Source organism: Clostridium sp. CTA-19 (assembly GCF_054767855.1).
Genome location: NZ_BAAABH010000023.1, coordinates 1 through 56,092, shown reverse-complemented (window position 1 = coordinate 56,092; position 56,092 = coordinate 1). Strand labels below are relative to the sequence as shown.

Below are 56,092 nucleotides of genomic sequence, written 5' to 3'. Positions count from 1 at the left end.
TCAGCTGGGAGAGCATCTGCCTTACAAGCAGAGGGTCACAGGTTCGAACCCTGTTGTGACCACCAAAAATCTGGCCTAGTGGCTCAGTTGGTTAGAGTACCGGCCTGTCACGCCGGGGGTCGAGGGTTCGAGTCCCTTCTAGGTCGCCAACTAAAACCTTGAACTTAGTTCAAGGTTTTTTTACTTTTTCTAATGTTAAAAGCCAGGAAGGTCGTATTCGGCCTTCCTTTTTTATATAATGAAACATTAATATAAGTAAGAATTCAAATATTACATTAAACATATTAAGAAAACCTATAGAGAAAGTATTAACTATTCAAAAAACAAAATTCACAATACTTTGAAAACGTGGTAACATATAGGTAGACAAAGTTGGTTATAGTCGTTTATCCTTTAAAAGAAATTTTCCTTTTGTATGAAAAGCTCAGCTTGAAAAAGTTGAGCTTTTTATTTTTAATATTTAATTGATAATAAAGATTTTATGAATAAACTTAAATATGAGTTTATATTTCTATATAACAAAAAGACTATCTTTAAATTTAAAGATAGTCTTTTCCTATATTAGCGTCTTTTTAAACGTGCCACTTTTAATCTTAAATCATCACCAAAGAACTTTTTAAGTGTAAAATTACCAAATAGTCTAGATGTAAATCTTTCAGAATATATAGATGAAAGCTCATCTAATGCATAGTTCGTAGAAATAATCATTTTTTTATCTTTTAAAAGTTTAGTATTTAAAAGATTAAAAAGCTCTTTTTTGCTAAAATCTGAAAGTTGCTCTGTTCCTAAGTCATCGATAATCAATAAATCACAATCTACTAAACTTTCGTATAATCCTGTATTATTGTTAAACTTAGCATCTTTTAAATTTGATATAAGGTCATCAGAAGTTCTATATATGACAAAATGTCCAGCATCTATTAAATCTTTAGCTATACAATGAGAAAGAAAAGTTTTACCTGTTCCTGGATTCCCATAGAATAGTAAATTTTCATCATGATTTTTAAAATCTTCAACATATATAATAGAGCTTTTATATATTCGCTCCATATTAGCTCTAGGACTTAAACTACCTTGGTAAAAATCCTTTGAAAAATAATTTATATCAAAATTCTTAAAGCTATGTTTATCAAGTAGATGCTTTAAATCAGAATTTTCATAGCCAACCCTTACAAGGTATCTTTTATAGCAATCACATTTTTTTGTATAGATATATCCAGTATCTTTACATTTATCACATTTATATATAATTGATAAATAATCCATAGGATATCCATTAGAAACTAAAAGCTCTGATTTTTTCATTTTTAAATCAATCATTTTATTTTTTATGCTATTAATAGCAGCATCTTTGTTATCCATTGGTTTTATTGCTATAAGTGATAATTTTACTGAAAGTTTTTTTATTTCATTTTCAATATCTATAACTTGAGGAAGAGCTTTTTTTATCTCCATTTTACGGTTTTCTAATTTTAGCTCTTCATTTTTTCTTACAGTTTCATACATTTTCATAATTTGAGAATGAAAAGTTTTATTCATTATCATACCATCCTAACAAATCTTTTTCTAATTTATCGAAATCATAATTTCGTTGTTCAAAATTATTAAAAGTATCTTTATTAGAAGACTTTACTATAGGTTTATAATTAAGTTTCTTCTTATCTTTTTTCTCAATATCTTCAAGGGTAGATATTCCAGATTTAAACCAACTATTAAGTATTCCATCAATATATTTAAAATCTGCCCTATTAAGTCGTTCGAAACAAACATCACAGGCCTTATAAATAATTTCATTAGAAAATTTATAAGTATGAATCCACTTTGAAATCATATCTTCTTGTGGTTTCATAACATCAGGAGAATTAACCCCTAAATATTTAAGTATTTTTCTTATATTAATCCATTTATCTTCATGTTTTTTTATAAAGCTTTGTGCTTCATCGATAGTTGATATCTTTTGATCATGCCAAGCCATTGCTATTTTTTCAAAGTACCTATAGTCAACCTTACCTTTAGAAACACAGTATTGAATTAGTAAGAGTATAAGTTCTGGAGAAAAGTTAAAGTCCTTTTGCCAACTTAAATAGCATTCTATTTCTTTTGGCGATAGAGTTCTTCCTATTAATTTTTCAATATCTTGTAACATATCTTTAATAGAAGAGTTATCTAGCTCTTTTAATATATCAACATTTTGAACCGGTGGACTCATATTTTCTGTTAAATCAAGGAATTCTATAGTGTAATTTCCCATATTATCAATGGCATACATTTTTACAACCCCTACTTCACTCCAATAGTTCCAAGCGTTAAGTATATCACTTTCAAGAAGTGATAATGTACTCGCTATGATTGCTGAATTAGCACCTAGTTCACCACTTATACAATATTTTAATCCAAGAAGATATACTTTTACATATTCTCCACGTGCATTAGTCATATATTTATCTATAAAAACATTGCTTACAGGAGTATATCCTAAATTTTTGTTTTTAAACATGAAAGTACTCATGTATATCCCTCACTTTAAAATGTTCTAGTTATTTAATTTTAAATCTTTTATAGGAATATAAAATAATATTTTAATTTAAATTATAATTCCTAAGTAGTTTTTCACTGTTAAATTATTTACTTTAGTTAAATATATAGAAATATAAAATCATTCCTTTACTAACACCTTAAAGATTTTAATCTCTAAAAAGAGTAATAGCAAAACACTAAAATCTTAGAACTAATAAAAGTTAAGAAATTAATTTGTTTCACTATATAATTATATCGTAACCTTATTCAATTTTAAATAAGGTGTATTTGACCATATTAGTATACCACATAAAGCTAAAAAAAATTAATAATTATTTCCAATGATTATAGCCATGTTTAAATTAAATTAAATAGGGAATAATATGCTAATGGAAAGGAGGTATATTTTGAGAAAAATTCATAAATATACTATAATAATCGTTATTTTTACATTAGCTTTAACAACTAGTTTAACACTTACATTCTTTATTAGCAAATTAACTAGTAAGTATGTGCTATACGATAATAACAAAATAATTGCAGTTGCAAGTGATGAAAATTTGATAAAAAAAGTATGGAATATAGAGTATAATGAAGCAAAAAATCAAAATTTAGAGATAAAAAATAATCTTAAATTAAAAAAAGAACCTTTTAGTACTAAAAAAGATATGTCTAAAGAAGATATAGAAAAATCATTAAAAAACTCTTTAAAGGTATCTAGTTATGAAATGATTTGTGATGATAAAGTAATAGCTCATGTTGAAAGCAAAGATATTGGTGATAAAGCTATAGAAATAGTTAAAGACCAATATATATCTAAAAGTAAAATAAATAATTTAAAAAACATACAATTAAACAACAATATACAATATAAAGAATGTGAATGTTTAAAAAATCAATTAGAAGATGAGGTAAATATAGCAAATGATATAATAAAAGCTAATAATGAAGGAAAAAAATTAATATCATTTACTGGAACTACTGAAACTCTTGTTAATACAATTTCAAGAGGTGAAAATAAAACTGAAGTTAATGTTAACAAGGAAGTGGAAGAAAAGAATGAGCCTAAAGTAGAAAATAAAGATGAAACAGCTATTGTTTCAACGCAAAACGCTATAGGTGCTCAGCCTATCTTTGCAAATAAAAGTTTATATGTTCCAACAGTAGGAGTAATTAGCTCTTATTTTGGTGAAAGATGGGGAACTGTGCATAAAGGATTAGATATAGCAGCAGATACAGGGACACCTATAAAATCAGCTTTTAGTGGAACTGTAAAGTTTTCAGGTGTTATGAATGGGTATGGCAATGTTGTAATACTAGAACATGGTAACAGTTTAGAAACAGTATATGCTCATTGTGATACACTTACAGTTAAAAATGGAGATAAGGTAGAAAAGGGTAATCAAGTAGCTACAGTTGGTAGCACAGGAGATAGTACGGGCCCTCATCTTCATTTTGAAATAAAGATTAATGGAAGTGCCGTAGATCCGTTAAGTTATAGCGAATAAAAAATAAACCAATATATTTCCTTTGATGTAAATATATTGGTTTATATATATAATAAAACTATTGACAAGGGATTAAATCTAAATTATACTTTGATTATCAAAATATTTGATTATAAAAGTATTTAAAATTTTAAATAAATCAAAGGATGTGGAAAAATGAGTTCGCCATCAAGAAATACACATAAATTAAATGAAATTTTAGTGGAGATTTTTAATGACATATTAAAAATAGAAGAGAAGTCTCTATCTAATGGGCCAATAAAAGACTTATCTATAACAGAAATTCACACAATTGACGCTATAGGTATGTATGAGGAAAAAACTATGAGTGAAGTGGCTCAGGAATTAAAAATAACAGTTGGAACACTTACTACAGCAATAAACAAACTAGTAAAAAAAGAATATGTAAATAGAATTAGATGTGAGAAAGATAGAAGGTCTGTAAAAATATCATTAACTAACAAAGGAAAATTAGTTTATAGAATTCATCAAAAATTTCATACAGATATGATAGGTTCAACAATTGAGGGATTAACAAAAGAAGAAGAATTTTTATTAATCTCATCTCTTGATAAAGTGAATAAATTTTTTAAAGAAAAATATAAAGACCTTTAAAATTGGAGGCATTGTTATGAAAGTTAAAATTGTAGGCACAGGTAGATGTGTACCTAGTAATGTTGTAACAAATGATATGTTATCAACATTTTTAGATACAAGTGATCAGTGGATATATAGCAGGACTGGTATAAAACAAAGATACATTTCTACTGGTGAGAGCAACTCCCAATTATGTATTGAAGCTGCTAAAAAAGCCCTGAAAAATGCAAATTTAAATGGAAAAGATATAGACCTTATAATAGTTGCCACTATAACACCGGATAAAGTAACTCCAGCTACAGCTTGCTTAGTTCAAAGCGCAATTGGTGCATCAGATGCAATGGCATTTGATATATCTGCTGCTTGTAGTGGATTTGTTTATGGGATTAATATAGCTAGCCAATTTATAAATAGCAAAGCATATAACAATGCCTTGATTATAGGTGGAGAAGTATTATCTAAAATACTTGATTGGCAAGACAGAAGCATTTGTGTTTTATTTGGTGATGGAGCTGGGGCAGCGATTTTATCTAGAAGTGAAGAAGACTGTATTAAATCAATTGAATGTGTAAGTGTTGGAGAAAAATCAGATTGTTTAACTTGTGATGGTTTAGAATTAAAGAATATTTATGTTCCACATCAAGAAGAATTTTCAAATAACATATCAATGAATGGTAAAGAAATATTTAGGTTCGCTGTTAGAGTGATTGAAAATAGCATTGAAAGAATATTAAATGAAAATAATTTAACTTTTGATGACATTGATTATGTTATTCCACATCAAGCAAATAGTAGAATTATAGAGGCTGTAATTAAGGCCAAAGGATATGATAAAGAAAAATTTTATATGAATATGAGCCAGTATGGAAATACATCAGCGGCAAGTATTCCTATAGCATTAGATGAATTAAACAAAAATGGACTTTTAAAAGAAGGCATGAAGCTTATCCTTATTGGATTTGGCGGAGGACTTACTTATGGAAGTGCACTTATAAATTGGAAAAAATAAATTATTTTAGGAGGATTTTAAAATGGTATTTGAAAAAATTAAAAAGGTTGTTGCAGAGCAAGTTAGTATAGATGAAAGTGATATAAAACTTCAATCAACATTTAATGAGGAGTTAGGATTAGATTCTTTAGAGTTATTTGAAATAGTTATAGCTTTAGAAGATGAGTTTAACATAGAAATTCCTAACGAAGAATTAGAAGGAATAACAAACGTTCAAGGACTTGTATCTTATATTGAAGAAAAAATAAAATAATATTTTTTAGGTTGCTAAGGGGAAATAGATAGAGATATATTATCCGATTACAATTATTCAGTAAGCTAAAAATATATCCATGCTAAATAAGGTGATGAAGTTAGGTGCTTACGGGCATGCATCATTATTGGTATATCCAAGTTTTAAAAGGAATAATTTTAAAAGTGAAATTGGAACTCTATAACTTTTCCCCTTAATTTATAGGAGGAATTATATGAACTGGCGTATTTGTGAATTACTAAAAATAAAGTATCCAATAATTCAAGGTGGAATGGCCTGGATAGCAGATAGTTCTTTAGCTTCAGCAGTATCAAATGCAGGGGGTCTAGGAATAATAGCAGCTGGTAATGCACCAGTTGAATATGTTAGAGAGCAAATTAGACAAACTAAAAAGTTAACAGATAAGCCTTTTGGTGTAAATATAATGCTACTAAGTCCATATGCAGAAGATATTGCAAGGTTAGTGTGCGAAGAAAAAGTAGCTGTTGTTACAACAGGAGCAGGAAACCCAGGTAAGTATGTTGAGATGTGGAAAGAAAACAACATAAAGGTTATGCCTGTAGTTGCATCTGTAGGATTAGCAAAAAGAATGGAAAAGTGTAATGTAGATGCTGTAATTGCAGAAGGATGTGAAGCTGGTGGTCATATAGGGGAGATTACCACAATATCGCTAGTTCCACAAATAGTTGATAGTGTAAGTATACCTGTTATAGCAGCAGGCGGAATCGGTGACGGTAGAGGAATGGCTGCAGTAAAAATGTTAGGAGCTAGTGGAGTACAAATAGGGACTAGGTTTTTAGTTGCAGATGAATGTACTGTTCATGAGAATTATAAAGATAAAGTAATAAAATCAAAAGATATTGATACAGTAGTGACTGCAAGGAGCACAGGTCATCCAGTTAGGGTATTAAAAAATAAATTATCACGAAAATATACCGTAATGGAAAAAGATAAATGCTCACTTGAAGAGTTGGAATCTTTAGGTAAAGGGGCATTGCAAAAGGCTGTTACAGAAGGTGACATTGATATGGGATCTGTTATGGCAGGGCAAATTGCTGGTTTAATAAAAAAGAAGCAAAATTGTAAAGAAATTATAGAGGAAATAATAGATGAGTGTGACAAACTATTAAATCTTTAAGGAGTAATTTTATGAAGAAAATAGCCTTTTTGTTTCCAGGACAGGGTTCACAATACGTAGGTATGGGCAAAGAAGTTTATGAAAAATTTAATGAAAGCAAAGAAATTTTTGAAATAGCTAATAAAGAACTGTCTACTAATATATGTGAACTTTGCTTTGAGGATAAAGAAAATAAGTTAGATATAACAGAATATACACAGCCGGCTTTATTAACAGTAAGTATTGCATTATTACAATTATTAAAAAAGGAAGGAATAAAACCAGATGTAGTTGCAGGTTTAAGTCTTGGTGAATATTCTGCTCTTGTATGTAGTGACATATTAAAGTTTGAGGATGCAATAAAACTTGTTAAAAAAAGAGGAAAGTTTATGCAAGAGGCAGTGCCTGTTGGTATAGGTGGAATGGCTGCAGTAATAGGACTTGATAAGGAAACTGTAATATCCGTATGCGAAAAAGCAAAGGATTTTGGAATTATTGAAGTAGCTAACTTTAATTGTCCAGGACAAATCGTTATAGGTGGAGAGAATGAAGCTTTAGAAAAAGCCTGTGATTTAGCAAAAGAAGTTGGCGCAAAACGAGTTATAAAATTACAAGTTAGTGCACCATTTCATACTTCTATGTTAAAAAATGCTGCTGATAATTTAGAAAAAGCATTGGAGAGTATAGAAACATATAAAGGTAATACAAAAATAATAACAAATGTCACAGGGGATTACATAAATAAAGGATTTAAAGAAAACCTAAAAAAACAGGTTGTTAGTTCAGTAAGATGGGAACAATCTATTAGAAAAATGATAGATGATGGAATTGAAATTTTTATAGAGATAGGGCCAGGAAAGACTCTAAGTTCATTTGTGAAAAAAATAGATAGAAAATTAAAAACATTAAACATAGAGGATGTGGAGTCTTTAAATAAAGCCCTTGAATTTTTAAGGACATAAAAAAGGGGTGCTATATATGAATGAAAAAAATGCAGTAGTAACAGGAGCTTCAAGAGGAATAGGAAAAAGTATAGTATTAAAGCTTGCAAAGTTAGGTTATAACATAGTTTTTAATTATAGAAGTAATGATGAAAAAGCAAAAGAGCTTTTAGAAGAAGTAAAAAGTCTAGGTGTTAAATGTGAAGCGATAAAAGGTGATGTATCAGTAATGGATGACGCAAAAGAACTTATATTACTTTGCAAAGAAACTTTTGGCGCTGTAGATGTATTAGTAAATAATGCAGGAATAACTAAAGACAATTTAATTATGAGAATGAAAGAAGAAGACTTTGATTCTGTTATTAGTATAAATTTAAGAGGTACATTTAATGCAACAAAACAAGTTATTCCTATTATGATGAAACAAAGATATGGAAAAATAATAAATATAAGCTCTGTAGTAGGAATTGCAGGTAATGCAGGTCAAGCTAATTATAGCGCTTCAAAAGCAGGGGTTATAGGTTTTACAAAATCTATAGCACGAGAAGTTGGCAGCAGAGGAATAACTGTAAATGCTATAGCACCAGGGTTTATAGAAACAGACATGACGAAGGTTTTAAATGAGAAAATAAAGGAAAATGTTATAAATCAAATACCATTAAAAAAGTTTGGGTCTAGTGAGGATGTAGCTAATGTTGTTGGATTTTTAGCATCAGAAGAGGCAAACTATATAACTGGTCAAACAATAAACGTAGATGGCGGTATGGTAATGTAATTTAAAAAGTTACTTATAACAAATTAGGAGGTTTATTTACAATGAATAGACGTGTGGTAGTAACAGGCATGGGAGCATTAACACCAATAGGAAACACTGTAGAAGATTTTTGGAATGGTGCAAAAAATGGAGTTTGTGGAATTGACCATATAACTAGGTTTGATGCAACAGATTTTAAGGCTGTAGTGGCAGGAGAACTTAAAAACTTTAACATAGAAGATTATATGACTAAAAAAGACGGTAGAAAATTGGATAAATATTGTCAATATGCAATGGTAGCTACAATGGAAGCAATGAATGATGCAAATTTTGACCTTGAAAATACAAACAAGGATAGAATGGGTGTAATTGTAGGTTCTGGTATAGGTGGTCTTGAAACAACAGTATCAGAACATAATAAAATGCTTGAAAAAGGTCCTAATAGAGTATCACCGTTTATGATTCCTATGATAATAGGAAATATAGCTGCAGGACAAATTGCAATAAAATATGGTGCTAAGGGAATATGCACATCTATTGTTACTGCTTGCGCAACAGGAACAAACTCTATAGGTGAAGCTTTTGAAGCGATAAAGTCTAATAGAGCAGAAATTATAATAGCTGGAGGAGCAGAAGCACCAATAGTTGATATTGCTATTGCTGGATTTAGTTCACTTACTGCTTTAAGTAAAAGTAAAGATCCCCAAAGAGCATCTATTCCTTTTGATAAAGAAAGAAATGGATTTGTAATGGGTGAAGGTGCAGGAATTTTAGTTCTTGAAGAATTAGAACATGCATTAAAAAGAGGTGCAAAAATATATGGTGAAGTAGTTGGGTATGGAGCAACTTGTGATGCATATCATATAACTCAACCAGCACCAGATACTAGAGAAATTTTAAGAGCAATGAAAATGGCTATAGATGAAGCCGGTATTGAATCAAATGAGGTTTCATATATAAATGCCCATGGAACAAGTACTTATTATAATGATAAATCCGAAACAAATGCTATAAAAGCTTTATTTGGTGAACATGCATATAAAATCCCAGTAAGTTCAACTAAATCAATGACAGGACATTTATTAGGTGCAGCAGGAGCTATAGAGGCAATAGCATGTATTAAATCATTACAGGATGATTTTTTACCACCTACAATTGGTCTTAAAGTTTTAGATGAAGAATGTGATTTAGATTATGTACCTAATGTTGGTAGAAATGCTAAGGTTAATTATGCTCTTAGTAATTCATTAGGATTTGGCGGTCATAATGCTACACTTTTATTTAAAAAATGGGAGGGTTAAATTATGAAAATTAATGACTTAAAAGAACTTATAAAAACAATAAGTGAGTCTAATATAAATTTATTTGAATATGAAGAAAGCGGAACAAAAATTAAACTTTCTAAAGAGATTAATAGGGAAAGTATATCTATCAAACATGATGAAGAAAAAGTTGAAACAAAAAAATGTAGCGAAAAATTAGTATCATATGAACCTAAAGAAGAAATAGTAGAGATAGTAGAAGATAAAAATATAAAAGAAATATTGTCGCCAATGGTAGGTATGTTTTATGGTTCACCATCTCCAAATGAAGAAAACTTTGTAAAAGTTGGATCTAGAGTAAAAAAAGGTGACGTAATATGCATAATAGAGGCTATGAAAATAATGAATGAAATAGAAAGCGATGTTGATGGAGTAGTTTCTGAGATAAATGTAAAAGATGAAGAAATGGTTCAATATGGACAATGTTTAATTAAAATAGAGGCATGTTAAGGAGGAACTTATGGAAAAAACAAGTTTAACTATAGAAGAGATTCAAGAAATTATACCTCATAGATATCCATTTTTACTTATAGATAGAATAGATGAGATAGAAGAAGGAAAAAAGGCTATAGGAACTAAAAATGTGACAATGAATGAATATTTTTTTCAAGGTCACTTCCCTAAAAAACCTGTAATGCCAGGAGTTTTAATTATAGAGGCACTAGCACAAGTAGGGGCGGTAGCATTATTATCTTGTGAAGATTTTAAAGGTAAAATTGCCTACTTTGGTGGCATAAAAAAGGCTAGGTTTAAAAAAATGGTTATACCTGGTGATGTTTTAAAATTAGAAGTAGAAATAATAAGTATGAAAGGTCCTATTGGTATAGGTAAAGCAACTGCTACCGTTGATGGAAAAGTAGCTTGTCAGGCAGAGTTATCTTTTGCTATAGGCTAATAGGAAAGGGCTTGATAATATGTTTAAGAAAATATTAATAGCTAATAGAGGGGAAATTGCAGTAAGAATTATAAGAGCATGTAAAGAGCTTGGTATAAAGACTGTAGCAATTTATTCTACATTAGATAAAGATGCATTACATGTTCAATTAGCAGATGAGGCAGTATGTATAGGACCAGCTAAAGCCAAAGATAGTTATTTAAATGAAAAAAATATATTAAGTGCAACTGTATTAACAGGAGCAGAAGCTATACATCCTGGTTTTGGTTTTTTATCTGAAAACAGTAAATTTGCAAAGATGTGTGAGCAATGCAATATAACATTTATAGGACCTAGTTATGAAAATATAGAAAATATGGGTAATAAATCAAAGGCTAGAGAAATAATGAAAAAAGCCAATATACCAATTGTTCCAGGTTCAGAAGGAATAATAAAAGACTCACAAGAAGCGTTAAAAATTTCCAGGGAAATAGGATATCCTATAATGGTAAAAGCTTCTGCCGGCGGCGGTGGAAGAGGAATAAGGATAGTATATGATGAGAAAGATTTGGTTTCAGCTTTTGAGACTGCTAAAACAGAAGCAGAAATATCTTTTGGTGATGGAAGCATATACATGGAAAGATTCATAGAAAGTCCAAGACACATAGAAGTTCAAATTTTAGCAGATAATTATGGAAACACTGTATACCTAGGAGAGAGAGATTGCTCTATACAAAGAAGAAATCAAAAGGTAATAGAAGAAGCGCCAGGACCAATTATAACAGAAGATTTAAGAGAAAAAATGGGTGAGGTAGCTGTTAGGGCAGCAAAGTTTATTAATTATAAAAACGCTGGAACAATAGAATTTCTTTTAGATAAGGACAATAAATTTTATTTTATGGAGATGAATACTAGAATACAAGTTGAACATGCAATAACAGAGATGATAACAGGAGTAGACCTGATAAAAGAACAAATTAAAATAGCAAGTGGAGAAAAACTTGATTTTTTACAAGAGGATATAATTTTAAAAGGTCATTCAATTGAATGTAGAATAAATGCAGAAATACCAAGTAAAAACTTTATACCTTGCCCAGGAGAAATAAAATATTTAAATTTACCTGGTGGATTAGGAATAAGAGTGGATACAGCTATTTATGCTGGCTATGAAATACCACCAACTTACGATTCAATGATAGCAAAAATCATATCTTATGGAAAAGATAGAGATGAAGCTATGAAAAAAATGGAAAGAGCATTAGATGAATTGCTTATAGATGGTGTTGAAACCAATGTAGATTTCTTATTAGAGATTTTAAATAACAAAAAATTTAAAGAAGGTAATTTTAATACAAAGTTCATATCCGAGCAGCTAGGTTATCGCTCTTAGTGAGGTGGTTAGAGTATGTTTGAAATAAATAAACTTTTTAAAAAGAAACAAAGATATGCTAGAGTAAGAACTGGAGAAAAAGATATTGTCAATAAAGCTGATAATACATCAAAACCTAATATACCTAATGGGTTATGGGTGAAGTGTGAAAAATGCGGTAAGCTTTTATATAAAGAAGACTTAGAAAAGAACTTTAGAGTATGTGAAAATTGTAATAAACACTTTAGAATGGGAAGCAAAGAGCGAATTAATCAAATTATAGATCAGGGAACTTTTATAGAGTTTGATGAAAAAATGGAAACAAAAAATCCACTTAATTTTAAAGGGTATGAAGAAAAAATAGAAAAAAATAAAAAAGATACTAATTTAAATGAAGCAGTAATTACAGGGGTTGGTAACATATATGGATATGAAACAGTAATAGCTGTTATGGATAGTAGATTTTTAATGGGAAGTATGGGTTCTGTAGTTGGAGAAAAAATAACTAGAGCTATAGAATGGGCTACAGAATATAAAAGACCAGTAATAATTTTCACTGCATCAGGTGGTGCTAGAATGCAAGAAGGAATAGTTTCCTTAATGCAGATGGCAAAAACATCGGCAGCACTTGCAAGGCATAGTGAGGATGGAAATTTATATATATCGGTTTTAACAGACCCAACGACTGGAGGGGTTACAGCAAGTTTTGCAATGCTTGGAGATATTATAATTTCAGAGCCTAATACACTAATTGGTTTTGCAGGAAGAAGAGTAATAGAACAAACAATTAATGAAAAACTACCAGAGGATTTTCAAAAGGCAGAGTTTTTATTAAAAAAAGGATTTATAGATAAAATAATAGATAGAAAGAACTTAAAAAAAGTTCTTGGAAATATTTTAAGTTATCATGTTTAATGGTACATTAAAATGGAGTGATGTAACATGGCCTTATTAGAATTTGAAAAAAAATTAAAAGAAATTAAGTTAAATATTAACGATTTAAAAAAACGATCCTTAGAAACTGGTATAGATTTTAGTAAAGAAATTAAAGAATTAGAAATTGTACTCTATAAAATGGCTAAAGAGAAATATACAAACATGACTGCTTGGGATAGAGTTTTAATAGCAAGAAAAATGGAAAGACCAACAGCATTAGATTATATAAATAACATATTTCAAGACTTTATAGAGTTTCATGGTGATAGATTTTATGGTGATGATTCTAGTATTGTAGGAGGTATAGCTAAATTTAATAATGTACCGGTTACTATAATAGCCCATCAAAAAGGTAAAAATACAAAGGAGAATATATTAAGAAACTTTGGAATGCCAAAGGCAGAAGGCTATAGAAAAGCTTTAAGGCTTATGAAGCAGGCTGAAAAATTTAAGAGACCAGTAATATGTTTTGTGGATACTCCAGGAGCATTTTGTGGTATTGAAGCTGAAGAACGAGGACAAGGAGAAGCTATTGCCAGAAATTTATTTGAAATGTCCAAACTGAAAACTCCAATAATATCTATTGTAATAGGTGAAGGGGGAAGTGGAGGAGCATTGGCACTAGCAGTGGCAGATGAAGTTTGGATGCTTGAAAACTCTATATATTCAATACTTTCTCCAGAAGGGTTTGCAAGCATTTTATATAAAGATAGTAATAAAGCAAAACAGGCAGCAGAAGATATGAAAATAACATCTAAGGATTTATTAAAACTTGAAGTAATTGATAGAATTATAAAAGAACCTCTAGGTGGAGCACATAATGATTTAGAAAATATGTGTGAAAATATAAATAAAAATTTACAAGAAGCTATTAGTAGATTGAAAAGAGAACCTATAGATATGCTTTTAAAACAAAGGTATTTTAAATTTAGAAAGATAGGAAATGTAATTGAATAAAGTATATTGGAATTTTAAATGACAAATAAAACTAAAATAACGTTTTATTTGTCATTTTTTTAATAAATTTTTAAATAATTATTTTACTTAAAACAATTATAGAATTTATGTATATAATATAGTATGTAATATAAATGTATTTATTGTAAAAAATGTATTAAAAAATTTTTTATAATTAAAAATATGATTAAGTTGGTGGTAGTAGTGAAAATAAAAAAAGTTATATCAAATGTAAGAAAAAAACTGCTACTTAAAGAAAAGAAAAACCAATCCATGTATAGAAGATATAATAGAGAAGCAGCTAAAAATTATGCAGAGGCATATGCAGAAAGTCCTAATATAAGTGAGTATCCAATATTTAAAGAAAATGATTGTGCGAATTTTGTTTGTCAAGCTCTAAAAGCTGGCGGAATTGATATGGTTGGACAAAGTTATGATTCTTATAAGGAGTGGTTTTGCTACACAAAAGATGAAAAACAATTAAAAAAAATATCATTAACTTGGAGGAGTGCTAGATATTTTAGAAAATATTGGGGTAATGAAAATGGAGCTGGAAATAATAAGGCATTATTATTTAAAGAAATCACTGTGGATTATGCATTAAGTCATTTTAATGAAATTTATAATATGTTAGATATCGGTGATGTTATACAATACGGTGATATAAAAAATAATAATTACCCATATCATACTCAAATTATTCACGCTAAAGAATTTAATATAAACTTAGAGCATAATGATTTGTTTGTAGCACAACACAGTATAAATAGAAAAAATGTGTCATTATATGAATATTTAAAGTTATTGCAGGATAAAGATAAAAGAATAATATATATATATCATATTTAAAATTACCATTTTATTGAAATTTATTGTATAATAATATTAAGGATAATTTAAAAGTTAGGTATATCCTAACTTTTGTTTTTCATGTGTCTAAGAAAACATAGGCTTTTTAACTTATACATTAAAATTTTGATTTCAATTAAAAATAGTGATAACTTATAAAAGTGGAAAGTTAATAAAAATTAATGAATAAATTTAAGCTTGAGCCTGTAATTCTATATATACATAATTTAAAATTTAACATATTATTACATATACATATTTAAAAATAGTAATAAAATATAGTATATGTAGATATTTTTAGTTTAAGTTAATTACTAATTAACTTTGGATATGATTATAGGTATATAAGCTATTTAAATACTTAGGAGGAAAAGATATGAATAAAATTAATAGAAATGATTTATGCTGGTGCGGAAGTGGAAAGAAGTATAAAAAATGTCATATGGAAAAAGATATGGAGCTTCAAAAAATAGAACAGCAAGTAGGGTATCAAATACCAAGAGAATTAATAAAAACTGATGAAGAAATAGAAGGAATAAGAAAAGCATGTAAGCTTACTCATGATGTTTTAGATATGGTTGCAGAAAAAATAAAAGTTGGGGTTAGTACAGAAGAGATAAATACATGGGTACACGAGTATACTGTAGAGCATAATGGCTATCCTGCACCGCTTGGATATTATGGTTATCCTAAAAGTACTTGTGTATCAATAAATGAAGTAGTATGCCACGGAATACCAGATGAAAATACTATATTAAAAGATGGAGATATAGTAAATGTAGACGTTACTTGTATTGTTGATGGGTATTATGGTGATGCTAGCAGAATGTTTATAATGGGAGAAGCGTCAGAAGAAGCTAAAAATTTAGTTAAAGTGTCAAAAGAATGTTTAGAAATAGGTATGCAACAAGTAAAACCTTTTGCAACTGTAGGTGATATTGGATATGCTGTTGAGCAGCATGCAAAAGCCCATGGATATTCTGTAGTATATGAATTTGGTGGTCATGGAATTGGTAGAGAGTTCCATGAAGAGCCTTTTGTGGCACATGTAGGTGAAAAGGGAGAGGGAATGATATTACTTCCAAATATGACATTTACTATTGAGCCAATGATTAACTTAGGTGTTCCAGAAACAGTAATATTAGAAGATGAGTGGACAGCATTAACTAAAGATGGAAAACTTTCTTCTCAATGGGAACACACTATAAGAGTGGCAGAGGATGGATTTGAAATTTTAACATAAAATAAAAAGCTAATAAAAACATAATAAAAATCTGAAAATAACTAACTAGTTAATATAATAGAGCCATTTAAAATTTTATATAATTTATTTTATTTAAAATATATATGGAATAAAATATATTGACTAGTTATTTTTTTGTTTTTATATTGGAAATTTATACTATTTTAATGGAAAGATGAGTTGTAACTATATTCTTGTATACCTAATAACGAGGTGAGGGTTGGAGTGGAAATATTAAATAATAAATATAAAATAATTGAACAGTTAAAGCAAGGCAGATTATACTCTTCGTATAAAGCTATTGATTTACAAAATAATAAAATAGATGTAATAATAAACATTCTTAACTCAAAAAATATACCTGAAAAGTTTATTTCATTTTGCATAGAGTCTTGTTCAAGTTTAGGAAGTTTAAATAAAGCTGGACTTATTCCTGTTTATGAATTTGGATTAGTAAATACTATAGATAACAAAAATGTTTCAAATAAAAGTTATTATTATGTTACTGCATTTTCGAAAAATACTAAAAAACTTTGTAGCATAAAATTTGAAAATAAAGAAAAAATTTTAGATGTTTTTGTGAAGTTATGTCAAATGCTAAATTATTTAGATGTCCAAGGATGTATTTATGACTCCTTAAATGATGATAGTATATATTACAATGAAGAGGAAGATAAAATAGTTTTTAAAGATGTGCTATCTGCAGAACTTACTAAGTATGAGTTTAATGAGGAACAGGAAAATAGAGAGATTTTTAATTTATGTAAAAAAAGTAATGATGAAGATACATTAAGTGTACAAGTATATTCATTAGGTATAATTTTATTGATGTTATGTTTAAAGAGTAGAAAAGTTGAAATAAATAGTAAAAATTTAGAAGTTATAGTTAAAAATATAGACGGTAGCTATAGCAATAATTTGTATTTACAAAAAAATATAGATGAGGATATTTATAACATAATAAAAAATATGATACAACTGGATAAAAGAAATAGATATAACAATATAACAGATGTTATTTTAGAAATAAATAAGATATATCATAAAAATTTTAAGCCATATAAAAAGGAGTTATTAGAAAAACTAAATTTTAACACTAGACTTGTAGGACGCAGTGAACAAGTAGGAAACATAGTAAAGCTTTGTGAATCTATGAATAAGTATGAAAGAATAGATAAAATTGTTGCAGTACATGGAGAGTCAGGAGTAGGCAAGACGCGATTTTTAAAGCATTTAGAATATATATTAAAGCTAAAGAATTTCACAGTGTATAGTAATTTATATACAACTAAAAAGAGTAATGCTTTGATGTATATATTAAAAAGCATAGCTAGTAATGCTTGTGAAGATTTAATTTTAAAATATGCTAATGTTCTTAATATGTTTATACCAAACTTTATAAAGAAGTACAATATTAAAATTACTGAGAATAACTTAAAAAAGAAGGATAAAGTAAAATTAATAAATGAAGTTGTTAATTTTGTTTGTGAGGTTACTAGAGATAAACCTGTGATTATAATTATAGACAATTTACATTATGAAGATGAGCAAACACTTAACTTCTTTATATATAGTTTAAATAAATATAATAAAGAAAATAATGTTTTAATAATATTTAGCTATTGCGATGGAGAATGTCAAAAGAATAAAAAATTTATTGATTTTTTAAATAAGATAAAAGCTAATATACAAAACGGTTTAAAGATAAGACTTAGTGATTTTAATGAGGTCGAAACTGATGAAATGATTAGTAATGTTTTATGTAAAAGATATGTTTCAAATGCTTTTACCCAGATTATATATAATAATACCCATGGCAATCCATTATTTATAGAAGAGGTTTTAAAGAATATATTTTTTAGAAAGTATATTTATATAAATGATGATAGCGGAAAGTGGTATAACAAATATGAGTTAAGACATCTTAAACTTCCAGCAACAATGTATGATACGGTAAAAGATCAAATAGATGAATTCGATAAAACATCAAAAAGTATATTAACAATTATGTCTATATTTAATAAAGCTATTGATAAAAAGCTTATATTAAAAATGCTTAATATAGATATAAATATACTAATGAATAAATTAGAACAGTTGATTGATATGGGTGTTCTATGTAGAAAAATTGAAGACAGGGGCTTTGTATATGATTTCTATAATAAATTCTTAAAATTATATCTTTATGATGATATAGATGATGATGAAAAAGTAGAAAAACATAAAATGGCATATAAGGTTCTTGAAAAATACTATTTTGATGGAAGTCTAGAATATTTAGAGGAAATTATATATCATCTAGAAAAGGCTAATGATAAAGAATCTTTGAAATACTATTGTAATAAAAATGCACAAAGGATGTTAGAAGTAAATAATAAAAAAGATGCAATAAGCAATTATTTTAAAATTTTAAATTCATATAAAGAGCATGAGTTTGATGAGGAAATTTTAAAAATTTTAATTGATATAGGAATCCTTTATAAAGAAGAGTCTGATACAGAAAAGGCGCTAGAGTGCTTTCATAAAGCAAGTAGAATCGGAGCTATGAAAGATTATACGAAAATAACAGTGGATTCAATGATACTTATAGTGTCAATTTTATTAAATGATAAAGATTTTAAGCAAATAGAAAAATATATGTTAAAAATAGAAAAATCTTTAAAAGACATAGAATATAAAGATGGAAATATAGCATATATGCACATAAAAGCAGAAATGAATATGGCAATAGGAGAATATGATAAAAGCTATGAAATTTGTTTGAAAGGTATGGAACTATGTAAGGATAAATATTTAGATTATAGATTTAAATTTTGTAACATGATAAGTGCTATACTTATAGTTAAAAATAAACCACAGGAAGCATTACCTATATTAATTGAAAATTTAGAACTTTGTACAGATAAATATCCTTTAGCAAAAGTAAGAATTATGAATAATATAGGACTTATATACAGCGATTTTTATGAAGAAATGGATAAAGCCATGGAATATTATGAAATGGTTTATAAAATTGAGGTAGATAATAACATTGAAAGTTATGGAGTTCTTGGACTTGTAAACATAGGTTTTGTTCAATATAGTTTAGATGAATATGAAGAAGCTTATGATACATTCATGAAAGCCATAGAAAAATTGCGTAGAAAAGAATTAAAAGAAGCGGAAAAACAAAAAAGATTTGAACATTATTGCTATATGTATTTAGGAAGTATATTTTATAAATTTGGTAAATATAGCGAAGCTTATAGGTACTATTCTTTAGTAAAAAACTATGCTGATGGACCAGATGTTGATAATAGGGATAAGGGTCAATTTTATATATTAGCTTACAATTTGCATTGCTTATGTGGTGAAAAAGAGAAGGCTAAAAATTTTCTGAATATTGCAAAAAAATCGTCGAAAAATACAGGTGTATCTTTAACAAAATTAGCTAAGTTATGCGAAATAGTGTATGAATTGGAAGAAGAAGCAGAAAAAGATATAAATAAGTACCTAATTGTATTAGAAGAAATGATAGAAGATATAGTTAATAAAGACAATATAATATTAATTATATTAAATTCTGTGATAAATTTTTATTTAAAAAGAGAAAATGAAAAGGCAAAATTAGTTTTACGATTAGTTAATGAATATGAAGTAGAAATAGATTTTAAAAGAAATAAAAGTACCTTAAGATTTTTAAATCATATACTCTTAGAAAAGCCTAATATAGAAAGCTTAAATTATATATTAAATGATTTTAAGGAGCAGGAAGAAAATTTTCTTTTGTGGATATTATTAATTTGCATAGGAGATAAGTTCTTAGAAAATGGTGAGCATAACTATGCTATTATATATTATTTTGAGGCCTGTGGATCAATTATAGATTTAATTCTTCAAATGCCTAAAAATTTAAGGTTAGGTTTTTTAAACAGCAACAAAATGGAAACAGCTTTTATAAAATTTAGAGCATTATTAGATTATTACAAAAAAGGAAAACAGGAATCAAACTTAAATGAATATAGTTTGCAACTAAATAATAATCAAGATATGGAAAACTTATTTAAAGAAATATTAAATGAAGAGATAATAAGAGGGGAATTATTATCTATGTCTTTAAAAGACGTTAATGCTAATGTATACAATTTAAATATAAGAAGTACTAGTGAGTTATTTAAAAACTTTACATCAGATAGTATGAATAATATAAAATTAATTTTAAAATACTTAAGTTATATAACTATATCTAATAAGGCTATGGTTATTATAGAAGATGAAAATGGATTTAATATACTTGAAAGTACATCAAATGTCACAAAATTGCCGAAAGATTCAAATATAATAAACACAGTGAGAGATACTAAAAAAGAATTTATTTTAAATGAAAATTATATGGAGTATTTAGATTTAGATAACTGTAAGGTATCTACATCCCAAATCAAAGGGATTATGTGTGTTCCTATAATCATGGATAGTAATTTAGAAAATAGTAATAGAAAATGTATTATGCACTATGTAGACAATATAAAAGGATATATATATTTAGAGTCAGATCAAATACTAAATAAAATAAATAATGAATCTTTAGAAACATGTTTAAATTTATCTAAAGTATTAGGGGTTTTAATAGAAAAATATTTATCGGAAATAAATTCTTCTTTAGACAAAGTTACAGGAAGCATGACAAGAAAATATTTAGAAAAAGCAATCACAATGCAATTAGATTCTTGTAGTGAATGTAGTTCAAATTTTTCTATACTTATGTTTGATGTGGATTTCTTTAAAGGAGTTAATGATGATTTTGGACATAGAACCGGCGACAACATATTAAAAGAGATATGTAAAACAGCTATGTTAAATATAAGAGAAAGTGATATATGTGGTCGATATGGTGGTGAAGAGTTCATAATTGTTTTACCTGAGACAAGTAGTGAAGAAGCCTTTGGTATTTCAGAAAGAATTAGAACTAGCGTAAAAGAAAGAGACTTGCTTAGTGGAAGACGTGATGTGACTATAAGTATTGGAATAGCTAATTATCCAGAGCATGCAACTCAATATGAAGATTTAATTGAAAAAGCAGATCAAGCCTTATATGCAGCAAAGAATACAGGGCGAAATAAATCTGTTATATGGGATGAGAGCTATAGGGGAAACTTAAATTCTACTAATAAAATAACTGGAATAGTATCTGGAAATATAAACAAGGATATTAGAATTGCGTCTACTATGCTTGATATAATAGAAATAGTTGGAGAAAACAAAAATAAAGATGAAATAATATATCTTTGTCTTGGTAGTATCATGAAAATGATAGAATGTAAAAGTGCATCATTATTTATCATAAACGGTACTGATGTTGAGCATATATATACAAGAAAACCAGGAGAAGCTACTTGGTTTACACTAAAAAAATATGATAAAGATTTAATTTTAGATGTTATTAAAGAAAAAAAGACAAATACTACAATAGAAATCGAAGATTTAAGTAAACTTGAAGAAAATTCTCTTGGTACAGATTTTAAGTCTGTAATTATGACACCTATAATTCAAAAGGGTATAGTAATAGGTATTTTATATCTTTGTGCATATTCTGGTACAAAGGAATTTGGAATAGAAGATGCTAATATTTTATCTATGGTAGGAAAGATAATGATACCAAGATTGTAGTTTTATTTTAAATGAATACAACTATAGTATGATAAGATTGATTTGTAGTTAAATTATGGAATCAATCTTTTTTTTTATAGTATAATTATTTTAATGAATATTAATTTTTAGTAAAGCAAAACATACAAATAAGCGTACTTATATCAAAATAGACCTATAGTTAAAATAATGATAATTTTAATATGATTTTTTATTATATTAGCATATTAAAAGTTATTTTTAAATATTAATTATGGCTAAAGGATAAAGATAAATTAGGAGGAATTTTAATGAATAATGGATTCAAGCTTTTAAAAGAAGTAGAAGTTAAAGAAATTAATTCTTTAGCAAAAGTATTCGAGCATGAAAAGACTAAGGCTAAATTATTATATTTAGGTAATGATGATACCAATAGGGTATTTACAATAGGATTTAGAACTCCACCAGAAGATAATACAGGGGTGGCCCATATAATTGAACATAGCGTTTTATGTGGTTCTAGAAAATTCCCTACAAAAGAGCCTTTTGTAGAGTTGATAAAAGGATCATTAAATACATTTTTAAATGCAATGACCTTTGCAGATAAGACAATATATCCTCTTGCAAGTAAAAATGAGAAGGATTTTATGAATCTAATGGATGTATATTTAGATGCAGTTTTTTATCCTAATATATATGCAAATCCTGAAATATTAATGCAAGAAGGTTGGCATTATGAACTTGAAAATAAGGAAGATGATCTAAATTATAAGGGTGTAGTTTATAATGAAATGAAAGGTGCATTTTCATCTCCAGATGGCGTTTTAATGAGAAAAATACAAGAAACTTTATTTGAAGATACAACTTATGGAGTAGAATCTGGCGGAGATCCAGAATTTATACCAGATTTAACACAAGAGGGATTTTTGAATTTCCACTCAAGATATTATCATCCATCTAATAGTTATATATTTTTATATGGAGATTTAGATATAGATAAGTATTTAAACTTTATAGACAAAGAATATTTATCTAATTTTGAATATAAACAAATAGATTCAGAAATAAAACAGCAAAAGCCTTTAGGGGATAGAAAATATGTGGTAGATGAGTATCCAATATCAGAGGAAGATAGTGAAAAAGAAAAAACATTTATGGCCTTAAATTTTGTTACAGGGAAAGGTTATGATGAAGAAGTACATTTAGCATTAGATACGCTTGAATATTTACTTTTAGAAACTCAAGGTGCACCACTAAAAAAAGCGTTAATAGACAATAATATAGGAAAAGATGTTTATGGTAGTTTAGACACTAGTATACTTCAACCAGTGTTTAGTATAATAGTTAAAAACTCTGAGGAAGGTAAAAAAGAAGAGTTTGAAAAAGTTGTAGATGAAACATTAAGAAATTTAGTTAAAAATGGAATAGATAAAAAGCTTATAGAGGCTTGCATAAATATTACGGAATTTAGATTAAGAGAAGCAGATTTTCAAGGATTTCCTAAGGGATTATTCTATTATATAAGTCTTATGGATAGTTGGTTATATGGAAAAGATCCATTAATACATTTACAGTATGATGGAATGATAGAAAAAATGAAAGAAGGATTATCAACTAATTATTTTGAAAGTCTAATAGAAAAATATTTATTAAACAATAACCATACATCTCTTTTAGTATTAAAACCTAAAAAAGGTTTAGCAGAAGAAAGAGATAAAAAAGTAAAAGAAAAATTAAAAGCTTATAAAGAAAGTTTAAGTAATGAACAACTTGAAGAAATTATAGAAGAAACAAAAACTTTAATATTACGTCAAAATACACCAGATTCTAAAGAAGCATTAGAGACAATTCCTCTTTTATCATTAGATGATATAGATAAAAATGTAGAAGATCTATCTGTAAAAGAAGAATGTGAAAAAGATATAAAAATCTTATGGCATGAGACATTTACAAGCAAAATAGCATATATTAATGTTTTCTTTGACTCTACTTCAGTGCTAAAGGAAGATATCTGTTATCTAAGCTTACTAACATCACTTATAGGAAAATTAGATACAGATAAGAAGAGTTATGTAGATTTATCTAATGAAGTTCTTATAAACACTGGTGGAATATATTTTAGAAGTGAAGTTTTTGGTGATAGTTTAGATGCAAATAAATATTACCCATATGTTGTAGGCTATTCTAAAGCTATTTTAGATAAAGTTCCAAATCAATTAGAATTGTTATCAGAGATGTATAACTACACTAATTTTAAAAATATAAAAAGAATAAAAGAAGTTGTTCAACAATTAAAATCAAGAATTGAAATGTCTATAATTGAAAGAGGACATCAAGTAGCAGCATTAAGACTTAATTCTTATTATTCTCCAGCATCAAAATATATAGAAAATGTTTCAGGACTAGAATTCTATAAATTTATACAACACTTAGAAGAAAACTTTGATAGTGAAATAAATAATGTTGTAGCAAAATTAGAAGATATAAAAAATAAAGTATTTAATAAAGAAAACTTAATGGTTTCTATAACAGGAGAAAAAGAAGAACTTGAAAAACTTAAAGCTAATATTAGCATATTAACTGATAATATAAATAATAATAAATATGAAAAACAAGTGTATGATTTTAAAGTTGAACAAAAAAATGAGGGATTATTAACACCTTCTAATGTACAATATGTTGCTAAAGGATATAACTTTAAAGATTTAGGATACGAATATAGTGGAAAATTATTAGTTTTAAAGACTATAATGAAATTAGATTATTTATGGAATAAAATAAGGGTTCAAGGTGGAGCTTATGGTGCCATGACAAGTCTTGTAAGAAGCGGAAATATGGTGTTTGTATCTTATAGAGATCCAAACTTAGCTGAAACATTAAAAGCTTACGATGAAATAGTTAAATATATTGAATCTTTCTCTACTTCAGAAAGAGAGATGACAAAATATATAATAGGAACAATAAGCGAACTGGATTCGCCGTTAACACCATCTATGAAAGGTGAAAAAGCTGTGAGTATGTATATAAGACATATAACTTTAGAGGATTTAAGAAAGGAAAGAGAAGAAATTTTAAATGCTACTGAAGAAGATATGAGAAAACATGCAGACCTTGTTAAAGCAGTAGTATCCAAAGATTTTTATACAATCCTTGGAAATGATAAAAAGATAAAAGAAAATAAAAATATATTTAATAATTTAGTAACAGTATTTTAATTTAAATTATACAAATATACCACTTTATATTAAAAAGTGGTATGTTTTTTAAAAAATCTATCAATATAATTTGCTTTGCAAATTTATAAAAAGATACGTTGAGAATTACTAGGAACGAAGTGAGTAGTAATAACCATAACTGTTAACTATTAACTATTAACTCTTAACTAAAATAATCTGTTAGTTATTGATAAAATATTAATTTGAATTTTCTCATTTGATAAATGAATAAGTTTAAAATTTAATTTGGAACCTTATAAGAACAAAGGAGCTGGTTAATATGAAATGTGAAATCATAGCTGTAGGAACAGAATTACTATTAGGTGATATATTAAATACCAATGCACAATACTTATCTAGAAGATTAAGTGAGCTAGGTATATTTTGTTATCATCAGTCTGTGGTCGGGGACAACCCTCAAAGGTTAAAAGAAACTTATGAGTTGGCTTTTAAAAGAGCAGATTTAGTTATAACAACTGGTGGGTTAGGGCCAACTAAAGATGATTTAACAAAAGAAATATCCTTTGAATTTTTCAAAAAAGAAAGCGTGTTGCATGAAGAATCTTTAAAAAGAATAGAAGATAGATTTGAAAAAATGGGAAGAGAAATGGCTAAAAATAATATAAAACAAGCTTATTTTCCTAAAGATGCAATAGTTTTAAGAAATGACAATGGAACAGCGCCAGGATGTATTATAAATGAGAATAATAAAATACTTATAAATTTACCAGGACCACCAAAAGAAATGAAGCCTATGTTTGAAGAGTCTGTAGTACCATACCTTTCAAATTTTCAAAATGTAATTTTGATATCAAAGGTTTTAAGGGTTATTGGAATTGGCGAAAGTTCAGCAGAAGAGATGATTAGTCACATAATAGAAAATCAAACTAATCCTACAGTAGCACCTTATGCAAAAGATGGAGAGGTTACTTTTAGAATTACAGCAACAGCAGAAAATGAAAATAAGGCAAAAGAGCTTATAGTTCCTATAGAAGAAAAACTAAAAGAAATATTTAAAGAAAATTTATATGGTGAAGGTGATGATACCTTAGAGGATGTTTTAGGAAAAATTCTTGTAGAAAACAATCTTACAGTATCAACGGCTGAATCTTGTACAGGAGGATTACTTGGAGCAAAACTTATAAACTATCCAGGTATATCAGCTGTATTTTTAGAAGGTGCTATAACATATAGTAATGATGCAAAGATGCGAACTTTAGGTGTAAAAGAAGAAACATTAAAAGAATTTGGAGCAGTAAGTAGTGAAACGGCAAAAGAGATGGCAGAGGGTATAGCTAAGAGATGTGGTGCAAGAATTGGTATATCAACAACAGGTATTGCAGGTCCAGGTGGTGGAACTGACGAAAAGCCAGTAGGTCTTGTATATGTTGGTGTTTACATTGATGGTGAGGTATCAACTAAAAAATTAAACCTTTTAGGAAATAGACAACAAATACGAAATCGTGCTACACAGTGTGCCTTAGATTTCTTAAGAAGAAAATTATGTATAAGTAAACATTATAAAGATTAAATAATAGAAAAAGAGATGATTAATTCATCTCTTTTATTGCTTCTTAGGTAAGATTTTGCTTAAATCTATAACTCCATTACCTTGCATGTATTTTTTTTCTTTTATTAGTCTAGAAGATACTTTTAAAAGACCATAAACATCTTTAAATATTAATTGTGGATTGTATTCGTATAAAAGTGCACAAACTCCAGCAATATATGCGCAAGATACAGAAGTTCCACTTACATCAATATAATGTTTATTAAGTTTTGGAGGATACACCTTTAAGCCATTTCGCTCTGAAATATAGCTAGTATTACAATTAAGTGAGATAACATCTACAGCTGCAGATATAAAATCTGGTTTAGCTAAAGTTTTTGATGATCCACAAGAAGAGTAAGAATAAATTTTGCTAGCAGAAGTAGTATCTATACCGCCTACAGTTATAACATCTTTTAAAACAGCAAAGCCTTTAATACTATTCTCAGATGATAAATTGCTACCAGAAGGTACAATTACAGTTATGCCCTTATCTATGCAAACTTTAAATAGTTTGGAATAAATATTTAAAAAATCACTATCCATAGTATAAGTTTCAAAAGGTAAGCATATTATTTTAATGTTAAAATCCTCGCTACACTTTAAAATTTCATTTATCGCAAATAAAGTAGATGAAAGAAAGGCCTTTCCTGTTTTATCAAAAGCTTTAGCAACTACTAAGTGGCTGTTAGTTGCGACACCACGATATCTTCCTTTAGATTCATAACCACTTCCACAAAGTATTCCTGAGATAAAAGTACCATGACCATTATCATCATAAGGATAAGTATAATTGTTTATAACATCTATAAAGTGTTTAATTTTATTGTTTGGATATAAAAGATCTTTATGGGGATAACAACCACTATCCACTAAGCCAATGCCTACCCCCTTACCGCTAAGCTTATAATCTCCTTTAATGATATTATCAGAACTTTGTAATGAAACACCATTTGATAAAAGAACAGTTCTACCACAAAGAAATGCATATTCATCTAAAATTATATATTTAATTTCCGGTAGCTCTACAAGACGATTTATACAATTTGTACTTAAATTAGCAGCAATACAGTTAATAGTATCTATAGAAAATAATACTTCACCATTTAAGTATTTAATTTTTTTAACTAAATCATCCTTTAAATTTCTATATTCAACAATGACCCTATATTTACTATAAAAATTGTTTTTTATAGCTTTTCTTAATGTGGGAGATAGTTTCTTTTTAAAAGAAAACATAAAATATCCTCCTAGAATTGATACATCAATATATTATATGAATACATGAAATAAATGTAACTTTAAGTAAAAAATTTTAATGAATTTACATTAAAATAATAAAAGAAAATTAAAAATATATAAAAAATTGTATACCATTCATTTTTTTGATAAATGCTATTGAAATTTCAAATCATTACATTCATAATAGATTACGTAGATATAATGAGTGAGGGGGATAAGTATGGACTTTAAACAGTTAGAAGCTTTTATTATGGTAGCAAAATTAAGAAGTTTTTCAAAGGCAGCAAATGCTATTTATCTTTCACAACCAACTATAAGCTCTAATATAGCGAGTTTGGAAAAGGAACTGGAAATTCAACTTTTTGATAGAACATCTAAGGAAGTTAATTTAACTCCTGCAGGAGAGTTATTTTTAGAATACGCTACAGATATAATAAATACTAGGAATAATTCTATAGTTGAAATGTCTAATTTTAATAACAACATATCCGGTAGATTAAATATATCAGCAAGTACTACTCCATGTAATGCTATATTGCCGGGGCTTATAAAAAAATTTAATGATACTTATGCAAATGTTAAATTTAATATTAAAGAGCAAGGCTCTGTAGGAATAATTAAAGATATATTAGAATTAAATTGTGAAATTGGATTAGTAGGAACTACCGTACATAATAATAAGATAAGAAGTTATGACATAATGGAGGATGAACTAGTTATAGTTTCTAAAAAAGAGTTAGGTCTTCCTACGGTATTAACTATTGATGAACTTTTGAATTGTGATTTCATAATAAGAGAAAAAGAGTCTGCTACAAGAAAAACACTAGAAACTGCACTAGATGAAGCTAATTTAGATAATCATAAGTTGAAAGTTTTATGTGAAGTTAATAACTTAGATGCTCAAATAAAAATGCTAAAACTTGGATTAGGGGTAGTTATTTTATCAAAAGCACTATGTGAGGATTTATTAAAAGATGAAAACATGCAAATAAGTACTGTAGATGGATTAAATCTTAAAAGAAGTATGTATTTAGTTGTTAGTGCTAAGAGAACGTTAACACCAATAGCTACAGCCTTTTTAAATATGTGTAAAGAAGTATATAATTTAGAATAAAGTATAATTATAGGGAAACAAGCTCTAATTTAAATTTATTCACTAACTTTAAAATATTTTTATATAAAATGTAGTGTTGAATTCTAAGTAATTCGGAGCATGTCTCACTATTTTAGGTATCCAAGTTTTGGAATGGATAATTTTAAAAGTCAACTTGGAACGCTATATAGGGAAACAAGCTCGTATTTAAATTGATTCATTAAATTTTTGTTATCATTTAATAAATGAATATACCAAAAAAAGATGCTATGCATCTTTTTTATTTTTGCCACTTAAAAAGAATTATTCCTGCAATCATAACTACAATGCCTAATATTTCCTTAAAACCAAAGGAGCATTTTTCAATGCCAAATAATCCAAAGCAATCTATAAGTGCTGCTGCAACTAGTTGAGCAACTAGTATTATAGATATTGCATAAGTAGTACCTAAGGTAGAGATACTTTTCATAACAGTATAAACTATAATTGCACCTAAAACTCCGCTTAAAAGATAAATTTTATTTGCATCTTTTATTGCTTTTATATCTCCCTTACCAGCGAACAGCATAACAATAAATGTAACAATAAGAGCAACCCCTTGAGCGATTACATTAGTTTCCCAAAGCCCTACAGTTTCAGACAGCTTAGTATTAAAAACACCTTGAAGGCTCATGCTTACACCTGAAATTATTGCTATTATTACAGCTAACATAAAATCACCGTCCTTAGGATTAGTGTAACCAATAAATTTAGTCATATTCAATATAGTGCTGTAAAGCATATATTTAAAGGGCTAAATATTTCCTATTGAGTTTTATAGGGGTAATAGATTATTATAATAAAAGATTGTTTTAAGAGTTAAATTTAAATAAATGCATAAAAAAACTAATTAAGCTCCTTAAAATTAATGTAATAATACATTTAATTTTTAAATAACTATAATTAGTTTTAAATTTTAATATTCTTTTAGTGGATAAGATTTTATCATTTCTCTATTAGATGTTGGTTGTTTCCAAAGTTCAAACTTACAGACTTTAGCTGTGTATAAGTATGAATCTTTTTCACATTGTGAATTTATGTATAATGTTCCATTCCCAGCACTTTTTCTAGTATTATGATTAGCGTTAGCTATAGGAATGTTAAGATTACCGTTATTTGGCATCTTTATATTGACATTATAGATTGGAAAAGTATTAGATACACTTCTTAAAATCTTATTTATATATCCTTTATCCTCTACTTTAAAGCCTAGCGTATTAAAACTATCATTAAAAACTATTTTATTATCTATCATGATTTTAAAATTTTTGTATGGTGCTAAAACTTTATGTAGTGCTTCATCCAATTTTTCAAAATCATTAGAATTTACTACACCTAAAGGTATATGAAGCACAGGTGTATTTTTATATAATTTATATTTTTTACTTATGGACTTTTGTATTTTTGTAAGAGATGAAGACGAATTTTCATCAAAAACGGCAACTAAGTAATATTTCATAACTATCCTCCATAACCCAAGGTTTTAAATTGACACACTTAATATAATGTGCCAAAACTCGTTAATTTATAATAAACAATATTATATCATAAATAATGGAAGGATTCATTAAAAATATTATCTATAAGGTTATTTACGTGGAAATAAGTTTATAAATAATATTTTTTAATATTAATATAAGAACTTTTTAGGGTTTTGTGAATTAAACTGCACTGTATAAATTAAACCTGAAATTTAAAGTGATTCGGAGCATGGCTCACTAATTACTCTTATACTATTAGTATGATGTTAATATTATGAATTCATAAATTAAAAATTCAGTTTAGAACAGTATATCAATAATTAAAAAAAAGGGTTAAATACCTTTAAATTTCTTGTAAAATGCATAAATATCTTGCATATAAATAAGATAGCCTTTATATTAGATGTAGAATAAATGATATATTTTAAAATTTCGTATTAATAATGTAATTTGTATATGATATAATATGATATGTATGATTTTTAGGATGCAAGATAAACTTAATATATATTAAATAGTGAGGATGATACCGTAATGGAAAAATTAATAATTAATGGTGGTAAATCCATATATGGAGAAGTGGAAATAAGTGGAGCGAAAAATGCAGTAGTAGCAATTTTACCAGCGGCTATAATAGCAAGCAAGGGAAAATGCTGTATTGATAATATACCTAATATTGAAGATGTTAATTGTATAGAAAGAATATTTGAATATTTAGGATGTAAAGTTGAAAGAAAAGAAGGGGCTTTAACTATAGACAGTACAGTTGTTAAAAGTCTTAATGCAAATACAGAACATGTAAGAAAAATGAGAGCGTCATATTACTTTTTAGGAGCTCTTTTAGGAAGATTTAAAGAAGCTAGAGTAGAACTTCCAGGGGGATGCCCTATAGGTTCAAGACCTATAGACCAACACATAAAAGGATTTGAAGCTTTAGGCGCAAGTGTAACAATAGAATGTGGCGCTGTTAGTGTTAAAGCAGAAAGATTAGTTGGAACAAGCATATACTTTGACGTAATTAGCGTTGGAGCAACTATAAATGTCATGCTTGCAGCTGTTTTTGCAGAAGGTGTTACTATTCTTGAAAATGCAGCTAAAGAGCCACATGTAGTTGACGTAGCAAACTTTTTAAATAGTATGGGAGCAAAAATAAAAGGTGCAGGAACTGATACAATAAAAATAACAGGAGTAGATGAGGTTGTAGGATGCAATTATTCAGTTATTCCAGACCAAATAGAAGCAGGTACTTTCATGGTAGCTACAGCTGCATGTGGAGGAGAAGTAAAAATAAAGAATGTTATACCTAAACACCTTGAGTCTATATCAGCTAAATTAATAGAAATGGGAGCTAATGTTATAGAAGGTGATGACAATATTATCGTTAAATCAGATAAAAACTTAAAGGGTGTAAACATAAAAACATTACCTTACCCAGGATTCCCAACAGATGTACAACAGCCAATGAGCACTTTATTAGCTGTTTCAAAGGGAAGAAGTGTAATAAATGAAAGTATATACGAAAACAGATTAAAACATGTTGAAGAGTTAAATAGAATGGGAGCAAACATAACTGTTGAAGGAAGAGTTGCTGTTATTGATGGCGTAGAAAAACTTAAAGGTGCTAATGTTAAAGCAACTGATTTAAGAGCAGGAGCGGCACTTGTTATAGCAGGTTTAGTTGCTGAAGGAACTACTGTTGTTGAAGGAATACAACATATAGATAGAGGTTATCCTAATATAGAAGAAAAATTTAAACACTTAGGTGGAGACATTACAAGAGCAAAGTGTGATTAGTAAGTTAAGAGAAGGAGAAGTTTATGATATTTTGTCCATTATTTAGTGGTAGTAGCGGAAATAGTGTATTTGTATCAGATGGTAATACTAGACTATTAATAGATGCAGGAGTTGCAGGTAAGAACATAGAAAGGGAGTTAACCAATATAGGTGAAAACCCTTCGGAAATAGACGGTATTTTTGTAACTCATGAACATATAGACCATATAAAATCTGTAGGTGTATTATCAAGAAAACACAATATACCTATATATGCAAATGAGCTTACTTGGAATGCTATGGAAAGCAAACTAGGTAAATTAAAAATGGAAAATATAAAACTTCTTGATAAGAAATACATAGACATAAAAGATATGACTATAGAAAATTTTAAAATACATCATGATGCTGTTGACCCTAGAGGTTATGCATTTAGAAGTAAAAATAAGGTAGCAGCAGTAGCTACAGATTTAGGGCATTTTTCAGAAGAAGTAAAAAATGTTTTGAAAGATGCAGATGTGTTTTTATTAGAAAGTAACCATGATATTGAAATGCTTAAATTTGGACCATATCCGTATGTACTTAAGAAAAGGATTTTAAGTGATATTGGACATTTATCTAATGAGGCTTGTGGAAATGCTATATTAGATATTTTAGGAGACAATCTTAAAAATATATATTTAGGGCATTTAAGTAAAACAAATAACTATCCACAGTTAGCATATGAAACGGTTATAAGTGTTTTAAAGGAAAATAAGGTTCAAATAGGAACAGATGTAAGTATTACTATGGCAAATAGAGATAAACACAGTGATGTTATATGTGTATAATGATATTATGCTAATAATAAGTATAAGGAGGCAGTTATGAAAAAGAAATCAATAATAATAATATTAATAATTGCTTTTACTATAATAGGTGTTTTATCTTTTATAAATTACGATAAGAAAGATAAAAATAGTGCTTTAAATAAAGAAAAAATCAAGAATTTAAATGTAAAACAAGAAGAGAGTGGAGAATATTTAGATTTAACATTATATTTTGATGGAACTGAAAATGATAGTGAATCTAAAATTTTAAAAGAAGAAAGACTAGTTGATAAGGAAGAATTGTTAGGAGAAATAATAGTTCAAGAGCTTTTAAAAGGCCCTTCAGTAGTTAGTCAATCTAAAGCAATATTCCCTAAAGATACAAGGTTATTAAGCTTTTCTATTAAAGATGGTATTGCATATGTGAATTTAAGTGAAGCTGCAAAAGTTGAAATGAATGAGAATAAAGAAAAAACCACACTTACTTGTTTAGCTACGTCCCTTACTCAGCTAAGTAGCATTGATAAGGTTATGCTAACTATAGATAATAAAAATTTGCAAACAATAGGTGGAAATTACGATGTTTCAAAACCGTTTTCACAGGAAGATATTAATGGATTAAAGCTTAAATAAAATGAAGTTAAGTAAATATTGAAACAAATCAAAAGTTTTATTATAATTAACGAAGTAGATAAATTTTAATTTATTCATAAAGGAGATAATAACATGAGTTTATATAATGAATGGACAAATTACGTAGTTGATTTTGTGAAAAGCAAAGGTGAACCAGAATTCTGGAAAGAGTATGCTAGAGTTGAAACTACTATATATAGCAAAGCATTAACTAATTTAAATGGAGAAATTAAGGGAAAAATAAATGAATTAGCTGAAGAATATGGCGTTACAGATGTTCAATTTATGGGATTCTTAGATGGAGTAAATGAAAGCATAGAAAAAGAATTAGATTTAGAGTCAATGGATGCAAATGCTGAAATAGATATGAAAATTGATTTTGAAAAATTATATTTCAATATGTTAGAATCTAAAGCTGATTACTTATACAAATTACCACAATGGAATGCAATATTCTCAGAAGAAAAAAGAAAAGAGATAACAAAGGAATGGAGAGCTTCTAAAGTAATAGTTAAAGAAACTAAAGTAGGAAGAAATGATCCATGCATATGTGGTAGTGGTAAAAAATACAAAAAGTGTTGTGGAAAATAACATTTATGATAAAGCACCCTTATAGGGTGTTTTTTTAATACACAATTATATAGGGAAATAATCCCCAATTTAAATTTATTTAATAACTAACAGATTATTTTAGTTAAAAGTTAAGAGTGAATAGTGAACAGTTGTGGTTATTACTACTCACTTCGTTCCTAGTAATTCTCAACGTATCTTTTTATAAATTTACAAAGGAAATTATATTGATAGATTTTAAAAAATTATTTTCAGAAAGTGGTTGCCACGTTCATCCTAAATGCTTAATTCATAATTCTTAACTGACTATATTTGTACTTATTTTTCTCAACTGATAACAAAAATTTGATGAATAAATTTAAATTGTAGCTTGTTTCCTTATATTAAAGTTTTGCTGTATAAGTTAAAACTTTAATCTATATTCTATATAGTTAGGGTGGACAAATGTTTATAATTGACATAGTGTAGGATATAATAACATTATATATTAATTTAATATGAGGTGAAAAAATGAGTTTAAATGATTTAGACCATTTATATAATGCAAAAGAAATAATAAATATACTTAAATCACAGAAAATATTAGACTTATTTAAATCATATAAAATAAATTCTGTCATAGTATTTGGGAGTATAGTAAGGAAAGATTTTGCTGAGTATTCAGATGTTGATATTGCAATTTTAAGTAAAGAAAAAATAAGCTTAAATAGTATAATGGAATTAGAAGAAAAGTTAAAATCTTTTTTGAAAAGAGAAATTGACATTATTAATTTGAATAATGATGATTTAGATTTGAAATTTAAGGTATCCGTTTATGATACTGGAATATTAATCTATAATGATGATTTAGATTTGTATAGTATGGATTATAATAAAACAGATATTGTTTATAAAGATAATGAAGAATTTAGATATTTTAGGGAAAGAGATGTGATCTTAGATGAATAAAGAACGCTTATACGATATAATAAAAAATATAAAAGAAACTTTAGGAATTTTAGATAAAGCTTTAGTGAAACTATATGAAGTTGAAGATGAAGACATAAAAATACTTATAAAATCTTCAATAAAACAAAGTTTTTTAGAGTATTTTATATTAATAGAAAGCTTTACATCTTTATGCTTAAAAGAATTAAAACAATATAAAATCAGTGATGATATGGAAAAGTCTATAAAAAAATTATATGAAAATCATATTATAAATGAAGATATATATGTTTTTTTAAATGTTTATAGAAGATATCGAAATAGAATAGCTCATGTTTATAAGCAACCATCAGCAGAAGAAATAATAGAGTTTATAAAAGATAACAAAAACAATATTGATGAGGTTGTAAATATAATGATTAAAATGTATAAGAATTTAAAGAAATAAATATATCAAAAATAACATACTAAATTTTTGTAATTAAAAAACTCCTTATAGATGATTAATCTCATCAATAAGGAGTTTAAAAATTTTGAACAAAAAGTTAATAATTTTAAATTTATTAAAAGATATAATAGTAAAGTTTAGATTTTTTAAAAAAATAATATAAAATTAGTTATAATTTAATATTATTGTAATTAATTTTGCTATATTAAATGATAAAATTTTTATGTAAAAGTGTTAAAAATTATATTAAAATATCCTTTAATTGTGATAATATAGTTTAGTATTAAAGTATATTATATACACTAATGTAGGTATTTAACTTTAAAAGTTTTAACATAGATGTTTTGAGGTGCATTATGAACAAAAAGAAAAAGTATGTTGTGGTTAACGAGAAAAGACTAATTATGGCAATAATAGTATGTTTGATTATTATATTTGGTGCATCTATGCCAATGATTAATTATATAAAGAATGTAAATAAAAAAAATGAATTGGTATATGGAAAAAAAGAAGAGGAAAAACAGTTAGAAGATTCTAAAAGCAATGAAGAAGTCAAAGACAAGGAACAAGGTAAAAGTGACAATAAGGAAAATAAAATAGAAAATAGTAAGACAAGCAGTGATGAAAATATTTTAACAACATCTGCATTTATGGGAGATTCTATAACGGAAGGGTTCTCTTTTTATGAATTAGTAGAGGATAAAAGAGTTTTAGCTAACAAAGGAGATACTACTGAAGTTGCAGTAAGTTATGTAAATCAATTAAAAGATATAAATCCTAAAAATATATTTATACTTTATGGAATGAATGATTTGATTTGTTTTTCTAAAAATGAAGATTTTATTTCACAATATGAAAAACTAATAGAAGATATAAAAAAAGAAGTGCCAAATTCTACTATATATGTTCAATCAGTATTTCCAGTAGCAAGTTTTGGAGAGGATGCTACAAATGGAATTACTAATACTCGCATAGAAGAAGTTAATAAATTAATTGTAAATATGTGTGTGAGACAAAGAGTTAATTATATAGATATTAGCAAGCTTTTAAAAGGAAATGATGATTCTTTTGAGCCAGATGGTAAACATGTTAAAGGAACTTTTTATAGCACATGGATAGATGAAATAAAAAACAATTTACATTAATTATAAGGGAAAGTAGGTTTAAATTTATCTACTTAAAAATTGAGAATGAAAAGTTAGGTTAATTAAATCAGTACATAAAAATTTTAAGGCGTATAAAAAGAAATAAAAAGTCAAAAATTCAAAGTATATTTGTCATGAGACAAAGAGATAAAATCTAGTGATAGTGGGGCTATGTATGGGATTTATCGACAAAGTATTTATGGCAAATAAGTGAGAATATTAGTTTATTATTTATTTGAGTATGCCTAAATACAGGAAGGATGAAAAATATGTTAAAAGGAAACACTAAAACAAAAAAAATAATGGCAATTGCTTTTGGAGCAATGCTAACGGTAGGAATGTTAACTGGTTGTGGGACAAGTACTAAGGAGAAAAATCCAACGACAAAAGAAGTAATAGAAAACATAAAAAATTCAACAGAATTTGCAGATATGCAAGAAGGTAATGAAGAAAAATTAGAGAAGTTTGTTGGAGTTAAGTCAGAGGATATAGAAGAAATTTCATTTTACATACCAAAAACAAACTTACAAGCTGATGAAGTAGCTGTTATAAAAGTTAAAGATGAAGCAAAAGTTGAAGATATGAAAAAACAAATCGAAGCAAAAGCAAATGAAAATGGTGAAGGATTTAAAGATTATCTTCCAGAACAATATAATTTAGTAGAAAACAAGGTTTTAAAATCTGAAAGAACGTACATATTATTAGCAGTATCAAAAGATGCAGAAAAAATAGAAGAAGCTTTTGATGGTTCTTTAAAATAATATAAAAACAAAATTTAATAATTAAGGTGGGACGTAAATTGGTATTTAGTAGTTTAATATTTTTATTTGTATTTCTACCTGTAACATTACTAGTTTACTATATATCCCCTAAAAGAATAAGAAACTTAGTATTATTGATATTTAGTCTTATATTTTATGCATGGGGTGAGCCTGTTTATATAGGAATAATGCTATTTTCAACAGTGTTTGATTATACTAATGGAATTCTTATAGATAAATATAGAGACAATAAGAGCAAGGCAAGACTTGTTCTTATTATTTCTATGGTTATTAATCTAGGAATTTTAGCATTTTTTAAATATTATGGGTTCTTTATAGCGAACGTTAATGGATTACTTGGTCTAAATTTAGTAGCAAAAACTTTACCATTACCTGTAGGTATATCATTTTATACGTTTCAGACAATGTCATACACTATAGACGTCTATTTAGATAAGATTCCAGTGCAAAACAACATCATATCTTTTGGTGCGTATGTTACAATGTTCCCACAGTTAGTAGCTGGTCCTATTGTAAAGTATGGAGAGGTTGCAAAACAAATAGATAATAGGCATGAAACACTAGAAAAGTTTGGAGAAGGATGCGAATTATTTATAGTAGGTTTAGCTAAAAAAGTTTTACTAGCTAATAACATAGGAATTATATGGACTACTATTAAAAATACTCCAATAAATGATGTTACTGTGATTGGAGCGTGGCTTGGCATAATAGCATTTACCTTCCAAATATATTTTGATTTTAGTGGGTATTCAGACATGGCAATCGGTCTTGGAAAAATGTTAGGTTTTGATTTTATGAAAAACTTTAATTACCCATATATATCAAAGAGTATTACAGAGTTTTGGCGTAGATGGCATATATCTTTAGGCTCTTGGTTTAGAGAATATGTATACATACCGTTAGGTGGTAATAGAGTTTCACTAGCGAAACATTTAAGAAATTTATTTATAGTTTGGTTTCTTACTGGCCTTTGGCATGGAGCAAGCTGGAACTTTATAGTTTGGGGGCTTTACTTTGGATGTATATTAGTAATAGAGAAAATGTTCTTATTAAAATGGCTTGAAAAAATGCCTGGATTTATTGCTAATTTATATGCAATGGTATTAGTTATAATCGGTTGGGTGTTCTTTGATGTAGAAACATTAAACAGTGCCTTAAAGTACATAAAAGTTATGTTTGGTCTTAATAGCAATCCTTTAATGGATAGTATGACAATGTATTATCTCACAACTAATATAGGATTAATCATAGCAGTTATAATATGTTCAACACCTATCTTAAAAAGATTAGTTGATTTTATAAAAATAAAACTAAAAACTTTAAAGATAGTAATATTACCAAGTATATACTTAATAATGTTAGTTATATCAGTGGCTTATTTAGTTAATGAAACTTATAATCCATTCTTATACTTTAGATTTTAGAAGTATGAATAATTAGCTTAAAAGAGGTGAAAGTGTTGAACAAAAATAATAAATTATTAAAGATAATTGTAGCTATAATGTTTATTGTATTTTTTACATCTATTGTAGCTTTAAACATAATAACTCCAAATAAAGATTTTTCAGAGTTGGAAAATAGAGTGCTTCAAAAGAAGCCTAAGTTTTCAATAGAATCTTTGCTTGAAGGTAAATTTACTAAAAAATATGAAGAATATATTTCTGACCAATTTGCATTTAGAGATTTTTGGGTAGAATTAAAATCTAAATACGATAAATTTATAGGAAAAAAAGAAAGTAATGATGTTTACTTAGGAAAAGATGATTATTTACTTGAAAAATTTAAAGCACCATCACAAGAAGAGGTTGATACTAGGGTAAATGCTATCAATAACTTTGATAATCAATCTAAAGAGTTAAAAAAATATATTGTATTAGCACCTACTGCAGTGGATATACTTAAAGATAAGTTACCACACTATGTAGTAGAGCCTAGTGAAAAAACATATCTAGATAAGTTTAAAGATGGTTTAAATGAAGATATAAATTTTGTAGATGTATATGAAAAGTTAAATTCAAAAAAAGATGAGTACATATATTATAAAACGGATCATCACTGGACAACTGATGGAGCGTATTATGCTTATGAAGAGCTAGCTAAGAGCATGAATCTGTCTTTAGCAGATAAAGATAACTTTGATAAAGTAGAAGTGAGTAATGAATTTTTAGGCTCATTATATTCTAAAGGTAATTTTAGAGATGTATCTTCTGATAGTATTAATCTTTATAAATATAAAAATCACATAGATGAAGATATAAAGGTAGAGTATCCGTTAGAAGAAAAAGAGAGTAATTCTATATATGCAATGGATAACCTTAAGAAGAAAGATAAGTATACTGTTTTCTTAGATGGAAACCATCCTTTAGTAAAGATAAGTACAAAAGCAAATAGTGATAGAAAGTTGCTTATAGTAAAGGATTCTTATGCTAATTCTTTTGTTCCATTTTTAATAAATGATTTTAGTGAAATATATATGGTAGATTTAAGATACTATACAGAAGACTTATCAAAATTAATAGAAAAGAATGAAATAGATGAAATGTTAATGCTTTATAATGCAAATACATTTTTTCAAGACACATCTATAAAAACTATTAAATATTAAAACATATAAATAACCTTTAATTTAAGTTTAGTAAATAATTATTAAACTATAGATAATGTTTATTTTTAATTATGAAAGTAAATAGTAAAAAAGTATATAAACTTAGTTATATAGTATAATATTATTAACTGTAAAAAAATCTATTCAAGAAGCTCAAGATAAATAATTTAGGATAATTTATAAAGTTATATAAGAGAGTTTAGAAAATGAGTTTTTATAAGCTAAATTTTTAAACTCTTTTTTGTTATTTTAATGTAGAAGTTCAAAAGTGAGTTTGTATCACTATAGATTGGTGTTATAATATTTTAAAGGTAAGTGAGGTGTAAATATGAGTGAAGAAAATAAAGAGGGATTAGCTGGTAGTGGATGTGAAGTATTAATTCCATTTAACGAAAGACGCCCTATACAAGAAATTGAAAGAAGCTTAATAAAAAAATATAGAAAACATATATGGTCTAAATTTATAAAGGCTATAAAAGACTATAAATTGGTAGAAGATGGAGATAAAATTGCAGTAGCTATATCTGGAGGAAAAGACAGTTTAGTTATGGCAAAATGTTTTCAGGAATTAAAAAGACATGGCCAAATGGATTTTGAACTAGAGTTTATAGCTATGGATCCTGGTTATCATGAAGATATTAAACAGCTTTTAATTGACAACTGTAATTACTTAAATATACCTATACATATATTTGACTCAGGGATATTTAAAATTGTTGATGACATAGCTAAAGACTATCCATGTTATATGTGTGCGAGAATGCGTAGAGGTGCATTATATTCAAAGGCTCAAGAACTTGGATGTAATAAACTTGCACTAGGTCACCATTTTAATGACGTAATAGAAACTACAATGTTAAATGTTTTATATGCAGGAAACTTTAAAACAATGCTTCCAAAATTAAAAGCAACTAATTTTGAAGGATTAGAGCTTATAAGACCACTTTATTATGTAGAAGAGCCATATATACAAAAATTCATTCAAAACAGTGGTATATGGCCATTAAATTGTGCATGTATGGTAGCTGCAAAGAAAATAGGAAACAAACGTTTTGAGATAAAGGATATGATAGCAGATTTAAAGAAAAACTTTAAAGATGTAGATAAATCTATATTCAGGGCAGCACAGAATGTAAACATGGATGCAATATTAGGATGGAAAAAGGACGGAGAAACCTATTCATATTTAGATTTCTTTGATGAAGATTAATAATTTATTTAAATTAGCTGTATTAAAATAGAAGAACAAATCTATTTTAATACGGCTTTTTATTTGTTTTATAAAATTTTAATTAAATTTTTAGTTTATATAAGGAGTTTGTTGTTATAAAAAATGATAAATATAACTTTAAATCGTTATTCAGTTAGTTATTTCAAGAAACTCTAATAATCTTTTTGAAAATTTTTAGGACTAAACGGCTGAATCGACGTCCTGTCTAGGCAGTCGCGAAACCCGTCCTTGGGTTTCGGTCCTAATAATGTTAAAAAATCTTATAAGAGTTTCTAAGGCACAACTAAAAGTCATAACTAACTTAAAGTTATATTTGTCATTAAAAAGTAAGGTTAGGTAAGTTAATAAATTAAAATTTAGATGATTAAAATAGTTAAATGTGTTAGGAAATGTTTTTAATTAAATAAGAGTCTTTAAATAAAATAATTTTTTTTGCATTGATTAATCAATTTTATGAGAAAAACATGATAAAGACTTTATAAAATTAGTAATATATCAAGGCTATAGTATAAAAACATTTATAAAGAATTATGATGAATTATAATAAATTTAATATAAATATGACAGAAAATAATATAAACAAATTACAATAAGTTACATGTTATTTATTGTAGTTATGATAACCTATAAACAAATGAATTTTAATGGTAAGGTATTATGGTGAAAAATTATACTCTTAAATAATATATTAATGTTAGGTGGGTAATATATGATTAAGAATAACAAATTATTATTTTTAGTTTTAACTTTAATAATTAGTTTTACATTAATCGGTTGTGGAGTTGATAAAGAAAAAAATACTAATACAAAAAATAAAGAAACTAGTGTTTCAATTAATAAAAAAGAAAGTTATGTAGATGTTGAAGGTGTAGTAGAATATATATGTTCTGATGAAATTGGATATAAATCAGTTGAAGATAAAGGAAATGAATTAGCTGTTAAATATATAAATAATTTGTTTTCGAATATGAATTTAGAATATGTTTTTGGCGAATCATATTTGCATGAATTTATTTATAAAAATAAAGGTTATTCAGCTAATGGTAATTTAATTGATGAACAAATAGAATTAAATAATATTGTAGGAAAGATAAGTGGCAAAGACAATAAAAAAGCAATTGTAATAACAGCTCATATAGATTCATTTGGAAAAGGAGTTTTAGACAATGCATCAGGTGTAGCTGTTGCATTAAAAATGGCGGATATTTTAAAAAATAATTCAAAAAATAATTTACCTGATCAGGATATAATCTTTTGTATTACAAATGCAGAGATGCAACTATTTGTTGGCAGTGAAAACTTTGTAAATGATATAAAAGAAAAATATGAAAGTTTATGCAATGTGAACATTGATTGCATTGGATTAAAAACAGGAGGACCACTTGCATTAAAAAATATTAGTAATATTAGTGAATCTGAAAAACTTTATGAATCATTAAAAAAGAACTTAACGGAAAGTAATATAGAATTTTCAGATATTGTTTCAAGTGAAAAAGTTGAAATGACTATGAAAATGAACAGCGGAGTAAGCGATTATGTTTCTTTTGAAAAGCTAGGAATCCCTAATATTCATATATCTCAATCTGAAATGGGTTCATTGCCGGACAAACAAAATGCTGGGTTAGAAATTTTAGATTATCAATATTTAAATAAGTTTGCAATAGCAATGGTTGAATGGTTGCAAGATTTTCAAATAAAATGATTTATGAAATAAAAAAATCTCAAAATGTTTTATTCATTTTGAGATTTCTTTGTTTATTAGAATATTATGTGTGCTATTAATGACACAATAGGAAGAGCAATTAATGTTCTTTCTAAGAAGATTATAAATAAATCTTTTAATGAAACTGGTATTTTTGAACCAAGTATAAGTCCTCCTATTTCAGACATATATATTAATTGAACTACAGATATACATGCTATGATAAATCTTGTCATTGGGCTAACTATTGTAGCACCTATAACTGTTGGCAAGAACATATCTGCAAAACCTACTATTAAAGTTTGAGAAGCAGCTGCTGCTTCTGGGATATGTAATAGATTAAGTATTGGTATGAACGGCATACCAAGTATTTGGAAAACTGGAGTATACTCAGCAATTATTAAAGCAAGTGTTCCTATAGCCATAACAATAGGAAGAACTCCAAGCCACATATCTAAAACATTTTTTACACCTTCAAAAACTAATTCAGAGAAGTTTTTGTTTTTTTCAGCTCTTTCTAATGCTTGAGTTAAAGCCCATTGATAAGAAGTGTAACCTTCAGGAATGATTTCCTTATTTTCTGATTTAGCATTATTAAAAAAGTTTCTACTTTTTTTTGAAAGTGGTGGTATACGTGGAGTTATTATAGCTAAAATTATTCCACATAATGTAACAGTTAAGTAAAATGGTATAAACATATTAGAAAGTCCTACTTGAGCTATTACAACTAAACTAAATGTTATTGAAACAGCAGAGAAGCTTGTACTTATTATTGAAGCTTCTTTAGCAGAATAATAACCTTCCTCATATTGTTTGCTAGTAAGTAGTACACCTATAGTTCCATCACCAAGCCAAGAAGTTATACAATCTATAGATGAACGACCAGGCAATCCGAAAACTGGTCTCATTACTTTACTACAAAAAGTTCCTACGAATTCTAATAATCCAAAGTTTAATAACAGTGGTAGAAATAATCCAGCAAATAAAAATACTGAGAATAGAATTGGTAGTAAATCATAAAGTAAAAGTCCACCTGTGTTTTCTGATACAATGAAATTTGGACCAATATTAAAAGTAGCACATATTACAAAAATCATTCCGAAAAATCTTGATGCAGCCCAAATTGGTGAAATATTAAATAATGAATTAAAAAATTTATTATTTATAATAAAATTAGGTTTTACTAATTTAGTTACTAATGTTCCAAGTGCAGCTAAAGTAATCATAAAGCATACTATGTATGGCATAAAATCGATTAATCTATTAAGTAAAGCCCTAGATAGTATGGCCACTGGTATTGTTAATTCGCCTTCATGGGGAACAGGTGTCATGAAAAACAATACGCCAATTAAAGATGGTAATAAAAATAATAATAAGTTCCCTTTAGAATAAGATGCTTTTTCTGTTTTTAGCATATATAATTCCTCCTTCTTTAGTTTATAAATATACAATTTCTTATTATAATAATACAGAAAATGAAAAAAGTCCACCCTTTTTCGTCATAAAATCAAATAAAAATACAATTTATAAGTGGAATATACATAAAATGATGTATTAATATACAAAATATGCATAAAACTTAATATAATATGCCAAAAGTATTGTTAATTATAATACTTATAAAAACATAAAAATTACTTTAACAAGTTACATTAATGTTGAAAATCATTAAAAGTTATTATATAAATGTATAAAATTGTATACAACTAGATTAGTTAGAGGTGAAAAAAATAAGGAGAGTTCATACAGTACTCTCCTTATTATTAAGTTAAAACTTAAATAAAAGATTGAATTAAATCGTTAAGTTGAAATTGAAAATTATCTTTAGATATAGAGTCTATTAATTCTCTAGCAGCTTTTACCTCATCGGTAATTACTCCATCTACACCCATATAGTAATATTCTTCTATTGAAGTTAATGTATTTGCAGTCCAAACATAAATATCTTTATTAAATAATCTACAGGCCATTATGAGTTTATTACTTATAATAGATTCCTCAACGGATAGAAAATCAATATCCATAAATTCAACATTTGGAATACCTGCAACCACTATATATCCTACTGTTAATTTAGGAGCCTTTTTATTAACTTCCTTTAAAATATTATAGTTAATAGATTGAACTATGCAATCATTATAAAAATCATTTTCATTTAATATATTTAAAAAATCATCTACAAAATTATTTTCGTACCCATGAAGTTTTAATTCTATATTTAGCTTAATACGACCTTTAGAAAATTTTAAAACTTCATCTAAAGTAGGAATTTTACTTACAAATCCATTTTGAGAAGTTTGTAGCGTTTTAATTTCATCTAAGGTTAAGTCATATACATTTACATTTTTTTTTGCAAGCCTTTTAAGATTAGTATCATGGATAACTATAAGTTTATTATCTTTAGTTTGAAGTACATCTATTTCAGCAAAGTCTGCATTGGCATTTATTGCCCCTTCTATAGCTTCTAAACTATTTTCAACACCTGCATTTGTATAACCTCTATGAGCCATAATTTTAAAATTATTATGGGTATCATTTACAGCCCTAACAATAGAACTATCTACCAATAAAGAAGTTATTACGAAAAACAAAAGAGCTGGCACTATTACAAGAGATAAAATTACTTTCTTATGTTTTACAGTAAAACTTTGTTTTTTGTCATTACTAGTAAATTCTATATTATCAATACAAATATTCTTTTTATCACAATAATCTAAATAAAGAATTGTAAGTGTATTAATAACAATAGGTGTAGTTATAGTCATTAAGATATAGTATAGAGTTAAAGAAATTACAAAGGTAATAGCTGGTGAAAATTTATAAACAAAAGATTTATTCACAAGCCAAATTATAAAGCAGATAAGAGAAACTAGTAAAAATGATAATAGTATATAAAGTAAAAAGAATAAAATTATAGAGCTAATTAAAATAACAACAGTTTTAATATAATTTTTCTTTACTATTTCACTACTTTTCTTAGCAGCACGCCTAAAACTTGTTTCTCCCTCTAAAATCACAATATGAATAGAATATATCCATCTTACGTTTAAGTAAAAAATAACTGCTAATACTAATAAATATAAAATTCCACCTAAAGTGGTTTTCATAAGTTCATCTGAAACAAAATTAGGAATACTTAAAGATGGAATTAAAGATGAGTTAGCACCTACATTAAATAATGGCAAAAGAAGAATTAAATATAATGCCATATGAATCATTCCAAAACCAAATATAATTTTAATATTCGAGAAAGCTTTTTTTAGTGCTGATTTTAAATTTATACGTTTTTTATAGTTACTAAAATAAGAGATTATTATAAGAACAGAAAGCTCTATAAATATAACTCCTATTATTATTGGCGTTAAAACAATAAATGTTAAAAATCCATATCTACTAAGTCCAAATCTTATAAGTTCTCCATTAGTTAAACTATTAAAACCAGCAAAATAAAGAAATTTATTAAATATCAAAGAAATAAATGGTGTAAAAATACTAATAGTAAGTATTTTATAAATTGCTTCAAAGAGTAAATTTTCCCAATAAGAAAATCTTATATTTTCATATGAAGTAGATATAGTTTTTATTAAGTATATATTTTTAGATTTATCAAATAATTTCATATAGAACCTCTTTTAAAAAATAATTTAAGATTATAAGTTTTAGAACTAATTTATTAAGATAATTATTACTTTAAGGTAAAGATTATAACTCTTCACTCTTAACTAGAAAATTAAGTTTGTAACCTTATGTATATATAGGATTCCAAATATAGCATTATTTATTAATACCATGATTAAGAATTCAGTATTACATTTAGAATTACATATTATTATATACTATTTGAAATAGAAGGAAGGTTAAAATTTCTAAAAATTAAAAAAATTACATATAAAAACTAAAAATTAGAAATATGAGGTGAAAAAATGAATATAATAAAAAAAGATGGAAGAATAGAAGAACTTAAAAAAGATAAAATAAAAGTAAGTATTGAAAATGCAGCAAAGGATTCAGCTACTATATTAAATAATTCAGATGTAGAATTGTTAGTATCTGATATAATGGAAACTTTAAAAAAATTAAGAGAAGATGGCAATACATCTAGTTATGAAGTAAGTGGTGTGGTACTTCATACTCTTAATAAAAATAAATTTGGTGATATATTAAACTCATATTCAGAAAATGAATAATGTATTAAAAAGTAGTAAATATTTATCTGTAAAAAATTAATAGGTTTATTTTTTATATGATTTATATTATAATATTAATAAATATGAATAAAGTTTTTATATTTATAATAACTTTGAAAAGGTTGATTAGATGAGAAATGTTTTTTATGACGCATTAGAACAGTCACCGATAGTATCTGCAGTTAAAGATATGGATGGTCTTTGTAAGGCTTTAGAATCCGACTCAAAAGTCGTGTTTGTTCTTTTTGGTGATATATGTAACATATCCGATATAACTAAAAGGATTAAAGAAAAAAATAAAATAGCTATAGTTCATATCGATTTAGTTGATGGACTTGCAAATCGAGACATAGTGATAACCTTTTTAAAAAATAATACATCGGCAGATGGAGTAATTAGTACAAAATCAAACATAATAAAAAAAGCTAAAGAAAACGGATTTATAACAGTCCAAAGATGTTTCATACTTGATTCATTGTCTTTGGAAGGTAGTAAAAAATATATGAATGCAGGATATGCAGATGCAATAGAAATATTACCTGGAGTTATGCCTAAAATAATTAAAACCGTAGTTGGTTTTGCAAAAGTACCAGTTATTGCTGGTGGGCTAATACAGGATAAAGAGGATATAATGACTGCGCTTCAAGCTGGAGCTACAGCAGTTTCCTCTACTAAAAAAGATATATGGTTTATGTAGCGAGAGAATTAGAGAAAAGCTACAAAAACAAAAACGCCGTTAAGGCATATGAAAAGAAATAAAGGATTAAATATTTAAAATATTAGTCTACTATTTATTTGATTATGCTTAAAGTGGGGGTGTGTTGTTTTTGTAGCTTTTTTTATTTGTTTGGAGGGATTATTAATGGAAAAGTATATTGTGGCTTTAGATCAGGGGACGACTAGTTCAAGGGCGATAGTTTTTGACAAGGATCAAAATATTTTAGAGATAGTCCAAAAGGAAATAACATGTTTTTATCCTAAAAAAGGATGGGTTGAGCAAGATCCTATGGAGATATTTGCATCTCAATATGGAGTACTTATAGAAGCTTTAGCAAAAACAGGATTATTAGCAGAAAATATAGCAGCTATAGGAATTACAAATCAAAGGGAAACTACAGTTTTATGGGATAAAGAGACAGGAAAACCTGTTTACAATGCAATTGGATGGCAATGTAGAAGAACGGCAGATATATGTGACAAATTAAAAAAAGATGGTCATGAAGAATATATAAGAGAAAATACAGGTCTTGTTGTAGATGCTTACTTTTCAGCTACAAAAATAAAATGGATTTTAGATAATGTTGAAGGTGTAAGAGAAAAAGCAGAAAAAGGTCAAATTTTATTCGGAACAGTTGATACATGGCTTTTATGGAAACTTACTAATGGAAAAGTTCATGCAACAGATTATACAAATGCATCAAGAACAATGCTTTTCAATATAAAAACATTACAATGGGATAAAAAATTACTAGAGATTTTAGATATACCAGAAAATATTTTACCAGAAGTTAAAAACAGTAGTGAAGTATATGGAAGAACAAACCTTGGAGGTAAAGGTGGTACTAGAGTTCCAATAGCAGGAATAGCTGGAGACCAACAAGCAGCATTATTTGGTCAAGCATGTTTTGAAAAAGGTTCTGCAAAAAATACTTACGGAACAGGTTGCTTCTTACTTATGAATACTGGTGATGAAATCATAAACAGTAAAAATGGACTTATAACAACAATTGCAATAGGAATAGATAATAAAATTCAATATGCACTAGAAGGTAGTGTATTCGTTGGTGGAGCTGTTATTCAATGGCTTAGAGATGAACTTAGAATTGTTAATGATGCTCACGATACAGAATATTTTGCAAAAAAAGTTAAAGATAATGGTGGAGTTTACATAGTTCCAGCCTTCACTGGACTTGGCGCACCATACTGGGATATGTATGCACGTGGTGCAATATTTGGACTTACAAGAGGTGCAAATAGAAACCATATAATCAGAGCTGCACTTGAATCTATAGCATATCAAACTAAAGATGTTATAGATGCAATGGTTGAAGATACAGGAATGTGTCTTACAGAGTTAAAAGTAGATGGTGGAGCAAGTTCTAATGGATTCTTGTTACAATTCCAATCTGACATATTAGGAAAGACAGTAAGAAGACCACTTATAAGAGAAACTACAGCATTAGGAGCAGCTTATCTTGCTGGACTTGCAGTAGGGTTCTGGGAAAGTAAAGAAGAGATTAAAGATAAGTGGAATATAGATAATGAATATATGCCAAACTTAAGTGAAGAAGAAAAAGAAAGGCTTTATAAGGGCTGGAAAAGAGCAGTTGTAAGAGCTATGGAATGGGAAGAAAAAGAAGATTAATTATTTTTTATAAATTTAGATAAATGGCTAATTTCTAGGAGGAAAAAATTATGTATGATGTAGTTATAGTAGGAGCAGGAATTATAGGCGCGTCTGTTGCTAGAGAGCTTTCAAGATATGACTTAAAAGTTAAGGTGTTAGACAAAGAAAATGATGTAGCTAATGGAACTACAAAAGCAAATAGTGCAATAATCCATGCAGGATATGATCCTAAAAATGGAACAATAATGGCAAGAGTGAACGTAAAAGGAAATGAAATGTTTGAAGACATATGTAAAGAATTATCAGTTCCTTTTAAAAGAAATGGTTCATTAGTTTTAGCTTTTTCAGATGAAGATTTAGAAAATGTTAAAGAGCTTTGCGAAAATGGAACTAGAAATGGTGTTAAAGATTTAAAAGTTTTAAATAAAGAAGAAGTTTTATCTATGGAACCTAATATAAGTAAAGAAATAAAAGGGGCATTATATGCACCAACAGGTGGAATTGTAGGACCATGGGAATACACAATAGCATTAATGGAAAATGCAGTAGTAAATGGTGTAGAACTTCAATTAAATTCTGAAGTAACTTCAATTGAAAAAGATGAAAATGGATATAAAATATATGTAAATAATGAAAAAGAGCCGATATGTGCTAAATATATTGTTAATGCAGCTGGTGTTTATGCAGATAAGATTCACAATATGGTTGGAAGTGCTGATTATGATATTATTCCAAGAAAAGGCCAGTACTATGTTATGGATAAGAGTCAAGGAAGTCTTGTTGAAAAAACAATTTTCCAATGTCCAAACAAACTAGGAAAAGGTGTTTTAGTTACTCCAACAGTTCATGGAAACTTATTAGTAGGACCAGATGCACAGGATATAGAAAATAAAGAGGATGTTTCAACAACTTCAGATGCTCTTACTTTTGTAAGGGATAAAGGGGTTTTATCTGTTGAAGGAATTTCTTTTAGAGATGGAATAAGAAACTTTGCAGGACTTAGAGCGTATTCTACAAGACCGGATTTTATAGTAGAAGAAGCAAAAGATGCTAAAGGATTTATTGATTTAGCAGGAATGAAGTCACCAGGACTTTCTTCAGCACCAGCAATTGCTTTAGAGACAATTGAATTATTAAAAAATACTGGATGTAGCTTAAAAGAAAAAAAAGACTTTATAAAAGAGCGTAAACAAATTAATTTTATGGAACTATCAACTGAAGAGAAAGCAAAGGTAATAAAAGAAAACCCAGCTTACGGTAGAATAATCTGTAGATGTGAAAACATAACAGAAGGAGAAATTTTAGATAGCATAAAAAGACCAGTGGGAGCTACAACTTTAGATGGTGTTAAGAAAAGATGTAGACCAGGTATGGGAAGATGTCAAGGCGGTTTCTGTGGTCCAAGAGTACAAGAAATTTTAGCAAGAGAGCTAAATAAAGATTTAAAAGATATAGTTTTAGATAAAAAGGGCTCTTATATTTTAACAGGTGAAACTAAAAGAAAGTAGCAGGAGGATTTGAAGATGAATTACGATTTAGTAGTTATAGGTGGAGGTCCAGCAGGACTTGCAGCAGCAATAGAAGCATACGATAATGGCGCAGAAAAAATATTAGTTATAGAGAGAGATAAAGAACTTGGCGGAATATTAGAGCAGTGCATACACAATGGTTTTGGACTTCACACTTTTAAAGAAGAGCTTACAGGTCCTGAATATGCTCAAAGATTCATAGATTTATTAAATAATACAAAAGTAGATGTAAAACTAGATACAATGGTTTTAGATATTACAAATAAAAAAGAAATTCATGCTATCAACTCAGAAGATGGCTATATGGTTATAAATGCAAAGGCTATAGTTTTAGCTATGGGTTGTAGAGAAAGAACTAGAGGAGCAATATCTATACCTGGAGATAGACCAGCAGGAGTATTTACAGCAGGATCTGCTCAAAGATATGTAAACATGGAAGGATATATGGTAGGAAAAGATGTTGTTATATTAGGTTCTGGAGATATAGGACTTATTATGGCAAGACGTATGACTTTAGAAGGAGCTAAGGTTCATGCAGTAGTGGAGCTTATGCCATATTCAAATGGATTAAATAGAAATATAGTACAATGTTTAAATGATTATGATATACCACTATATCTTTCACACACAGTTACAGATATAAAAGGTGATGGAAGAGTTGAATCTATAGTAATATCACAGGTCGATGAAAATAGAAGTACTATAGAAGGAACTGAAAAAGAATTTAAATGTGATACGTTACTTCTTTCAGTAGGTTTAATTCCTGAAAATGAAATATCTAAAAATGCAGGAATAGAGCTTGATAGAAGAACAAACGGTCCAGTTGTAAATGAAATGATGGAAACTAGTATAAAAGGAATATTTGCTTGTGGAAATGTTGTTCATGTTCATGACCTTGTTGATTTTGTTACAGCAGAAAGTAAAAGAGCTGGAGCAAATGCAGCAAAATATATAAAAAATGAAATAAAAGATAGTGAAAACTATATAGCTATAAAAAATGGCAATGGAATAACTTATACAGTTCCTCAAAAAATAAGATTAGAAAACATTGATAAAGGAATAGAAGTATTTATGAGAACTAATGCAGTTCAGCATGATGTTTCCATAAAAGTTAAGGCTGGCGATGAAGAGCTATTAAGTTTTAAGAGAAAACATATGGCACCAGCTGAAATGGAAAAAATAATGGTTCCTAAAATGAAGCTTGAGGGAATTGCAACAAATGAAATAACAATATCTGTAGAGAAAGAGGCGTAATTTTATGGTTAAAGAATTAATATGCATAGTATGTCCAAGAGGATGTCACTTAAGTGTAGATATAGATAATGATTATAAAGTAACAGGAAACTTATGTCCAAGAGGGGCAGAGTATGGAGTTAAAGAATTAACAGCGCCAACAAGAGTTGTTACATCAACAGTTAAAGTTAAAGGTGGCGTTCATAAAAGATTGCCAGTAAAAACAAATACAGCTATACCAAAAGAGTTAAATATAAAATGTATGGAGCTTTTAAATGATATAGAAGTAGAAGCACCAATTAAGGTTGGAGACGTAATAGTTAAAAACATTTTAGATACTGGCGTAGATTTAATAGCTACAAGAAATATGTAATAAAAGTAACTTTATTTAAATTGAGGATTGAGATAAAAAATTTAATGCTTTTTATAGTATTAAATTTTAAAAATCAATTCTCAATTTTTATTTTATAGAAATTTACAGAATTTATTTTCCAATTGGGGAAAATAAGACAAAAAACTACAAGAAAATTAACCCAAATGTCACAAAAATGTCAAAAATAATTGATTATTGTTATATATTAAGTTATTATTTTATATGTACAATTTTTTTAAGCACGCATTTTTGCTTACTTTATAGGGTATTTAAGTTGGGCATAATTAAATAAATAATAAAGTCAATATTCTCGCCTATTTGCCGAGAATACTTTGTCGATAAAATCCATACATAGCCCAACTATGAATGGATTTCATCTTCTTGTCTAGTGACAAATATGCTTCGAATCTTTGATATCTTATTTTTTATATGCTTTATGCTTTATTTTTTTCATATATTGAAGTTTGAAATTTAATTTATACGTGTAATTTTATTAATTAAATAATTAGTATTGACTTTGAAATAGATAAAAAGTTAACGATTATTTTATCCAATATAATGCTTATTTGGTACCAAATATTAAATTTTTTCAAGTATAAATTAGATTTTAAAAATATAGGGATACAATGGTTAATTTAAATATAAAAGTGTAATCCTAAAAAGAGCGGAATTTAAATGTAGTTGTTTAAATTTATCAAAAATTCAAATGAAATAATTTTACATATTAGCTTTAGAAAATATAGATTTGGTTGTATATAGTGAAACAAGCTCCAATTTAAATTTATTCAATAATCTTAAGGTGTTTTTATACAAAATGAAGTATTGAATTTTAGGTGATTGGAAGCATGTCTCACTATCTTAGGTATCCAAGTTTTGGAATGGATAATTTTAAAAGTCAACTTAGAACCCTATAGATTTCAAAATTAAAGTTTGAAATCTATAATATAAATTATATTAAAATAAGTTACTCAGAAAATAGTATTTTAAGTGTTCAGGAGGAAAATGATGGGTAAGGATAATAATTCATATGTATTGGTACTTGGTATGTCAATCATAGATATTTTGGGATTTTGCGGAAATAAATATAAAGCATGTGATTCCATACCAGGAAATATTAAAATATCATTTGGAGGAGTTTGTAGAAACATAGCAGAAAACTTAGCTAGAGTTGGTGTAGATACTCAATTTATATCTGTTATAGGTGATGATAAAAACGGAAAAGATATAATAGAGCATTCTAAACAAATTGGATATTGCATGGAAAATTCTTTAATGTTAGAGAATAGTAGCACACCTACATATATGGCTGTTTTAAATGAGCATGGTGAAATGGTATCTGCTGTAGTTGATATGGAGAGTGCAAACAAACTAGATAGCAAATTTATTGATTCAAAGGCGGATGTAATTAGAAATTCGGAATACACAGTATTAGATTCAGACAATCCAGAATTACTTAAATACATATTAGAAACTTTTAAGGGTGAAACTAAATTTATATTAGACCCTATATCATCAGCAAAAGCGGCAAATATAAAGCATTTAATACCATACTTTCACACTATAAAACCAAACAGATTAGAAGCAGAAGCGTTATGTGGATTTAAAATTAAGAATATGGAAGATGCTAAAAGAGCTGGTAAATTCTTATTAAACCAAGGGGTAGAAAATGTATTTATTAGTTTAGATGTTGATGGAGTTTATTATTGCAATAATAATTGTTGTGGACTTGTAAAGAGTGAACAAGTTGAAGTTAAAAATGTTACAGGGGCAGGAGATTCCTTTGTATCAGGTATAGCATATGGTTATATGAATAATTTATCTATGGATGAAATAGTTAAAGTGGCAATAGCTATGTCAGTAATAACTATAAGACATGAAGAAACTATAAATCCTAACATGAGTATGGAGTTAGTTGAAAAAACTATAAAAGAGCTACAATGGCTATAGGAATAATTTTTAATTATATATTTTTTTATTAATATAAACAAAGCCTCAAAATAAAATTTTTATTTTGAGGCTTTTCATTATGGTAAAATTATCTTAACAATATACAATTTCTGTAATAAAGGGGATGTTATTATTGAAAATAGAAAAAATATTGAATATATGTTTTGGTAAAAATGCGATGAACTTACTTAGAGCGTCTTATCCAATTATTAAATCTGTAGTATGTATTTCAGATGATTTATCAATTGGAGAAATATCTAATTTAGATAGATATACAGGAAAATCATTCTTATTGAAAATTAATGATATTAATTATTGGGAAAATAGTTTTGAAATTGAATATAAAAATTTTGAAAAAGAAATACGTAAGTATGAAGGGGTAGTAATATGGTATAGTAATAGCCCTTTTGAATTTTGTGGAATGTTATATGTGATGTGGAAATTAAAAAATTCAGAAGCAAAAATTTATTGTATTAATACTTCAGAAATACACAAGCAAGTTAAAGACAATAACTCAATAGTTTGGTGTGTAGGAGAAATTAATTATGAGGATGTTTTATCATATATGAATTTAAAAAGAACGGTTAGTTTTGAAGAAAAAATTTTTTATTATGAAACATGGGAAGAGCTTATGATTGAAAATAAGGAATTGAGAAGTTTTGAAAATGGAAAAATTGTAGGTGTAGATATAGATTATTATGATAAATTTATAGTTGAATGTATTGACTATACACCTAAAAATATAAAAGATATAATTTTTGACTCTATTTATAATATAAATTTAGAAAAAGGAAATAGAATAAGTGATAAAATTATCATTTCACGAGTACAAAAGCTTATTAAAGATAAAAAACTAAAAAAGGTTGGGTATGAAAAAGATTTTTATAAAAATTTAATTATGAAAATATAAAATATAATTTCAAAAGTGTTAGATTTAAAAGCCAATATTCTACAGTTATATTATAAAGTAACTATTAGATGTTGGTTATTTTTTTATAAAAATTTACCAAGAATAATTTTAGTCACTAATTTGGAATCCTATAAATATAGGGTTCCAAGTTCAGAATTAAAATTGTACTAGGTAATTTTTAGCATAAGCTAACGAAAAAAGTTTATTTTTATTTGAACTTAATTCGTCAAAAATAAGTTTAGTATTCATAACAAGCTCATAAATATTTTCTCTAGCATTAGGCCTGTATAACAAAGATTTATAGTGTCTCCCAATATGTTCTTGAGGGTTCATTTTAGGAGAATATTTCGGTAAGAATATCGGTTCTAACCTATCTCTGTTATCAAAATAAAATTTTTGCATGGCAATGCTATTATGAGTTTTAGCATTATCAAGAAATATAATAATCTTTTTACCAGGGTTAATTCTCATC

The 56,092-nt window shown here is 27.4% G+C and carries 47 protein-coding genes and 1 tRNA gene; 40 read left to right on the top strand and 8 right to left on the bottom strand.

Annotated features, from left to right (window positions below; all coding sequences use genetic code 11):
• The first annotated feature begins 72 nt into the window (after positions 1-72).
• Positions 73-149: transfer RNA gene (locus tag ACYUE0_RS13035), tRNA-Asp, on the top strand.
• 412 nt (positions 150-561) lie between these two features.
• On the opposite strand, the gene ACYUE0_RS13030 is transcribed toward ACYUE0_RS13035, so the two are convergent.
• Entirely contained in the window at positions 562-1,539 is a 978-nt protein-coding gene (locus tag ACYUE0_RS13030) for an ATP-binding protein (protein WP_460270919.1), read from the bottom strand.
• On the bottom strand, positions 1,532-2,509 hold the full coding sequence (locus tag ACYUE0_RS13025; RefSeq protein ID WP_061996489.1) for a DnaD domain protein: 978 nt from the start codon (positions 2,507-2,509) through the stop codon (positions 1,532-1,534). The genes ACYUE0_RS13030 and ACYUE0_RS13025 overlap by 8 nt, the downstream gene beginning before the upstream one ends.
• 415 nt (positions 2,510-2,924) lie before the next feature.
• Here ACYUE0_RS13025 and ACYUE0_RS13020 point away from each other — a divergent pair, with 415 nt between their 5' ends.
• The 18 genes from ACYUE0_RS13020 to ACYUE0_RS12935 all read left to right on the top strand — a co-directional run bounded on the left by ACYUE0_RS13020 (position 2,925) and on the right by ACYUE0_RS12935 (position 26,596).
• Positions 2,925-4,025, top strand: coding sequence for a peptidoglycan DD-metalloendopeptidase family protein (locus ACYUE0_RS13020; protein ID WP_460270917.1), 1,101 nt, complete (start codon positions 2,925-2,927; stop codon positions 4,023-4,025).
• Between the two features lie 156 nt (positions 4,026-4,181).
• Complete coding sequence (locus tag ACYUE0_RS13015) at positions 4,182-4,640, top strand: MarR family winged helix-turn-helix transcriptional regulator (RefSeq protein ID WP_061996491.1); 459 nt, start codon at positions 4,182-4,184, stop codon at positions 4,638-4,640.
• A 16-nt stretch (positions 4,641-4,656) separates the two neighbouring features.
• A complete protein-coding gene (locus tag ACYUE0_RS13010; protein ID WP_460270916.1) occupies positions 4,657-5,631 on the top strand; it encodes a beta-ketoacyl-ACP synthase III in 975 nt (324 codons plus the stop codon).
• Between the two features lie 22 nt (positions 5,632-5,653).
• Positions 5,654-5,884: an acyl carrier protein gene (gene acpP, locus ACYUE0_RS13005; RefSeq protein WP_061996493.1), complete on the top strand. Its 231-nt coding sequence runs from the start codon at positions 5,654-5,656 to the stop codon at positions 5,882-5,884.
• Between the two features lie 214 nt (positions 5,885-6,098).
• On the top strand, positions 6,099-7,022 hold the full coding sequence (gene fabK / locus ACYUE0_RS13000) for an enoyl-[acyl-carrier-protein] reductase FabK (RefSeq protein ID WP_460270914.1): 924 nt from the start codon (positions 6,099-6,101) through the stop codon (positions 7,020-7,022).
• Between the two features lie 11 nt (positions 7,023-7,033).
• Positions 7,034-7,963, top strand: a complete 930-nt coding sequence (gene fabD / locus ACYUE0_RS12995; protein ID WP_460270913.1) for an ACP S-malonyltransferase — start codon at positions 7,034-7,036, stop codon at positions 7,961-7,963.
• A 16-nt stretch (positions 7,964-7,979) separates the two neighbouring features.
• Positions 7,980-8,717 carry a 3-oxoacyl-[acyl-carrier-protein] reductase gene (gene fabG, locus ACYUE0_RS12990; RefSeq protein ID WP_460270912.1) on the top strand — a complete coding sequence of 246 codons (738 nt, stop codon included), beginning with the start codon at positions 7,980-7,982 and terminating at the stop codon, positions 8,715-8,717.
• 41 nt (positions 8,718-8,758) lie between these two features.
• Positions 8,759-9,997, top strand: coding sequence for a beta-ketoacyl-ACP synthase II (fabF, locus tag ACYUE0_RS12985; protein WP_460270911.1), 1,239 nt, complete (start codon positions 8,759-8,761; stop codon positions 9,995-9,997).
• Positions 9,998-10,000: 3 nt separating this feature from the next.
• Positions 10,001-10,468, top strand: coding sequence for an acetyl-CoA carboxylase biotin carboxyl carrier protein (accB, locus tag ACYUE0_RS12980; RefSeq protein WP_460270910.1), 468 nt, complete (start codon positions 10,001-10,003; stop codon positions 10,466-10,468).
• A 10-nt stretch (positions 10,469-10,478) separates the two neighbouring features.
• The gene (gene fabZ, locus ACYUE0_RS12975; protein WP_061996499.1) at positions 10,479-10,913 is read left to right on the top strand and encodes a 3-hydroxyacyl-ACP dehydratase FabZ; all 435 of its coding nucleotides are present in this window, start codon (positions 10,479-10,481) and stop codon (positions 10,911-10,913) included.
• Positions 10,914-10,932: 19 nt separating this feature from the next.
• Complete coding sequence (locus tag ACYUE0_RS12970; protein WP_460270909.1) at positions 10,933-12,282, top strand: acetyl-CoA carboxylase biotin carboxylase subunit; 1,350 nt, start codon at positions 10,933-10,935, stop codon at positions 12,280-12,282.
• Between the two features lie 15 nt (positions 12,283-12,297).
• Positions 12,298-13,176, top strand: coding sequence for an acetyl-CoA carboxylase, carboxyltransferase subunit beta (accD, locus tag ACYUE0_RS12965; protein WP_460270908.1), 879 nt, complete (start codon positions 12,298-12,300; stop codon positions 13,174-13,176).
• Positions 13,177-13,203: 27 nt separating this feature from the next.
• The gene (locus ACYUE0_RS12960; RefSeq protein ID WP_460270906.1) at positions 13,204-14,154 is read left to right on the top strand and encodes an acetyl-CoA carboxylase carboxyltransferase subunit alpha; all 951 of its coding nucleotides are present in this window, start codon (positions 13,204-13,206) and stop codon (positions 14,152-14,154) included.
• Positions 14,155-14,358: 204 nt separating this feature from the next.
• On the top strand, positions 14,359-15,003 hold the full coding sequence (locus tag ACYUE0_RS12955; RefSeq protein WP_082761276.1) for an amidase domain-containing protein: 645 nt from the start codon (positions 14,359-14,361) through the stop codon (positions 15,001-15,003).
• 376 nt (positions 15,004-15,379) lie between these two features.
• A complete protein-coding gene (locus ACYUE0_RS12950; RefSeq protein ID WP_460270905.1) occupies positions 15,380-16,246 on the top strand; it encodes a methionyl aminopeptidase in 867 nt (288 codons plus the stop codon).
• Between the two features lie 225 nt (positions 16,247-16,471).
• Positions 16,472-21,892, top strand: a complete 5,421-nt coding sequence (locus ACYUE0_RS12945; RefSeq protein WP_460270904.1) for a diguanylate cyclase — start codon at positions 16,472-16,474, stop codon at positions 21,890-21,892.
• A 269-nt stretch (positions 21,893-22,161) separates the two neighbouring features.
• Positions 22,162-25,065, top strand: a complete 2,904-nt coding sequence (locus tag ACYUE0_RS12940; protein WP_061996504.1) for an insulinase family protein — start codon at positions 22,162-22,164, stop codon at positions 25,063-25,065.
• A gap of 280 nt (positions 25,066-25,345) precedes the next feature.
• Entirely contained in the window at positions 25,346-26,596 is a 1,251-nt protein-coding gene (locus ACYUE0_RS12935; protein ID WP_460270903.1) for a competence/damage-inducible protein A, read from the top strand.
• Positions 26,597-26,629: 33 nt separating this feature from the next.
• On the opposite strand, the gene ACYUE0_RS12930 is transcribed toward ACYUE0_RS12935, so the two are convergent.
• Complete coding sequence (locus tag ACYUE0_RS12930) at positions 26,630-27,853, bottom strand: S8 family serine peptidase (protein ID WP_460270902.1); 1,224 nt, start codon at positions 27,851-27,853, stop codon at positions 26,630-26,632.
• A 223-nt stretch (positions 27,854-28,076) separates the two neighbouring features.
• On the opposite strand from ACYUE0_RS12930, the gene ACYUE0_RS12925 reads away from it, so the two are divergent.
• Positions 28,077-28,970 carry a selenium metabolism-associated LysR family transcriptional regulator gene (locus ACYUE0_RS12925; RefSeq protein ID WP_199869498.1) on the top strand — a complete coding sequence of 298 codons (894 nt, stop codon included), beginning with the start codon at positions 28,077-28,079 and terminating at the stop codon, positions 28,968-28,970.
• A 259-nt stretch (positions 28,971-29,229) separates the two neighbouring features.
• Here ACYUE0_RS12925 and ACYUE0_RS12920 read toward each other — a convergent pair whose 3' ends face one another.
• Positions 29,230-29,661: a DMT family transporter gene (locus tag ACYUE0_RS12920; protein WP_061996952.1), complete on the bottom strand. Its 432-nt coding sequence runs from the start codon at positions 29,659-29,661 to the stop codon at positions 29,230-29,232.
• Between the two features lie 243 nt (positions 29,662-29,904).
• On the bottom strand, positions 29,905-30,447 hold the full coding sequence (locus ACYUE0_RS12915) for a hypothetical protein (RefSeq protein ID WP_460270901.1): 543 nt from the start codon (positions 30,445-30,447) through the stop codon (positions 29,905-29,907).
• A gap of 556 nt (positions 30,448-31,003) precedes the next feature.
• Here ACYUE0_RS12915 and ACYUE0_RS12910 point away from each other — a divergent pair.
• The 12 genes from ACYUE0_RS12910 to ACYUE0_RS12855 all read left to right on the top strand — a co-directional run bounded on the left by ACYUE0_RS12910 (position 31,004) and on the right by ACYUE0_RS12855 (position 43,094).
• On the top strand, positions 31,004-32,263 hold the full coding sequence (locus tag ACYUE0_RS12910) for a UDP-N-acetylglucosamine 1-carboxyvinyltransferase (RefSeq protein ID WP_199869497.1): 1,260 nt from the start codon (positions 31,004-31,006) through the stop codon (positions 32,261-32,263).
• A 23-nt stretch (positions 32,264-32,286) separates the two neighbouring features.
• Complete coding sequence (locus ACYUE0_RS12905) at positions 32,287-33,072, top strand: MBL fold metallo-hydrolase (RefSeq protein WP_199869496.1); 786 nt, start codon at positions 32,287-32,289, stop codon at positions 33,070-33,072.
• Between the two features lie 36 nt (positions 33,073-33,108).
• Complete coding sequence (locus ACYUE0_RS12900; RefSeq protein ID WP_199869495.1) at positions 33,109-33,684, top strand: GerMN domain-containing protein; 576 nt, start codon at positions 33,109-33,111, stop codon at positions 33,682-33,684.
• Between the two features lie 93 nt (positions 33,685-33,777).
• Positions 33,778-34,275: an SEC-C metal-binding domain-containing protein gene (locus ACYUE0_RS12895; RefSeq protein WP_061996941.1), complete on the top strand. Its 498-nt coding sequence runs from the start codon at positions 33,778-33,780 to the stop codon at positions 34,273-34,275.
• 489 nt (positions 34,276-34,764) lie between these two features.
• The gene (gene mntA / locus ACYUE0_RS12890) at positions 34,765-35,202 is read left to right on the top strand and encodes a type VII toxin-antitoxin system MntA family adenylyltransferase antitoxin (protein ID WP_460270900.1); all 438 of its coding nucleotides are present in this window, start codon (positions 34,765-34,767) and stop codon (positions 35,200-35,202) included.
• Positions 35,195-35,629, top strand: a complete 435-nt coding sequence (locus ACYUE0_RS12885; protein WP_460270898.1) for a HepT-like ribonuclease domain-containing protein — start codon at positions 35,195-35,197, stop codon at positions 35,627-35,629. Before mntA ends, ACYUE0_RS12885 begins: the two co-directional genes overlap by 8 nt.
• Positions 35,630-35,985: 356 nt before the next feature.
• Positions 35,986-36,774 (top strand): GDSL-type esterase/lipase family protein, encoded by a 789-nt coding sequence (locus ACYUE0_RS12880; protein ID WP_460270896.1) that lies wholly within the window; start codon positions 35,986-35,988, stop codon positions 36,772-36,774.
• Positions 36,775-37,043: 269 nt separating this feature from the next.
• Complete coding sequence (locus tag ACYUE0_RS12875) at positions 37,044-37,535, top strand: DUF4358 domain-containing protein (RefSeq protein ID WP_460270895.1); 492 nt, start codon at positions 37,044-37,046, stop codon at positions 37,533-37,535.
• A gap of 38 nt (positions 37,536-37,573) precedes the next feature.
• On the top strand, positions 37,574-38,980 hold the full coding sequence (locus ACYUE0_RS12870; RefSeq protein ID WP_460270894.1) for an MBOAT family O-acyltransferase: 1,407 nt from the start codon (positions 37,574-37,576) through the stop codon (positions 38,978-38,980).
• A 32-nt stretch (positions 38,981-39,012) separates the two neighbouring features.
• Positions 39,013-40,161, top strand: coding sequence for a DHHW family protein (locus tag ACYUE0_RS12865; protein ID WP_460270893.1), 1,149 nt, complete (start codon positions 39,013-39,015; stop codon positions 40,159-40,161).
• A 328-nt stretch (positions 40,162-40,489) separates the two neighbouring features.
• A complete protein-coding gene (locus ACYUE0_RS12860) occupies positions 40,490-41,371 on the top strand; it encodes a tRNA 2-thiocytidine biosynthesis TtcA family protein (RefSeq protein WP_010298148.1) in 882 nt (293 codons plus the stop codon).
• 730 nt (positions 41,372-42,101) lie between these two features.
• On the top strand, positions 42,102-43,094 hold the full coding sequence (locus ACYUE0_RS12855) for a M28 family peptidase (RefSeq protein WP_460270892.1): 993 nt from the start codon (positions 42,102-42,104) through the stop codon (positions 43,092-43,094).
• A gap of 56 nt (positions 43,095-43,150) precedes the next feature.
• Here ACYUE0_RS12855 and ACYUE0_RS12850 read toward each other — a convergent pair whose 3' ends face one another.
• Together ACYUE0_RS12850 and ACYUE0_RS12845 are read right to left on the bottom strand one after the other, a co-directional pair.
• On the bottom strand, positions 43,151-44,509 hold the full coding sequence (locus ACYUE0_RS12850) for a YjiH family protein (protein ID WP_460270891.1): 1,359 nt from the start codon (positions 44,507-44,509) through the stop codon (positions 43,151-43,153).
• Positions 44,510-44,869: 360 nt separating this feature from the next.
• Positions 44,870-46,714, bottom strand: a complete 1,845-nt coding sequence (locus ACYUE0_RS12845) for a glycerophosphodiester phosphodiesterase (protein ID WP_199869487.1) — start codon at positions 46,712-46,714, stop codon at positions 44,870-44,872.
• Positions 46,715-47,017: 303 nt separating this feature from the next.
• Here ACYUE0_RS12845 and ACYUE0_RS12840 point away from each other — a divergent pair, with 303 nt between their 5' ends.
• From ACYUE0_RS12840 to ACYUE0_RS12805, 8 genes are all read left to right on the top strand, one after another.
• The gene (locus ACYUE0_RS12840; protein ID WP_460270890.1) at positions 47,018-47,281 is read left to right on the top strand and encodes an ATP cone domain-containing protein; all 264 of its coding nucleotides are present in this window, start codon (positions 47,018-47,020) and stop codon (positions 47,279-47,281) included.
• Between the two features lie 130 nt (positions 47,282-47,411).
• Positions 47,412-47,978 (top strand): glycerol-3-phosphate responsive antiterminator, encoded by a 567-nt coding sequence (locus tag ACYUE0_RS12835; RefSeq protein ID WP_010298128.1) that lies wholly within the window; start codon positions 47,412-47,414, stop codon positions 47,976-47,978.
• Positions 47,979-48,143: 165 nt separating this feature from the next.
• Positions 48,144-49,646, top strand: a complete 1,503-nt coding sequence (gene glpK / locus ACYUE0_RS12830) for a glycerol kinase GlpK (RefSeq protein WP_010298125.1) — start codon at positions 48,144-48,146, stop codon at positions 49,644-49,646.
• 50 nt (positions 49,647-49,696) lie between these two features.
• The gene (locus tag ACYUE0_RS12825; protein WP_460270889.1) at positions 49,697-51,136 is read left to right on the top strand and encodes an FAD-dependent oxidoreductase; all 1,440 of its coding nucleotides are present in this window, start codon (positions 49,697-49,699) and stop codon (positions 51,134-51,136) included.
• Between the two features lie 15 nt (positions 51,137-51,151).
• Positions 51,152-52,411 (top strand): NAD(P)/FAD-dependent oxidoreductase, encoded by a 1,260-nt coding sequence (locus tag ACYUE0_RS12820; protein WP_460270888.1) that lies wholly within the window; start codon positions 51,152-51,154, stop codon positions 52,409-52,411.
• A gap of 4 nt (positions 52,412-52,415) precedes the next feature.
• Complete coding sequence (locus ACYUE0_RS12815; protein ID WP_010298118.1) at positions 52,416-52,763, top strand: DUF1667 domain-containing protein; 348 nt, start codon at positions 52,416-52,418, stop codon at positions 52,761-52,763.
• Between the two features lie 1,005 nt (positions 52,764-53,768).
• Complete coding sequence (locus tag ACYUE0_RS12810; protein WP_216450519.1) at positions 53,769-54,710, top strand: carbohydrate kinase family protein; 942 nt, start codon at positions 53,769-53,771, stop codon at positions 54,708-54,710.
• 133 nt (positions 54,711-54,843) lie between these two features.
• Complete coding sequence (locus ACYUE0_RS12805; protein ID WP_460270887.1) at positions 54,844-55,620, top strand: DUF1835 domain-containing protein; 777 nt, start codon at positions 54,844-54,846, stop codon at positions 55,618-55,620.
• Between the two features lie 156 nt (positions 55,621-55,776).
• Here the strand turns inward: ACYUE0_RS12805 and ACYUE0_RS12800 are convergent.
• Positions 55,777-56,092 (bottom strand): transposase (locus ACYUE0_RS12800; RefSeq protein WP_460270886.1); only part of this gene is annotated, 316 nt, incomplete at its 5' end.

Coding starts and splice junctions, on each gene's coding strand:
- fabG (WP_460270912.1), top strand. CDS start 7,980: ATGAATGAAAAAAATGCAGTAGTAACAGGAGCTTCAAGAGGAATAGGA.
- ACYUE0_RS12880 (WP_460270896.1), top strand. CDS start 35,986: ATGAACAAAAAGAAAAAGTATGTTGTGGTTAACGAGAAAAGACTAATT.
- ACYUE0_RS12835 (WP_010298128.1), top strand. CDS start 47,412: ATGAGAAATGTTTTTTATGACGCATTAGAACAGTCACCGATAGTATCT.
- ACYUE0_RS12840 (WP_460270890.1), top strand. CDS start 47,018: ATGAATATAATAAAAAAAGATGGAAGAATAGAAGAACTTAAAAAAGAT.
- ACYUE0_RS12885 (WP_460270898.1), top strand. CDS start 35,195: ATGAATAAAGAACGCTTATACGATATAATAAAAAATATAAAAGAAACT.
- ACYUE0_RS13015 (WP_061996491.1), top strand. CDS start 4,182: ATGAGTTCGCCATCAAGAAATACACATAAATTAAATGAAATTTTAGTG.
- acpP (WP_061996493.1), top strand. CDS start 5,654: ATGGTATTTGAAAAAATTAAAAAGGTTGTTGCAGAGCAAGTTAGTATA.
- ACYUE0_RS12855 (WP_460270892.1), top strand. CDS start 42,102: ATGATTAAGAATAACAAATTATTATTTTTAGTTTTAACTTTAATAATT.
- ACYUE0_RS12845 (WP_199869487.1), bottom strand. CDS start 46,714: ATGAAATTATTTGATAAATCTAAAAATATATACTTAATAAAAACTATA.
- ACYUE0_RS12895 (WP_061996941.1), top strand. CDS start 33,778: ATGAGTTTATATAATGAATGGACAAATTACGTAGTTGATTTTGTGAAA.
- fabF (WP_460270911.1), top strand. CDS start 8,759: ATGAATAGACGTGTGGTAGTAACAGGCATGGGAGCATTAACACCAATA.
- ACYUE0_RS12900 (WP_199869495.1), top strand. CDS start 33,109: ATGAAAAAGAAATCAATAATAATAATATTAATAATTGCTTTTACTATA.
- ACYUE0_RS12930 (WP_460270902.1), bottom strand. CDS start 27,853: ATGTTTTCTTTTAAAAAGAAACTATCTCCCACATTAAGAAAAGCTATA.
- ACYUE0_RS12875 (WP_460270895.1), top strand. CDS start 37,044: ATGTTAAAAGGAAACACTAAAACAAAAAAAATAATGGCAATTGCTTTT.
- ACYUE0_RS12905 (WP_199869496.1), top strand. CDS start 32,287: ATGATATTTTGTCCATTATTTAGTGGTAGTAGCGGAAATAGTGTATTT.
- ACYUE0_RS12810 (WP_216450519.1), top strand. CDS start 53,769: ATGGGTAAGGATAATAATTCATATGTATTGGTACTTGGTATGTCAATC.
- fabK (WP_460270914.1), top strand. CDS start 6,099: ATGAACTGGCGTATTTGTGAATTACTAAAAATAAAGTATCCAATAATT.
- ACYUE0_RS12820 (WP_460270888.1), top strand. CDS start 51,152: ATGAATTACGATTTAGTAGTTATAGGTGGAGGTCCAGCAGGACTTGCA.
- ACYUE0_RS12970 (WP_460270909.1), top strand. CDS start 10,933: ATGTTTAAGAAAATATTAATAGCTAATAGAGGGGAAATTGCAGTAAGA.
- fabD (WP_460270913.1), top strand. CDS start 7,034: ATGAAGAAAATAGCCTTTTTGTTTCCAGGACAGGGTTCACAATACGTA.
- ACYUE0_RS13010 (WP_460270916.1), top strand. CDS start 4,657: ATGAAAGTTAAAATTGTAGGCACAGGTAGATGTGTACCTAGTAATGTT.
- ACYUE0_RS12920 (WP_061996952.1), bottom strand. CDS start 29,661: ATGTTAGCTGTAATAATAGCAATAATTTCAGGTGTAAGCATGAGCCTT.
- fabZ (WP_061996499.1), top strand. CDS start 10,479: ATGGAAAAAACAAGTTTAACTATAGAAGAGATTCAAGAAATTATACCT.
- ACYUE0_RS12950 (WP_460270905.1), top strand. CDS start 15,380: ATGAATAAAATTAATAGAAATGATTTATGCTGGTGCGGAAGTGGAAAG.
- ACYUE0_RS12935 (WP_460270903.1), top strand. CDS start 25,346: ATGAAATGTGAAATCATAGCTGTAGGAACAGAATTACTATTAGGTGAT.
- ACYUE0_RS12850 (WP_460270891.1), bottom strand. CDS start 44,509: ATGCTAAAAACAGAAAAAGCATCTTATTCTAAAGGGAACTTATTATTA.
- ACYUE0_RS13030 (WP_460270919.1), bottom strand. CDS start 1,539: ATGAATAAAACTTTTCATTCTCAAATTATGAAAATGTATGAAACTGTA.
- ACYUE0_RS12925 (WP_199869498.1), top strand. CDS start 28,077: ATGGACTTTAAACAGTTAGAAGCTTTTATTATGGTAGCAAAATTAAGA.
- ACYUE0_RS12940 (WP_061996504.1), top strand. CDS start 22,162: ATGAATAATGGATTCAAGCTTTTAAAAGAAGTAGAAGTTAAAGAAATT.
- mntA (WP_460270900.1), top strand. CDS start 34,765: ATGAGTTTAAATGATTTAGACCATTTATATAATGCAAAAGAAATAATA.
- ACYUE0_RS12915 (WP_460270901.1), bottom strand. CDS start 30,447: ATGAAATATTACTTAGTTGCCGTTTTTGATGAAAATTCGTCTTCATCT.
- accB (WP_460270910.1), top strand. CDS start 10,001: ATGAAAATTAATGACTTAAAAGAACTTATAAAAACAATAAGTGAGTCT.
- ACYUE0_RS12860 (WP_010298148.1), top strand. CDS start 40,490: ATGAGTGAAGAAAATAAAGAGGGATTAGCTGGTAGTGGATGTGAAGTA.
- ACYUE0_RS12815 (WP_010298118.1), top strand. CDS start 52,416: ATGGTTAAAGAATTAATATGCATAGTATGTCCAAGAGGATGTCACTTA.
- ACYUE0_RS12910 (WP_199869497.1), top strand. CDS start 31,004: ATGGAAAAATTAATAATTAATGGTGGTAAATCCATATATGGAGAAGTG.
- accD (WP_460270908.1), top strand. CDS start 12,298: ATGTTTGAAATAAATAAACTTTTTAAAAAGAAACAAAGATATGCTAGA.
- ACYUE0_RS13025 (WP_061996489.1), bottom strand. CDS start 2,509: ATGAGTACTTTCATGTTTAAAAACAAAAATTTAGGATATACTCCTGTA.
- glpK (WP_010298125.1), top strand. CDS start 48,144: ATGGAAAAGTATATTGTGGCTTTAGATCAGGGGACGACTAGTTCAAGG.
- ACYUE0_RS12960 (WP_460270906.1), top strand. CDS start 13,204: ATGGCCTTATTAGAATTTGAAAAAAAATTAAAAGAAATTAAGTTAAAT.
- ACYUE0_RS12825 (WP_460270889.1), top strand. CDS start 49,697: ATGTATGATGTAGTTATAGTAGGAGCAGGAATTATAGGCGCGTCTGTT.